The 57671-nt window shown below is 25.6% G+C and carries 59 protein-coding genes, 1 tRNA gene, 1 other RNA gene and 1 CRISPR repeat array (2 of these 62 running past the window's edge); of the genes, 48 read left to right on the top strand and 13 right to left on the bottom strand.

Translation table 11 applies throughout. The features are described 5' to 3' along the window. Positions 1 to 337: direct repeats of the CRISPR family, unit length 30 nt; unit sequence ATTAAAATCAGACTATATTAGGATTGAAAT (it extends 421 nt beyond the left edge of the window). Between the two features lie 254 nt (positions 338 to 591). Next, on the bottom strand, positions 592 to 1338 hold the full coding sequence (locus MarbSA_RS03540; RefSeq protein ID WP_221061862.1) for a hypothetical protein: 747 nt from the start codon (positions 1336 to 1338) through the stop codon (positions 592 to 594). 41 nt (positions 1339 to 1379) lie between these two features. Next, entirely contained in the window at positions 1380 to 1562 is a 183-nt protein-coding gene (locus MarbSA_RS10490; RefSeq protein ID WP_054835216.1) for a hypothetical protein, read from the bottom strand. Between the two features lie 369 nt (positions 1563 to 1931). On the opposite strand from MarbSA_RS10490, the gene MarbSA_RS03530 reads away from it, so the two are divergent. The 3 genes from MarbSA_RS03530 (at position 1932) to MarbSA_RS03520 (ending at position 6066) form a co-directional block, all read left to right on the top strand. Beyond that, on the top strand, positions 1932 to 2375 hold the full coding sequence (locus tag MarbSA_RS03530) for a hypothetical protein (protein WP_221061861.1): 444 nt from the start codon (positions 1932 to 1934) through the stop codon (positions 2373 to 2375). Positions 2376 to 2377: 2 nt separating this feature from the next. Next, a complete protein-coding gene (locus MarbSA_RS03525; RefSeq protein ID WP_221061860.1) occupies positions 2378 to 2782 on the top strand; it encodes a type II toxin-antitoxin system VapC family toxin in 405 nt (134 codons plus the stop codon). A gap of 419 nt (positions 2783 to 3201) precedes the next feature. Further along, positions 3202 to 6066 carry a RecQ family ATP-dependent DNA helicase gene (locus MarbSA_RS03520; protein WP_221061859.1) on the top strand — a complete coding sequence of 955 codons (2865 nt, stop codon included), beginning with the start codon at positions 3202 to 3204 and terminating at the stop codon, positions 6064 to 6066. 1008 nt (positions 6067 to 7074) lie between these two features. Here MarbSA_RS03520 and MarbSA_RS03515 read toward each other — a convergent pair. Beyond that, positions 7075 to 7545 (bottom strand): hypothetical protein, encoded by a 471-nt coding sequence (locus MarbSA_RS03515; protein ID WP_042701670.1) that lies wholly within the window; start codon positions 7543 to 7545, stop codon positions 7075 to 7077. 216 nt (positions 7546 to 7761) lie between these two features. After that, entirely contained in the window at positions 7762 to 8517 is a 756-nt protein-coding gene (locus MarbSA_RS03510) for an archaeosine tRNA-ribosyltransferase (protein WP_221061858.1), read from the bottom strand. Between the two features lie 376 nt (positions 8518 to 8893). Between MarbSA_RS03510 and hdrC the strand changes: the two genes are divergently transcribed. The 10 genes from hdrC (at position 8894) to MarbSA_RS03460 (ending at position 18005) form a co-directional block, all read left to right on the top strand. Then, positions 8894 to 9967, top strand: coding sequence for a CoB--CoM heterodisulfide reductase subunit C (gene hdrC / locus MarbSA_RS10320; RefSeq protein ID WP_054835624.1), 1074 nt, complete (start codon positions 8894 to 8896; stop codon positions 9965 to 9967). Positions 9968 to 9989: 22 nt separating this feature from the next. After that, positions 9990 to 10898 (top strand): CoB--CoM heterodisulfide reductase subunit B, encoded by a 909-nt coding sequence (gene hdrB, locus MarbSA_RS03500; RefSeq protein ID WP_042704387.1) that lies wholly within the window; start codon positions 9990 to 9992, stop codon positions 10896 to 10898. A 454-nt stretch (positions 10899 to 11352) separates the two neighbouring features. After that, complete coding sequence (locus tag MarbSA_RS03495) at positions 11353 to 11622, top strand: DUF749 domain-containing protein (RefSeq protein ID WP_042701659.1); 270 nt, start codon at positions 11353 to 11355, stop codon at positions 11620 to 11622. Between the two features lie 268 nt (positions 11623 to 11890). After that, entirely contained in the window at positions 11891 to 12412 is a 522-nt protein-coding gene (locus MarbSA_RS03490) for a DUF2096 domain-containing protein (protein WP_221061857.1), read from the top strand. Between the two features lie 335 nt (positions 12413 to 12747). Next, positions 12748 to 13446 (top strand): metallophosphoesterase family protein, encoded by a 699-nt coding sequence (locus MarbSA_RS03485; RefSeq protein ID WP_042701656.1) that lies wholly within the window; start codon positions 12748 to 12750, stop codon positions 13444 to 13446. 29 nt (positions 13447 to 13475) lie between these two features. Continuing rightward, positions 13476 to 15026 (top strand): MFS transporter, encoded by a 1551-nt coding sequence (locus tag MarbSA_RS03480; protein WP_221061856.1) that lies wholly within the window; start codon positions 13476 to 13478, stop codon positions 15024 to 15026. Between the two features lie 531 nt (positions 15027 to 15557). Further along, the gene (locus MarbSA_RS03475) at positions 15558 to 16466 is read left to right on the top strand and encodes a 2-phosphoglycerate kinase (protein ID WP_042701654.1); all 909 of its coding nucleotides are present in this window, start codon (positions 15558 to 15560) and stop codon (positions 16464 to 16466) included. After that, the gene (locus MarbSA_RS03470; protein WP_042704384.1) at positions 16453 to 16848 is read left to right on the top strand and encodes a CBS domain-containing protein; all 396 of its coding nucleotides are present in this window, start codon (positions 16453 to 16455) and stop codon (positions 16846 to 16848) included. Before MarbSA_RS03475 ends, MarbSA_RS03470 begins: the two co-directional genes overlap by 14 nt. 421 nt (positions 16849 to 17269) lie before the next feature. Beyond that, an RNA gene (gene ffs, locus MarbSA_RS03465) (signal recognition particle sRNA) lies at positions 17270 to 17583 on the top strand. Positions 17584 to 17920: 337 nt separating this feature from the next. Next, a tRNA-Ser gene (locus tag MarbSA_RS03460) sits at positions 17921 to 18005 on the top strand. Positions 18006 to 18039: 34 nt separating this feature from the next. On the opposite strand, the gene MarbSA_RS03455 is transcribed toward MarbSA_RS03460, so the two are convergent. The 3 genes from MarbSA_RS03455 to MarbSA_RS03445 form a co-directional block, all read right to left on the bottom strand. Continuing rightward, positions 18040 to 18951: a cation diffusion facilitator family transporter gene (locus MarbSA_RS03455; protein WP_042701652.1), complete on the bottom strand. Its 912-nt coding sequence runs from the start codon at positions 18949 to 18951 to the stop codon at positions 18040 to 18042. A gap of 286 nt (positions 18952 to 19237) precedes the next feature. Then, positions 19238 to 20350 (bottom strand): pyridoxal phosphate-dependent aminotransferase, encoded by a 1113-nt coding sequence (locus MarbSA_RS03450; RefSeq protein WP_221061855.1) that lies wholly within the window; start codon positions 20348 to 20350, stop codon positions 19238 to 19240. 296 nt (positions 20351 to 20646) lie between these two features. Next, positions 20647 to 22302: a radical SAM protein gene (locus tag MarbSA_RS03445; RefSeq protein ID WP_221061854.1), complete on the bottom strand. Its 1656-nt coding sequence runs from the start codon at positions 22300 to 22302 to the stop codon at positions 20647 to 20649. Between the two features lie 989 nt (positions 22303 to 23291). Between MarbSA_RS03445 and MarbSA_RS03440 the strand changes: the two genes are divergently transcribed. Together MarbSA_RS03440 and MarbSA_RS03435 are read left to right on the top strand one after the other, a co-directional pair. Continuing rightward, on the top strand, positions 23292 to 24758 hold the full coding sequence (locus MarbSA_RS03440) for a transglutaminase-like domain-containing protein (protein WP_221061853.1): 1467 nt from the start codon (positions 23292 to 23294) through the stop codon (positions 24756 to 24758). A 301-nt stretch (positions 24759 to 25059) separates the two neighbouring features. Then, positions 25060 to 25524, top strand: a complete 465-nt coding sequence (locus MarbSA_RS03435) for a phosphopantetheine adenylyltransferase (protein WP_054835237.1) — start codon at positions 25060 to 25062, stop codon at positions 25522 to 25524. 8 nt (positions 25525 to 25532) lie between these two features. Here the strand turns inward: MarbSA_RS03435 and MarbSA_RS03430 are convergent, their stop codons facing one another. Beyond that, complete coding sequence (locus MarbSA_RS03430) at positions 25533 to 25724, bottom strand: class III signal peptide-containing protein (protein ID WP_054835238.1); 192 nt, start codon at positions 25722 to 25724, stop codon at positions 25533 to 25535. 13 nt (positions 25725 to 25737) lie between these two features. Then, positions 25738 to 25929, bottom strand: coding sequence for a class III signal peptide-containing protein (locus MarbSA_RS10315; RefSeq protein WP_394325776.1), 192 nt, complete (start codon positions 25927 to 25929; stop codon positions 25738 to 25740). Between the two features lie 502 nt (positions 25930 to 26431). On the opposite strand from MarbSA_RS10315, the gene MarbSA_RS03420 reads away from it, so the two are divergent. The 5 genes from MarbSA_RS03420 to MarbSA_RS03400 all read left to right on the top strand — a co-directional run bounded on the left by MarbSA_RS03420 (position 26432) and on the right by MarbSA_RS03400 (position 30369). Continuing rightward, positions 26432 to 27673, top strand: a complete 1242-nt coding sequence (locus MarbSA_RS03420; protein ID WP_221061851.1) for a hypothetical protein — start codon at positions 26432 to 26434, stop codon at positions 27671 to 27673. A gap of 165 nt (positions 27674 to 27838) precedes the next feature. Further along, the gene (locus tag MarbSA_RS03415) at positions 27839 to 28549 is read left to right on the top strand and encodes a metal-dependent hydrolase (RefSeq protein ID WP_221061850.1); all 711 of its coding nucleotides are present in this window, start codon (positions 27839 to 27841) and stop codon (positions 28547 to 28549) included. A 332-nt stretch (positions 28550 to 28881) separates the two neighbouring features. Beyond that, a complete protein-coding gene (locus tag MarbSA_RS03410) occupies positions 28882 to 29496 on the top strand; it encodes a divisome-positioning GTPase DipA (RefSeq protein ID WP_042701634.1) in 615 nt (204 codons plus the stop codon). Positions 29497 to 29509: 13 nt separating this feature from the next. Continuing rightward, complete coding sequence (locus tag MarbSA_RS03405; RefSeq protein ID WP_042701630.1) at positions 29510 to 29860, top strand: divisome-positioning protein B; 351 nt, start codon at positions 29510 to 29512, stop codon at positions 29858 to 29860. A gap of 149 nt (positions 29861 to 30009) precedes the next feature. Continuing rightward, positions 30010 to 30369: an OapC/ArvC family zinc-ribbon domain-containing protein gene (locus tag MarbSA_RS03400; RefSeq protein WP_042701627.1), complete on the top strand. Its 360-nt coding sequence runs from the start codon at positions 30010 to 30012 to the stop codon at positions 30367 to 30369. A gap of 46 nt (positions 30370 to 30415) precedes the next feature. Here MarbSA_RS03400 and MarbSA_RS03395 read toward each other — a convergent pair whose 3' ends face one another. Beyond that, the gene (locus tag MarbSA_RS03395; protein WP_221061849.1) at positions 30416 to 30964 is read right to left on the bottom strand and encodes a FumA C-terminus/TtdB family hydratase beta subunit; all 549 of its coding nucleotides are present in this window, start codon (positions 30962 to 30964) and stop codon (positions 30416 to 30418) included. A gap of 736 nt (positions 30965 to 31700) precedes the next feature. Between MarbSA_RS03395 and MarbSA_RS03390 the strand changes: the two genes are divergently transcribed. Next, on the top strand, positions 31701 to 33587 hold the full coding sequence (locus MarbSA_RS03390) for a DUF2070 family protein (protein ID WP_221061848.1): 1887 nt from the start codon (positions 31701 to 31703) through the stop codon (positions 33585 to 33587). 212 nt (positions 33588 to 33799) lie between these two features. On the opposite strand, the gene MarbSA_RS03385 is transcribed toward MarbSA_RS03390, so the two are convergent. Beyond that, positions 33800 to 34093, bottom strand: a complete 294-nt coding sequence (locus MarbSA_RS03385) for an EMC6-like membrane protein (protein ID WP_052332057.1) — start codon at positions 34091 to 34093, stop codon at positions 33800 to 33802. Between the two features lie 526 nt (positions 34094 to 34619). Here MarbSA_RS03385 and rqcH point away from each other — a divergent pair. From rqcH to MarbSA_RS03360, 5 genes are all read left to right on the top strand, one after another. Beyond that, a complete protein-coding gene (gene rqcH, locus MarbSA_RS03380) occupies positions 34620 to 36638 on the top strand; it encodes a ribosome rescue protein RqcH (protein ID WP_221061847.1) in 2019 nt (672 codons plus the stop codon). 382 nt (positions 36639 to 37020) lie between these two features. Beyond that, on the top strand, positions 37021 to 37761 hold the full coding sequence (locus tag MarbSA_RS03375; protein WP_042701615.1) for a hypothetical protein: 741 nt from the start codon (positions 37021 to 37023) through the stop codon (positions 37759 to 37761). 642 nt (positions 37762 to 38403) lie between these two features. After that, complete coding sequence (locus tag MarbSA_RS03370) at positions 38404 to 38718, top strand: hypothetical protein (protein ID WP_042701612.1); 315 nt, start codon at positions 38404 to 38406, stop codon at positions 38716 to 38718. Between the two features lie 313 nt (positions 38719 to 39031). After that, positions 39032 to 39529: a TIGR00288 family NYN domain-containing protein gene (locus tag MarbSA_RS03365; RefSeq protein ID WP_042701610.1), complete on the top strand. Its 498-nt coding sequence runs from the start codon at positions 39032 to 39034 to the stop codon at positions 39527 to 39529. A gap of 428 nt (positions 39530 to 39957) precedes the next feature. Beyond that, on the top strand, positions 39958 to 41133 hold the full coding sequence (locus tag MarbSA_RS03360; protein WP_221061846.1) for a TIGR03576 family pyridoxal phosphate-dependent enzyme: 1176 nt from the start codon (positions 39958 to 39960) through the stop codon (positions 41131 to 41133). A gap of 182 nt (positions 41134 to 41315) precedes the next feature. Here MarbSA_RS03360 and MarbSA_RS03355 read toward each other — a convergent pair whose 3' ends face one another. Then, positions 41316 to 42236 carry a biotin--[acetyl-CoA-carboxylase] ligase gene (locus tag MarbSA_RS03355; protein WP_082398100.1) on the bottom strand — a complete coding sequence of 307 codons (921 nt, stop codon included), beginning with the start codon at positions 42234 to 42236 and terminating at the stop codon, positions 41316 to 41318. Positions 42237 to 42507: 271 nt separating this feature from the next. Further along, a complete protein-coding gene (locus MarbSA_RS03350) occupies positions 42508 to 43998 on the bottom strand; it encodes an acetyl-CoA carboxylase biotin carboxylase subunit (RefSeq protein ID WP_042701601.1) in 1491 nt (496 codons plus the stop codon). 553 nt (positions 43999 to 44551) lie between these two features. Here MarbSA_RS03350 and MarbSA_RS03345 point away from each other — a divergent pair. The 22 genes from MarbSA_RS03345 to MarbSA_RS03240 form a co-directional block, all read left to right on the top strand. Then, on the top strand, positions 44552 to 45193 hold the full coding sequence (locus MarbSA_RS03345; RefSeq protein ID WP_054835678.1) for an METTL5 family protein: 642 nt from the start codon (positions 44552 to 44554) through the stop codon (positions 45191 to 45193). Between the two features lie 520 nt (positions 45194 to 45713). Continuing rightward, the gene (locus MarbSA_RS03340; RefSeq protein WP_221061845.1) at positions 45714 to 46571 is read left to right on the top strand and encodes a putative RNA uridine N3 methyltransferase; all 858 of its coding nucleotides are present in this window, start codon (positions 45714 to 45716) and stop codon (positions 46569 to 46571) included. Between the two features lie 666 nt (positions 46572 to 47237). Then, complete coding sequence (rpl3p, locus tag MarbSA_RS03335) at positions 47238 to 48248, top strand: 50S ribosomal protein L3 (protein ID WP_221061844.1); 1011 nt, start codon at positions 47238 to 47240, stop codon at positions 48246 to 48248. 59 nt (positions 48249 to 48307) lie between these two features. Further along, complete coding sequence (gene rpl4p, locus MarbSA_RS03330; RefSeq protein WP_042701591.1) at positions 48308 to 49072, top strand: 50S ribosomal protein L4; 765 nt, start codon at positions 48308 to 48310, stop codon at positions 49070 to 49072. Between the two features lie 48 nt (positions 49073 to 49120). After that, complete coding sequence (locus MarbSA_RS03325; protein ID WP_042701588.1) at positions 49121 to 49381, top strand: 50S ribosomal protein L23; 261 nt, start codon at positions 49121 to 49123, stop codon at positions 49379 to 49381. A gap of 42 nt (positions 49382 to 49423) precedes the next feature. Beyond that, complete coding sequence (locus MarbSA_RS03320; protein WP_042701585.1) at positions 49424 to 50149, top strand: 50S ribosomal protein L2; 726 nt, start codon at positions 49424 to 49426, stop codon at positions 50147 to 50149. Between the two features lie 18 nt (positions 50150 to 50167). Further along, the gene (gene rpsS, locus MarbSA_RS03315; RefSeq protein WP_042701583.1) at positions 50168 to 50578 is read left to right on the top strand and encodes a 30S ribosomal protein S19; all 411 of its coding nucleotides are present in this window, start codon (positions 50168 to 50170) and stop codon (positions 50576 to 50578) included. Between the two features lie 71 nt (positions 50579 to 50649). After that, positions 50650 to 51111, top strand: a complete 462-nt coding sequence (rplV, locus tag MarbSA_RS03310; RefSeq protein WP_042701580.1) for a 50S ribosomal protein L22 — start codon at positions 50650 to 50652, stop codon at positions 51109 to 51111. 4 nt (positions 51112 to 51115) lie between these two features. After that, a complete protein-coding gene (locus tag MarbSA_RS03305) occupies positions 51116 to 51961 on the top strand; it encodes a 30S ribosomal protein S3 (protein WP_221061843.1) in 846 nt (281 codons plus the stop codon). A 54-nt stretch (positions 51962 to 52015) separates the two neighbouring features. Continuing rightward, positions 52016 to 52222 (top strand): 50S ribosomal protein L29, encoded by a 207-nt coding sequence (gene rpmC / locus MarbSA_RS03300; protein ID WP_042701575.1) that lies wholly within the window; start codon positions 52016 to 52018, stop codon positions 52220 to 52222. Next, positions 52223 to 52561: a stress response translation initiation inhibitor YciH gene (gene yciH / locus MarbSA_RS03295; protein WP_042701572.1), complete on the top strand. Its 339-nt coding sequence runs from the start codon at positions 52223 to 52225 to the stop codon at positions 52559 to 52561. A gap of 226 nt (positions 52562 to 52787) precedes the next feature. After that, positions 52788 to 53069, top strand: coding sequence for a ribonuclease P protein component 1 (gene rnp1 / locus MarbSA_RS03290; RefSeq protein WP_042704377.1), 282 nt, complete (start codon positions 52788 to 52790; stop codon positions 53067 to 53069). Between the two features lie 56 nt (positions 53070 to 53125). Further along, positions 53126 to 53446, top strand: a complete 321-nt coding sequence (locus tag MarbSA_RS03285; RefSeq protein ID WP_042701570.1) for a 30S ribosomal protein S17 — start codon at positions 53126 to 53128, stop codon at positions 53444 to 53446. Further along, a complete protein-coding gene (locus tag MarbSA_RS03280) occupies positions 53447 to 53845 on the top strand; it encodes a 50S ribosomal protein L14 (RefSeq protein ID WP_054834725.1) in 399 nt (132 codons plus the stop codon). A gap of 18 nt (positions 53846 to 53863) precedes the next feature. Further along, positions 53864 to 54217, top strand: coding sequence for a 50S ribosomal protein L24 (gene rplX, locus MarbSA_RS03275; RefSeq protein WP_042701563.1), 354 nt, complete (start codon positions 53864 to 53866; stop codon positions 54215 to 54217). A gap of 1 nt (position 54218) precedes the next feature. After that, positions 54219 to 54947: a 30S ribosomal protein S4e gene (locus MarbSA_RS03270; protein WP_042701560.1), complete on the top strand. Its 729-nt coding sequence runs from the start codon at positions 54219 to 54221 to the stop codon at positions 54945 to 54947. Then, on the top strand, positions 54947 to 55459 hold the full coding sequence (locus MarbSA_RS03265; RefSeq protein WP_042701557.1) for a 50S ribosomal protein L5: 513 nt from the start codon (positions 54947 to 54949) through the stop codon (positions 55457 to 55459). The genes MarbSA_RS03270 and MarbSA_RS03265 overlap by 1 nt, the downstream gene beginning before the upstream one ends. 99 nt (positions 55460 to 55558) lie before the next feature. Continuing rightward, complete coding sequence (locus MarbSA_RS03260; protein WP_042701553.1) at positions 55559 to 55705, top strand: 30S ribosomal protein S14; 147 nt, start codon at positions 55559 to 55561, stop codon at positions 55703 to 55705. A gap of 11 nt (positions 55706 to 55716) precedes the next feature. After that, complete coding sequence (locus tag MarbSA_RS03255) at positions 55717 to 56109, top strand: 30S ribosomal protein S8 (protein ID WP_042701550.1); 393 nt, start codon at positions 55717 to 55719, stop codon at positions 56107 to 56109. An 8-nt stretch (positions 56110 to 56117) separates the two neighbouring features. After that, positions 56118 to 56651, top strand: coding sequence for a 50S ribosomal protein L6 (locus MarbSA_RS03250; RefSeq protein ID WP_042701548.1), 534 nt, complete (start codon positions 56118 to 56120; stop codon positions 56649 to 56651). Between the two features lie 62 nt (positions 56652 to 56713). Beyond that, positions 56714 to 57040 (top strand): 50S ribosomal protein L32e, encoded by a 327-nt coding sequence (locus MarbSA_RS03245; RefSeq protein ID WP_054834721.1) that lies wholly within the window; start codon positions 56714 to 56716, stop codon positions 57038 to 57040. A 328-nt stretch (positions 57041 to 57368) separates the two neighbouring features. Continuing rightward, positions 57369 to 57671, top strand: the 5' portion of a protein-coding gene (locus MarbSA_RS03240) for a 50S ribosomal protein L19e (protein ID WP_042701544.1). It continues 144 nt past the right edge of the window; 303 of the gene's 447 nt are visible here — the first part of the coding sequence; its start codon is at positions 57369 to 57371; the stop codon falls past the right edge of the window.

The following is a 57671-nucleotide window of genomic DNA, read 5'->3' as shown; positions in this document are numbered from 1 at the left end:
GAAATCTAATCGTGTTGATTGTATTTTCTGTGTCAACTCCTGATTAAAATCAGACTATATTAGGATTGAAATTGTTAAAAAAGCTACACATCAAAAACTAACTTATCAATTAAAATCAGACTATATTAGGATTGAAATGTAAAAGCTTCAGGGTTAATAACTTCTAAATCATCTAATTAAAATCAGACTATATTAGGATTGAAATAAAATTTTATATGCTTACATTTATACTGCTCTACCTTTATTAAAATCAGACTATATTAGGATTAAAATTAAGGAGGATCTGTTAGGATCATATCAATATTATATTAAAATCAGACTATATTAAGGATTGAAATACATTTAAATATTAATATAATATATTTTTATAAAAATAATTAATTTAAATAAAAACTTGAATTCAATTGAAGCTAAATTATTTTAATACTTATAATATCATCTTTAGCTAGTTTTGCATTTTAAAATTGATAATATATTATTATATTTGAGAGAAATTAGAACAATATTTTCCTTGAATTTGATTAGTATGATTTTTTAAAATAAAATGTAAAGTTTAAATAGGAATTAGAAGATCAATTTGATTAATATATCTTATATTTCAATATTTGTAAGTTCTTCAGGATGTCTTAAAAAATAAGGAGACACATTAATACTATTTATAATATCTCTTATTTTTTTTTGTGCAGGTTTCCATATTTCAGGATCTTCATCTATGGCTTTTTGAAAAAGATTATAATATTCCTCTTCACCTAATATTATTGTTATTATAATTGTACCTAAATCATTTAATAAATTTTGACCAGTTTCTGGATCAACAGCAACTAATTTTAATTTTGGAAGTGCATATTCTTTATATCTATATAATTCTCCCATAGCACCATTGGCTATTTCGTGTTTTTCAGCTTTTCTAGCATTTTTTAATATTTCAATTAATTCATCTATTTTATTATCTCTCATTATTTCATCTAATTGTATCAATGATTCTTCAATTAGATTTTTATCATCGGAAAATCTTTTAGAAATTAAATCAATAGCTTTTTCAGGAAGCATATTCATGTATATTGGAAGCAATATAAATTCTTGGGATAATATGTCATTTTCATTAAGATTATTCATTTTATAATCATGTTTGACTTTTACAATTTCTCCATAAGATATTATTTTTAATAAAATATCTTTAATTTCGTGTTCTTCTGAGATTTGTAATTTGTTAAATAAATCATCTAATTCTTCCCATTCTTTTGAATTTTTATATTCATTTATTTTTTCTTCACTAATATTACTTATATTATTAGGAATTTTAATTTCTATTGTTTCATAGTTTTCTTCATTATTCATTTTACTACCTCTTTAATATTCAATAAATTCTTTATAAATTTCTATTTTTCCAACTTATTCTTCTTAAAAAACTTACTTTTAATCTTCTTCATAATTTTATTAGTTGATTTCTTTTTTACTTTGTTTTTATCAACTATTTCACAGATAATTCCATAGCTATTTATCTCATTAACCTTACAATAGCTAATCTCTTCAATTTTATCATAAATTCTACCTGCACTCATTGTTTCTTTAATGACTGTATTAGTAGAATTAGCTACATAACCTACTTTTTCTCCAGAAAGATCTTCTATTTTAATAGCTTCATGGTCATAATCATTATCTGGCTCTTTGATTAATTTAAGATATTGTTTTCTTCAAATGGAATTATTCCATCATAAAAATAGTATCCTGTCACTGTAAATCTTAGTTTATTCATAGCTATTCTCAGTTTGTATATTGTCTTTGATTGTAATTAATTATATTTTAAAAATTTATATATTGATATATTAATAGAAAATACCTATTTAGGGAAATACCGAAATAACTAAATAATGATAATTTCATAATTATATAATAATTATACATTAATTATATTAAACAGGTGTTTATAAATGTCTAAGAAAAAAACTAGCTTTACATTAAACATAGATTTATTAAAAGATTTAAAGATGAAAGCTGTTGAACTCGGAACTAGTCAAACTAAATTGTTAGAAAAATTCATTAAACAAGGTTTAAAGAATAATAATGGAGATCATAGCTTAATTAAAGATGATGGGGGAGTTATATTAATAGAAAATATAAACCCTAATTTATTAAAAAAAATTAGTAAAATAGCTAAAAACGAAAAAATCAGTGAAGAAGAAGCTATAAATGAAATAATAAAAAAAGGAATTAATGCTAAAATAAAAAATAAAATACCTGAACATTTGATACTTAATAAAGATACTTATAATCCAGATCCTGAAAAAAGTAGAAAAATGATTGGTATAATCAAAACAGACAAACCATTTGACACAACTAAAGCAATAAGAGAAATAAGAAATATGGAGTATTGATTATGATTTTTTTAGATGCTAATTTCTTAATTAATTTATATATTGAAACAAGTAATGAGCATGAAAGAGCTAATGAAATATATAATTTAATTGAGAATGAAGAAAAGGTGATATCTAATCTTGTAATAATGGAAGTTATAACTGTTATGAACATTAAATTAAATCTAGACCTAGATTTAATATCAGAAGTTTATGAAGAATTGAATATTGCTTATAAAATTTTAAATGATGCTACTTTTTATAATAAAGGATTTAATATACTTAAAAGGGGATTTAATAGAAATAAAGAAAGAATACCTTTATTTGACTCTGTATATATAGCACTAATGAGAGATTTAGGTATTGAAAAAATAGCTACTTTTGATGATCATTTTGATAATATTGAGGGCATTGTTAAAATTTGTTGAGCTTATTTTTCTAATTATTATTATTAAATTATTATCCTTATTTTCAATTTATTTATACTTTTAAAAGATTTTATAGGTTTTAAAAGGAGAATTTCATTTTTTAATCATGTTTATATTTGTTTTTATTTTATAATTTAAAAATAGTTAATAATTATTTTATAATTTAGAATAGATGAATTCATGTTACTATTTTTTATTTTCATGTTTTTTAGAGATATATTACTTTTCATATGCTTGGTGTTTCTTTATATTATCAAAAATTTAAATTATATATTAATGATTTTTATGATAAACTTAATTATAAAAGTTTCATCGGTATAAAGAAGCAATTATATATGAAGATTGGTTCGATTTAATAGATTGATTATATTTAAATCATTAATAAAAACCAATTAAACAAGGAAAACATTTAGGATAACATGGAATCTAAACAACTTTTAAAGAATTATTTTGGTTATGATTCATTCATTTCAGGTCAGGAAGATTTGATTAATTGTATTTTATCAGGTAAAGATGTTTTAGGGATAATGCCAACTGGTTCTGGAAAATCTATTTGTTATCAATTGCCTGGGCTAATTTTTGATGGGCTTACTATTGTTTTATCTCCACTTATTTCTTTAATGAAAGATCAGGTGAATATTCTTAAGGCAAGTGGTATTGATGCTGCTTATATTAATTCTTCTTTATCTTCTAGTGAATATTATTCTGTAATAAATGATATTAACAATGGAAAGTATAAAATTATTTATATTGCTCCAGAAAGGTTGGAATCAGAGGATTTTTTAGAGATTATTGAAACAAATAAGATAAGTATGGTTGCAGTTGATGAAGCACATTGTGTTTCTCAGTGGGGGCATGATTTTAGACCTTCTTATCTTAAAATCCGTGATTTTATATCTAAACTTGAAGGAAATCCTGTTATATCTGCTTTTACAGCAACTGCTACTGAAAATGTTAAAAAGGATATTGTTAAAAAAATTGGCCTTAAAGAAGCTGAAATTGTTAATACTGGTTATGATCGGGAAAATTTGTATTTTGAAGTTCGAAAACCTAAGAAAAAATTTCAAGAACTTCTTAAAATATTGGAGTCTGAAGAGGGCAGTTCTGGTATAATTTATTGTAATACTCGAAAAGCAGTAGAAGAAGTATCTAGTAAATTGATTGACGAAGGATATAATGTAACTCGTTATCATGCAGGTTTAGCTAAAAATGAACGTAATATTAATCAAGAAAAGTTTATTTTAGATGAAAAGCCTATTATTGTAGCTACTAATGCTTTTGGAATGGGAATTGATAAATCTAATGTAAACTTTGTTATTCATTATAATATGCCAAAAAATTTAGAAAATTATTATCAAGAAGCTGGTAGGGCAGGAAGGGATGGTTCACCAGCTAAATGTATTTTACTTTATTCTCCTCAAGATGTGATGATAAATAAATTTTTAATAGAGAAAACAGCTGAATATGATTATAAAAATGATGAATTAAAAAAGAAAGTGATAAATCAAAATTTTCAATTATTAAATAAAATTCAAGAATATTGTACAACAAGAGATTGTTATAGACAATATATACTAAATTATTTTGGTGAAAATACAAATGGTTATTGTGGGAATTGTTTTAATTGTACTGGAGATTTTGATGAATTAGATGTTGAAGAGGAAACATTTCACATAATCTCAGCTATAAACTATATTAATAATCTTAATAAAAGCTTTGGAAAAGGAATAATAACTAATATTTTAAAAGGAAGCAATACTAAAAAAATAAGAGATTTAGGCTTTGATAAAAGTCCTGCTTTTAATAAATTAAATCATAAGTCTAAAGAAGAAATTGCCTTAGTTATTGATTTTTTGGTTAATAAAAAATATCTTAGAGTTTCTGGTAATAGGTATCCTGTAATTAAATTAGGAAAGAATTATGAAGATATTATTAATGGTTTAGTATCTCTAAATATGAAAATTTCAAAGGATGAATTGAATACATTTAAAGAAAAAACAAACAATGGTAAAAATAAGTCAAAAATTGTTCCTAATATTGATAAAACTAATATTGATAGAAATTTGAATAATATTGATAATAATAAGATAGATAGTAATAAGATAGATAATAATAAGATGAATAATAATAAGATAGATAAAAATAATATGGATAATAATAAAATTGATAATAATGAAATAGATAAATTTTATCATGATGATCAAAATAATGATATTTTGTTTGAAAAACTAAGAAAACTTAGATTAAAACTTGCAAGAGATAAAAATATTCCTCCTTTTATGATTTTTCATGATTCTACTTTAAAAAATATGTGTAATGAATTGCCTATTTCTAAAAGTGAATTTTTAGAGATTTCTGGTGTAGGTAAAAATAAATTAGAAAATTATGGAGATTTATTTATTAATGTGATAAAAGAGTATATTGATGAATCTGCTGGATCTCAAGGAAACACTTCTAAATCTAGAATAAATGAAGAATATAGCTTTAAAAAAATCAAATCAATTAATTCAGATAATTATGGGCTTAAAAATCAATATAACAATATTAATGTAGAATATATGGATAATGAAGTAAAAAATAAATTAGAAGAATCAAAGCATAAGGATGACACTTTTTCTCCTATAGAATTTAATAATAAAGAAAAAATCACATTTAATAATGATTCTAATAAAGATGTTAATAATATTATTGATAGTTATATTGGTACTGATAATATTAATGATGTTAATAGGGGTATTGATAATAATATTGATATTAATGAGAGTATTTATAATATTATTACTAGTACTGATAATATTGGTGATGAAAAAGATAATTTAATTGTTACTAATTCAATTATTAGTGATTCGATTGTTAGTGATTCAATTAATAATGGCTTGATGGAAAAAATTAAAAATTTTGTTTTAGAAAATGAAAGCAAAAATATTGAAAATCCTTTTAATTTAAGTTATGAAGGTCTATTAGAAAAGAAAGTAGATTTGTTAAGTTTACTAAAAGAGGGTGATAGATATTTACTCGCAATTAACCATCAGATTAAAGAAGAAGACATTAGAATAATGAAAATTTTTAATAATTTACCTAAGAAAGAAAAAGAGAAACATGGAAAGAATAAAGATACAATAGGTGCATTTAAAGAATTTAATCTTAATGTTGAAGCTAAAATAATAAAAGAAAAGCAAAAATATGTCAATTTTGTCATGGATTATATCAAAAAAGAAATAAATTTAATTGACCAAACAATTAATATAAAATTAGAATTGATAAATTCAGAAAACAAATATTAATATTTATTAAGCAATTAGATTTAAACAATTACTATGTAAACTTCTTAATATACATATTCAGCTATTTATTATTTAGCCATTTACCTAATTAGCTATTGTTTAGCTATTTACCTAATTAACTATTTATTTAGTTATTTACTTATTTAGCTATTATTATAATTATTATAATTATTTTTATTGTAAACTTGAAATTAGTATAAAAGATAAATTTATTTCTTAAAATAACATACAATTAATAAAACAATAAGTTAAAATATAGATTATAATAATTAATTTAAAAAATAGATGAATTGATGTTACTGTTTTTTATTGTATATGTTTTTATTTTAATATCTTAGGTTGAGAAGATAATTGTGGGTATCATACACATATATTAAAAACTAATACATCAACTCATTTTCTACCTATTAGAGAGTATTTAGGTAGGTAAATTATGACATATATTGAACTGTATATATATTCACATCGTTACTTTATTCTTTTTAATATATAAATCTTTCGAAATATCTTTTATAATTATTAAAAAATTAAAGATTTCTTAATTTTATAAAAATAAAAAATTTTCATAATTATAAAAAAATATATCTATTTTTAAAATATTTTAACTATTATTTTTAGTATTTAAAAAATAATTATCTAAAATGGATTTCATCTCTAAATTTTATTATTAAAACCTTCTTGAAAAATAGATGGGTTGATGATTAATTATTATATGCATATGTATTTTTAACAGTGTTTGTTTTTATATCCTAGGTTGAGAAGATAATTGTGGGTAACAGACATTTGCATTAATTAAACATCAACTCATAGTTCTACCTATTAGAGAGTATTTAGGCAGCTGAATCATGACATATATTGAACTGTATATATGTTCACATCGTTACTTTATTCCTTTTAATATATAAATCTTTCGAAATTTTTCTAAAAATTATATGATTTATAGCTAATGGCTTTTCACTGTTCATTATCTATAACTCCTAATTGTATATTTTATAGTATTTTCTATTTTTAATTAAAAAAACTAGTAATAAGAGCTTTTATATCTCCGTTTACATTATCTCCAGACCAATTTATAGTTATGGTACTATTTTTAACCTTGAAAAATGCTTTTGATGATTCATTATCACTAAATATTTCCACTTCATGTCCATTAATATCTAAAACAGTCATAACTGCTGAGTCTGAATCCATAGATTTATTTAAATCATTAGTCCAATTTGTACTGTTTATGATAATACTCAAATCTTCAGATCTATAGCTATTTCCTGTATTTACTCCATCAATTATATTTCCACTTTGGATCGTTCCTTGTTCATATTTTGGAGGAATTTTAAATGTTATTCCAGATAAATTCTTGACTTCCCAATCACTACTATCACTAGTTTGATTATTATCAAAAATTCCAAGTGCAAATGCTCCTACTAAAGCTATTATAGCTATTATAACAATTATAATTATAGCTAAATATTTATTTTTCATTTAAACACCTTTATATTATATTTATATTATCTATATTTACTATTATATTTACATTTATTATTATATTTTTAAAATTGATATTAAAATTATCAATATAAGCTAATATTAATATATTTAGTATTTAGTATCAGTATAATCTAGTAAATTAATATAATTTAATAAATTATCTGATATTAGTAAATTACATAATATTAATAAGTATATGATTGAATTAAATTAATATAATTGAGTATTTTCTTGTAAATAATCTTGATGATACTTATCTAGAATTCTAAGTGCAGATGCATTTTGTGGACTTGTAACTCCTCTTTCTTCAATGAGGTTTCTAAGAGTCTTATTTTTCATATGTTCTCTTACTTCACTTGCTACAAAATCAAGAGTCTTCTTGTTACATTCAGCTATCTGTTTTTGGTTCATTTCAGATAGTTTATAGACTTCTAAATCATAATTTTTAGTTGGAGTTGTTAATACATTTAAATAGCTATAATATTCATCTGATCCACTTAAAAATCCATCTATTCCCATATATGAAAGCAAAGGTATGAATGAACATTCTGCAAATGTAAATATGAGATAAGTGTTTGGTTTAAGGTTTTTTCTAAGTTCTACTATTAGGTTAACAAGGTCTCTTGGATGTAATAATAAATCATCTCCATTAGCTATTATGAGTCCATTGTATCCAAGCTCTTCAAGCTTTTTTCCACATTCGATTCTTAAATCAACATATTTGGAACCTTGAATAACAGCTATCTTAGAGTTGGGATTTTGATTTTTTTCATTTTCAGCTTTCTTAATAGTCCTTCTAACTCCCCATTCAGCTATTTCTCTTTCAATGTTATATGCTGTTTGTTCATCATCAGCTAATATATTTTCAATCTCTTTTTCATTGAATATTGCTGGTGTTTGGATGTCTCCAAGTCTTCCAAGTCTTCCTGGTCCATCATGACTTTTTATTTCAAATTTTTCTACCATTTGTTATCCCTTTATAATCTCTTTATGAGAATATTCTTTTTATAATAAATTATTGTTATAATGAATAATTCTTTTAATATAACAATTTATTGTTTAATAATTTTTAATATTAGTAATTTATGTATTGTTAATAATTTATGTATTATTAATATTATATAATAAAATTAATAATAAAATTATAATTTTAAAATTATAATTTTAGATTTTATTAATAAAAAGACTTATTTAATAAAATACAAAAAATAAAAACTGTTGCTTTTTGGGTTACACTTTAGAAATTTTTAGTAACCTTTATATATAGAGTTTTTCTAATTATAATTAAGGATTTAAGAAAGGTATTAAATACTTTTCAATGATTTTCCAAGGTGTGTTTTAAATGTCTGTTTTCAAACGTCTAAAGGCTCTAGTTACAGGGTCAAACGATGATGTAGTTGAGAATAATTCTGAAGATAAGGTATTGGATCGGAAAAAATCAGGTGAACCATCTGATTTGAGACCTGAACAGACAAACTCAAATACAAAAGAAGAAAAAGAAGCTTTATCTTCTACAAATGAAAATTCTCAAGATGTTTCTAAAAAAGATGATAATACTAAATCTACTGAAGCTGAAAATACTAAAATTGAAGTGGTTGAGGTAGAAACTCCAACACTAACTTCTAAAAATAAATCTAAAAATAAAACTTCTGAAACTAAAGAAAAAATTGAAAAAAAGGTTGAAGAAGTCAAAGAAGATATTAAAGAAGTTGCTGATGAAGTTAAAAATAGTATTGAAGATACTATTGAGAAAGCTGATAAAGTTAAATCTGTAGATGAAAAAGCTGATGATTCTAAAGATGAAGATACTGAAGATCATTCAGATAATGATTCTAAGAATAAAGAAGAAAAGAGAGATACTATGACTCTATTAAATGAAGAAGAAAAATTAACATTAGGAAATGTTGATCCAGAATTTACCCAAATATTTAAAGATGCTGGAATTGACTCTGTAGAAATTTGTTTCCAATGTGGAACTTGTACTGGTGGATGTCCTTCTGGAAGAAGAACTCCATACAGAGTAAGACAATTAGTACGAAAATGTCTTATGGGATTAAAAGATGAAGTAATCTCTGATGATTCCTTATGGATGTGTAGTACTTGTTATACTTGCCAAGAAAGATGTCCTCGTGAAATCAAAATTGTAGAAATAGTTAAAATGGCAAGAAATGTTGCTGCACAAAATGGATTTATGGCTCCTGCACACAAGGCTACTGGTTCTTTTGTTATAAAAACTGGTCATGGTGTACCAATTAATGATGCAACCAGAGAACTTAGAAAAAGAGTTGGACTTGATGAATTACCACCAACCACTCACTCCCACCCAGAAGCTTTAGAAGAAGTACAAAAAATCTGTGAAATTACTGGATTCGATGACTTAATTGGATTCAACAAAGCTACTGGAGAGCTTGAATAAATTTTTTACTGGAGGAATAATAATGGAAATCGCATATTTCTTAGGTTGTATTATGAACAACCGTTATCCTGGTATTGAAAAAGCAACAAGAATTTTATTTGATAAACTTGATATAGAACTCAATGATATGGCTGGAGCTTCCTGTTGTCCTGCTCCTGGTGTATTTGGTTCTTTTGATAAAAAAACATGGGCTTCTATCGCTGCTCGTAATATTACTATTGCAGAAGATATGGGCTCTGACATAATGACTGAATGTAATGGATGTTTTGGATCTTTATTTGAAACTAACCATATGCTAAAACATGATAATGATATGAAAAATGAAATTAATGAAGTTTTAGCTGAAACTGGTAGGGAATATAAAGGTTCTATTGAAGTAAAACACCTTGCTCAAATTTTATACAATGATATTGGTGTTGACAAACTTTCTGAATTAGTAACCAACCCATTAGATTTAAATGTAGCTGTCCACTATGGATGTCACTTTTTAAGACCATCTGATGAGATTCAAATTGATAATGCAGAAAAACCAACTATTTTAGATGAATTAGTTGAATCTACTGGTGCTAAATCTGTACCTTACAAAGACAAAATGATGTGTTGTGGTGCAGGTGGAGGTCTTAGATCTAGAGATTTAGATGTAACTGCAAGCTTTACTAAAGAAAAGCTTGATAATATGACTGCAGCAGGTGTAGATGCTATTGTAGATGTTTGTCCATTCTGTCACTTACAATTTGATGTAGGTCAAACTGAAGTAAACAAAATGTATAATACTGATTTTGGTATTCCTGTTTTCCACTTAGCTCAATTATTAGGTTTAGCATTTGGATTAGGTGCTGATGAATTAACTTTAGATTCTCATTTAATTGATTCTGCTCCAGCACTTGCAAAAATAGTTGCTAATTCTGATAAAATTACTGGTGGAGAATAATTAATCTGTAATTTACTATTTTAGTGGTTTTTCCACTTTTTTTATTTTTTTTATTTTTTATTTTGTTGTTATTTTTATTATATTTTATCATTTTGTTTTATTATTTTGTTTTTCAGATTTTGAGATATTTTAACTGTTATTATATAGTTTAATGTATGATTTACTCTTATTTTCAGTATCATCTTATTTTTAAGACTTTTTGTTTTTAATGTCGTCTTATTTTAATTATCACCTTATTTTTAGTTTTATAATCTATACATTATTTTGATTTATTTGATTTTTTAATAATTATTTTATACTTTACCCATAATTTTTTTATTAATAATAGATTTATTTACAAAAAAATTATAAATCAACAACAAATCAATAATTTTTTATACTAGTTAAACCAATAGATATTAAATGATTTATATATTGATTGATAGATTTTTGAAAGATTGAATGGTGATTATTAATGTTTATAGCGACATTGGGTGGAATATTTAAGTTTAAGGATATACCTGAAGAATATGGTCCTTATGTACAGTTTAAAGCTACAATTGAAAAAAGAGAAGTCAAAGATGATGATGAAATAGCTATATTGGATATTACTGGAACAGAAAGTCATCATGTTCTTTTTTTAGATTCTTATGATAATATTGAACAGATTAAAACTGAATTAGAGGATGCAGATGCCAAAGTTAATCATACTACTCTAAAGATAATAGAGGGGCATTTAAGTTAATAAAAAGAATCAATTTAATTTTTGATATTATTATTTAAATTATTAATATCATTATTAATACTATTATTAGTACTATTATTAATTTTAGTATTAATAGGATTATTTAAATTATTATTTAAATCAAACATTATTTAAATATTATTATTTAAATATTATTAATTAAATATTATTATATAAATTAATTATATCAGTATTATATAAATTATTTATATCCAAATTAATTATATTACAATTTAATGCACTGTATTTAGTATTGGGATGATTTTTAGTGTTATCTATTGAACAAAATTGGTTAATTTTAGTTGAACTTCTTACTGACCTTAAAAAAAGAGGAGTAGATATTCCTAATTCGGTTAATAAAGATATAAGTCTTCTCAAAACATCTATTAATTTCTATAAAAAAGATATGTCACATCCTGACATGATTAAAGAGTTTGATAAAGCTAATATTAGAATTACAGAAATTCAGGATAAACTTCTTGGATATGCTGAAGATGTTAATGATGATTATTATAATGAGTGGATTGATAAATTAAGAAGGGCTAATCTAGGTGAAGAAATTTACAAACAGGCAGAATCCTCTTCTAAATTTGTTGGAGGTGCTCCTCCAGGATTTTCCTCTGCAAAAATCCATCTTAAAAAACCAATAGCTGAAGATCGTACTCAAGAAATAGCTGAATATTTTAATCTCATAATAGAATTTGAGGATGATACTACTATAGCTATTTATGGTGATTCTGAAAATATAAAAAAAGCATTAAAAGAGTTCGCTCCTTTTTTTAATGAATAACTTTATTTCATGATTATATAATTAATTTTCTATTAATTTTATTTATATTATTTTTTATTATTTTTATATTATTTTCTTTATCTTCTCTATTTTTTATATTTTTTATTATTTTTATATTATTTTCTTTATCTTCTCTACTTTTTCTATTTTTTATCATTTTATATTATTTTTTCTAATATTTTCTATATTTGTTTAATCATTTAGTTTTATATTTATTTTTGTTTAATTTTCCTTATTTTTATAAAAACTATTATCTAAACATTAGATATAAAAGTTTAATAATATTAAAACATAAATTAAATATGATTATTAAGGAATTTTTTTGAGGTGCTATTTTGAATATTCTAGCTATTAGTGATGTTCATGGTAATGAAAATAATAAGCTATATTCTTATTTAAATGATAATAAAATTGATTTATTGATTGTTTCTGGAGATATAACCAATTTTGGACCTGTAGATTTTGTAGAATACTTCATTAATAAACTATCTGAGTATGGAACTGAAATTTTTGCTATTCCTGGAAATTGTGATCCTGATGGTGTAGAAAGAAAGATAATTGATTCTAATGCTGTTTGTATTCATAATACTGTAATTGAATATGAAAATTTAGTTTTATATGGTTTTGGAGGGTCTAATCCTACACCTTTTGATACTCCTGGTGAATTTGATGAAGATACTTTTTATAAATCTATTAAAGCTGTTTTAGAATCAAAAAATATTGATTCTGTAAAAGAACCAACTGATGAATTTCCACATGGAAAAATCCCAATTTTAGTTACTCATGCTCCTCCTAAGGATACAGAAGCAGATAAGATTGCTGATGGTTCTCATGTAGGAAGTGAAGCTATTAGAAGAATAATAGAAGAATATAAGCCTAGTTTAAATATATGTGGTCATATACATGAAGCAATGTCTATGGATATGTTGGGTGATACTGTAATTATTAATCCTGGAATGCTTGAAGAGGGCCATGGATGTTTAATTGAAGTGGATAAAAATAATAACATTATAGCTAATTTTGTTAAATTATAATAGGAGTATAATTGTAATAGAGGTATAAAATGGTAAATGTTCATGATTTTATAAAAGATATTCCTAGAAATATTAGCAATACTTTTGAAAATAGTACTTCTGAAGATAGTGGTATTTCTGAAGATAAAAAGATTTTTGAAGATAAAAATAAGAATATTACTAATTCTTTTGATTTAAATGGAAATGAAGATGGTATTTTGAAGAAAGATTCTTCAAAAAACTTAATTATTTTTTTAGCAGCATTAACATCTTTTATCACAGCATTTTCAACATCTGCTATAGCTGTTGCTCTTCCAGCAATAGCTAGTCAATTTTCCATAAATGCTATTCTTCAAAATTGGTTAGCTACATCTTTTTTGCTTTCTATAGCTATATTTTCGGTTCCATTTGGTAAATTAGCAGGTAAATATGGATTGAAAAAGTTTTTTATATTAGGAATATTGATTTTCTTTGTAGGGTCTGTTGGAGCATCCATTTCATTTTCTGCTTATCATTTAATATTTTTTAGAGTTATTCAAGGAATTGCAGCAGCTATGTTAAATATAGCTTCTCTTGCAATGATAACTGAAGCATTACCTCCTAAAGAAAGAGGAAAAGGGATTGGAATAACAATATCTAGTGTTTATATTGGATTAACTCTTGCACCTGTTTTAGGAGGAATATTGACTAAAAATTTAGGATGGCCTAGTATTTTTTATCTTACCTTACCTTTATTAATTATACCATTAGCTATATTAATATTTAAAGTTAAAAATGAATGGGTTACTGGTAAAAAAGATCCTTTTGATTTTATAGGCACATTTGTTTATTCTATTGGAATACTTTTATTTATGTATGGTTTCACTATATTGAATCAGCTAACTGGTGTATTTTTAACAATTTTAGGTTTGATTCTTTTAGCAGGATTTGCTTTTTGGGAATTAAGACAGAAATTTCCTGTTTTTCATGTTGAGTTTTTTAAGAATTTAAAATTTTCTTCATCTACATTAGCAGCTTTAATAAGTTATCTTGCTACTTTTATAGTAACTTATATATTGAATTATCATTTACAGTATATAAGACATATGGATCCTCAAACAACTGGTTTAATTCTGATTGTTACTCCTGCACTCATGGCATTAATTGCACCATTTTCAGGTAAACTATCTGATAAAATTGAGCCTCAAAAACTCGCATCCTTAGGTATGGTTTTTGTTACAGTAGCTATCTTTATCTTAATATTTTTAGATAAATCTATGCCTTTATATGTTATTGTAGTTTCTATGGTTTTACAAGGTATTGGTTATGGGATATTTTCCTCACCAAATACTAATTCGATTATGGGTTCAGTTCCAAGGAAGTTTGCATCTCTTGCATCTGCAACTGTTTCCACAGTAAGGGTTATTGGTCAGACAATGAGTTTAGGTATGCTTACTGTTATTTTTGCTGTGATAATGGGCTCAGTTCCGATTATTCCTAGATATTTCTCACTTCTAATATTAAGTTCTCAAATAGCTTGTGTATTTTCTACTGTTCTTTGTTTTATAGCGGTTATAGCTTCTTTAGTAGGAATGAAATCTGGTAAAAGAATGATTAGCTGATAAATTAATATTTTATATTAAATTTTATAATATTAATTTAATTATTATTACATTCACTAATTTAATAATTAATATATTTATTAATTTAATTATTAATTTAATTGTTATGTTAATACATTTTTTCATGATATTTTATTTAAATATTTAATTTTTATTATATTTTTCAATATTTTTTTTATTATAAATGGTTATTTTGCATTGTTTAATAGAAACTATTTTTAACAGAAATAAATAAAAAATTATATTAAATGCTTTAGATAATATATAATTAGTTGTGAATATTTTAGTTAATTATCTATTTTTAACTAAATATTAGTTGAGTTATCTACTTATTATAATTGATTAAGCATTTTTTTATTTAACTAAGGTTTATTCAAATTTGTGTTAGTTAATTCAATAAATTATTAAATTAGCTATACTATTTAAATAGCTATTTTTCATATTATACAAATTAAAATTTGAATTATTTATGTTATTTATCATTTTAGGCTAAATTTTCATTTTTATTTTCATTTTTTAACAGGTGATTAGATGATTATGGTACAAGGAGAAGTTAGTGGAAAAGTATATACTGAACCTTTTTCAAAAGGTGTTCTTTCAAGATCACTTACAAGGGCAGAAATGGGTCCCAATAAAGCTTATGCTTTTGCTTCTTGTATAGAGGCTAAATTAAAAGATAAAAACTTGAGTTTAATCACTATTGATGAATTAGTTGAGCTTATTGTCGATGATTTAAGGGATGAAGACCCAGAGATAGCTGAAAAATATATTGCTTGGAGACAAATAAAAAAAGGGACTGAACCTTTAATTATATTAATTGGTGGTGCTTCTGGTGTTGGAACTTCTTCAATAGCTTTTGAAATAGCTAATCGTTTAGGCATTAGAAATATGATAAGTACTGATATGATTCGTGAAGTTATGCGTAAAATTGTATCTAAGGAGTTAATTCCTGTTATACACGAATCAAGCTTTACAGCATACAAAGGAATGAGAGTTCCTCCTCCTCCTGAGTTTGATGATGTTTTAGCTGGTTTTAGAGATCATGTAGATACTGTGAGTGTTGGGATTGATGCAGTTATCGAAAGATCTTTAAAAGAAGGGATAAGTATTGTTATTGAAGGGGTCCATGTAGTTCCAGGATTTATTAAACAAGAATTAATGGAAAAAAATAATGTTGTAATGTTTGTATTGACTTTACAAGATAAAGAAATACATAAAGGTAGGTTTTACTCAAGATGTAGACAAATGTGGGCTAGAAGGCCTCTTCAAAGATATTTAGATAATTTTTATGCAATTAGAAAAACTCATAAATATTTTGAATCACAAGCAAGTAAATTCGATGTTCCTGCTATTGAAAATATTGATGTTGTAACTACTATAGATTCAATAATAAAACATATAACTGAAACTTATGGAGGTATAAATGATGTTAAAAAATAAGAAAGTAAGTGAGGTAATGACTAAAAATGTTTTTACTACGAATCCCGATGAAGATGTTGTATTTGCATTTGAAAAATTAATGAAAAATAAGGTCAGTGCTCTTCCAGTTTTAGATGAAGATGGAAAGATGATTGGGATTGTAACAGCTTCGGATTTAGGGTATAATTTGATATTAGATAATTATAAGTTAGGAACAAAAGTTTCAAGTGTAATGGTCAAAAATGTAACTTCAGTAAGTCCTGAAGAATCTTTATATGATGCTATTTGTACTATGGAAGAGAATGCTCCTGGTGGTAGCATTGTAAACCAGCTTCCTGTTTTAGAAAACGGCACTCTTGTTGGTATAATATCTGATGGAGATATTATAAAGGCTCTTAAATAATTATGTTATTGATCTTTAGGAGCTTATATTATTATATATAATTAAATAATTGAATTATATAATTGTAATATTATTACATTATTTCAGATTATTATTACTTTTCATTTATTATTTTTTCATATTACTTTTTTATTATTACTTTTTCATTACTTTGTTCTTTTCTTATCTAATTATTTTTCATTGTTTAATCTATTTTTGTTTATATTTTGATATTTAAGAATAAATGCATTTTTTATCAGTATTTTGTTTTTAGTTTAAAAGATATTTTTAATTTTTTAGCTACTTATATGACTTTTAAATATTTTTAAATATTTTTAATCATTTTTAAATATATTTGAGTATTTTTTTAATAGAATTTTGATATTATTTATAAATTTATAACTAATTTAAAAACATTTATATAACATTAAAAACAATATCTTTATTGGCTAGACTGGAGGGTTAGGGGTCCTCTGTAAGCACACACCCCCTTAGGTGCAGTTGAAGTTCAGAAGGCGGCTTTTGGATTTAATAACAGCCTTGAAAATTGATATAGAAACCTCGTCCTACAGGATCATTGGTCATAAGGTCTTAACTGGAGGGTTAAGATTAATTATGTTTTTTGTGGGAACGTGTCAGGCCTGGAAAGGAGCAGCTCTACCATAAACACTTGATGCTTGTAGATTAGCGGGGCGGAGTTGATTTTTGAGAGTACTGTTATTATTGATACTAGTCCACTTCTGAACATGCCGCTTATTATTATAATTTCAAGTATTATAATTAAGTTATAAATTGAATATTGTAATTAAATAATTAAACTAATTATTTTGAAATATTATTAAAATAGATTTTTAGAGTTTTTCAGCTTTTCAGCTAAATTAATAGAGATACTATTATGATGTTTTAATATAAATTATAGTCTTTTTATTATTATGTAAATGAAATAGCATAAGGTTTATAAGTAAAATCATACAAATACAAGATAGCTGTTTTAAATAGCATAAATCATAAAGTAAAATAGTAGATTACTAAAGATAAAATAAAAAATAATAAAGCTGTTTTAATTATTTAGTAAATATTTTAAAAATCATATGTCGGGGTGGCCCAGCCTGGTACGGCGTTGGACTGCTAATCCAATGATCCCTTGGATCTCGCGGGTTCAAATCCCGTCCCCGGCGTTTTTCTTTTTTTGAATTGATAAATTATGCATTGTTACATTTTATCGAGAGGTTCTTTGTGGTCGTATTCTTCTCCATATGGGCATGCATGTGCTATTACTAGTTGAACTATATCTATTTTTTCTGTTAGTTTATCTTGAACTTTGTGTATTATTTCATGGGATTTGTTCAATGATAAATCAGATTTAACTTCAACGTGTAATGTTAATGTTGCATATGAACCAAAATAATTCACTCTTATACTGTGAACTCCATAAACTCCATCTATAGAATTAGAAACTTCTTTAATTTCATCAATCAATTCTTTTGATGGCAATTTTCCCATTATGTTATTTATATTGTCTTTTCCAACTTCAAAAGCAGCTTTCAATACAAATAATCCTATAATTAATCCTACTAGTGGATCTAAAAAAGTATAACCAAACTGTGATAATATAACACTGATTAAAATAGCTATACATGATAATATATCCATTTGTTGATGTTTACCATCAGCCACTATTGCAGGACTATTTATTCTTTTTCCAACGTTTATAATATATCTACTCATAAATATATTAATTATTATTCCTGCTAATGCCATTATTCCTGCTAAATATGTTGGTGAGGAGATATTACTTCCGAAAAATAATTTTTCAATTGCTAAACTTATTATTTCATAAGCTATTAATGTTAAGAATATAACTATAACTAGACCTGCTATTGATTCAGCTCTTCCATGTCCTAATGGATGTTCATCATCAGGAGGTTTTTGACCTATCTTAAAACCAACATAAGCTATAACTGAGGTAGCTATGTCTGATAGTGTATGCGCTCCCTCAGCTACAAGAGCAAAACTACCTGAAATTATTCCAATGGTTATATTAAAAATCGTTAAAAATATGTTTCCAGCTATTCCTATTGTAGCTGCTTTTTTTCCTTCTTTATTTCGTTTAGAATATTCTATTTAAACACAACCCTTGGTTTGCTTTTTAAAATGTATATGTACTATTATTGTTAATATTTTTTTTATTATTATTAGTCTTATTATTCTTATTAGTATTATTCCTATTATTATTATTATTATTATTATTATTTTAATTTCTAATTATTATTTTAATATTTTTTATTATTATTTTAATACTATATATTATTTTAGTATTTTTATTATTTTAATACTTTTATTGTTGTAATATTTTTGTTATTGTTGTAATGTTTTTGTTATTATTTTAATATTATTCTTCATGGTTTTATTATTTAATTTTCTCTAATCTATTCATAGCTTCTTCAATGTTTTCATAAGAGTTTGCATATGACATTCTTACATTACAATCGCATGTTTGACCAAATCCACTTCCTGGAACAGTGATAACACCAACATCTAATGCTTTTTTAACATAATCTTTAGCATTTTCTACTTGGGGAAATGCATAAAATGCTCCTTCTAAAGGAGTACATTTTAGATTTAAATCATCTAAACGTTTTGAAATTAAATTTTTTCGTCTTTTAAACTCTTTAACCATAGTTTTAACATATCCTTGAGGTCCTCTTAAGGCTTCATATCCAGCTATTTGTGAAATTGAAGGAGCACAAGCTGTATTATATTGATGTACTTTAAGTAGCTCTTCAATTATTTCTTCTTCTCCAGCTAAATAACCTATTCTAAGACCAGTCATTGCATAAGTTTTAGAAAAACCATTAATAATAATAGCATTATCCGTAAATTGTTTAGGAGAGTAATGTTTTTTATCATATATTATTTTTTCATAAATTTCATCACTAATTATGATAAAATCATGATCAGTAGCTAAATCAGCAATAGTTTTAATGTCTTTTTTATCCATAACTGCTCCTGTTGGATTTGAAGGAGAATTCATTATGAATGCTTTAGTTTTTGATGATATTTTTTCTTCTACATCTTCAAACTTAATTTTATAATTATTACTAATTTTTGCTTCAACAGGAATAGCTGTGGCTTCAGAAATATCTACACAGGCTTTATATGATAAAAAACCAGGGTCTGGAATTAATATTTCATCTCCTTTTTCAAAAAATCCTTGTGCACACATATATAATGCTTCACTCGCCCCTACAGTAACTAATATAGAATTAGGGTCTATATTTACTTTATTATCAATTTTAAGTTTTTTTGATATTTCTTCTCTTAATTCTAAAAAACCTTTATTATGTGTATAGTGAGTAAAACCTTCATCAAGTGCATCATTAATAGCTATTTTAACATTTTCAGGAATATCAAAATCAGGTTCCCCTATCCCTAAACTAATGGCATTTTCATCACACACTTCGAACATTTTTCTTATTTGGGATAATTCAATTGATTTTAGTCTTTCAGCTGGTTTAACCATAGTTATCACTATTTTCTGTATTTCCTTAGATTTTTTGATTTTTAATTAGTTATTTAATTAAGTATTAAGTTTTTGATATAATTTTCAATTATATCTCAATTATATCTCAATTATATCTCAATTATATCTCGATTATAATTTAACTATAATTCAATTATATTTCAGTTATTTTTTTATTTATAATTTTAATTATTTTTTTACTTATATGAAAAATATATGCTATAATATGATACTTTATAGAATATTTTATTAGTAGAATGTTTTATTAATATCTATATTTTATAAAATATGAGTATCTATTTACAAATACCACATTTATAACATGATGCTCTTTGACACCATTCAGTATTTTCATAGTTAAATATTTTCTTTCTTTCTTCTTTTAGAAAGTTTTCATTTAATCCAATATCTATATTTTCCCAAGGAAGTTTAGTTTCTGACCCTAACACTCCAGATAATATATTACTATTATTACTAGTAATATTATCTTTATTACTATTTTTAATATAATATCCTTTGCTATGTTTTTCCCATTCTTTGACAGGAATTTTTAAATCAAGAGACTTTTCTAGAATATTTCCTACTTCTTTTCCTTTACAAGATAAAACATATTGTATTAATCCCATTTTTGGACTATAAAATTTAACATCAATCCCTTTTAATTCTTTTTTAAGATATTTCATCTTAGATTTAATATCTTTTAAATCATATCCTTCCCATTGCATTGGAGTATGAGGTTTAGGGATTAGAGGATTAATACTAAATCTTATAGAATTTTTGTCTTTTAAAGAATGTATTTTTTTAATATATAATGCTAATTCTTCAATATCTTCTTTTGTTTCATTAATTAGTCCTATTAAAAAATATAATTTTAAATTAAGCCCTAACTCAGTAGCTTTTTTAATAATTTCAAATATTTTCTCATCAGGTATATTTTTATTAATAGATTTTCTAAGAGGATAAATAGATTCTGGAGCTATTGTAATTGTTTTAGCACCACTTTTTTTCAAAGAATTAAGAGATTTTGTAGTTATGGATTCAATTCTCATAGAAGGTGTTGAAATTTGAAATCCTTTATCTAATAATCCTTTTATCAATTCATCGATTTTTGAACAGTCAGAAACAGCTGCTCCAATTAATGAAACTTTTTTCAAACCTGTATTAGCTCTAGCTTTTTCTGCAACATCGAATAGCTTTTGAAGCTTTGTTTCTCGTAGTGGACGATATAAGTATCCTGACATACAAAATCTACATCCTCGTGTACATCCTCTTGATACATTAAGAAGTATTGAATTACCAAAAACTGGTAAAGAATCTTCATCTTCTTTTTTTTCAGCTTTTGCGATTATTGGATTGGTTACATGGTAAGCATGATCCATATCTTTTACAATGATTCTTTTTACTTTATTATTTACTGAAGGAAGATATATTCCTTTTAAAGATAAAAAGGATTCTAATTGTTTAATTGGATATTTTAACTTTTTATATAAATCTAAAAAGTCATTTAATATAGGTTCAAACTCTCCAATAATGAATATATCAATAAAATCAGAAATAGGCATTGGATTAGAAGTTGCACAGGGTCCCCCAGCTATAATTAATGGATAGTCAGATTTTTTTTTATCAAAATCATTTTTTACTTTTCTATCCTTTCTTCTTATAGGGATTTCAGCTTTTTTAAGCATTTCTAACATATTAAAATAATCTTGTTCATATTGAAGTGAAAAGCTAATTATATCAAAGTCTTTAAGATGGCTGTTAGATTCAATACTCCTTGTATCTGGATAAACAACTCTTTCACACCAGCTATCTTTTCTCTCATTTATCATTCCATATATTATTTGATATCCTAAAGAGGACATTGCTGTTTTATATAAATTTGGATAAACTGATGCAAATCTAATATCAACCTTCAAAGGTCTTTTCATAATTACATTTTTTTCATATATCATTATTTCTCTATTTTAATACTTTGATAATTATTATTAGTTGTTTTTGCTTATTCTTGATTGTTTTTGTTTATTTTATATTAAACTTGTTTTAATTTTATAATTCTATATTAATTTAATTTTTCAATGATTTATAGTTTTAATATTATAGTTTTAATATTTTTTAAATATTCATTATTTTATTATCATCATTGTATTATAATATCATTATTATTTACATTAAAATTATCCTTACTTCATCAATATTATCATTATTAATATTATTATAATTGTTTTATTATTGTTATTAATATAATAATTATTACAATTATTACAATTATTACAATTATTACAGTTGTTATTGATATTATTAATATTATTGCTATAATTACTGATTATATTATTATAAATTTATAGATATTATCAATATTATAGTATTATTACAATTATTATTTTCATTGATATTTTTAATAAAATTAATATGGATTAATTAAATTGTATAAAATTATAGTAAAAATATAATAAAAATATAGTAAAAATTTTGACTAAATAAGATTTATATTTTCTTTTCTTAAAACAAATGAATTTTTGAATAATATATTAATTTTTAACTAAATTGTTGTTTTTAACATATTATTCTCTTATTTTTGATTAAAATACTTTATTATAAATGCTTAAATTATAATTAGCTTTATATTAACCTATATTTACTTTGACTAGGTTAATTTTCATGTAAAAACTAAGCATGACTTAACATACTACCTTAAATGCTTATGCATAATATGAATAAATTATAACTGTATTCTAGCTATTCCCTCAATTTATAGTAATTATTAATAAATTAGCTCATTTTATTCTTTATTCTTATTTTAGAAACGTTTATAAGGGATTGGTATAATATACTAATTATCCATTATACAAATTGTTAATTTGAAAAGTGAGGTCAAAATGACAATGATGATAATGAGATAATTCGAGGTGGAAAAATTTCGTTAAAGAAAAAAGCATTACTTATGGTAATGTTATCTCTGTTCTTTTTATCTATAGGGGTAACATTTGCAAGTGATGTAAATTATAATGAAAATGTTAATTTTGAAGATAAAAATATTTTAAATAACGTTAATAATGAAATATATGACGAATTAGATGCATCAAATGTATTAAATTCAGATGATCAGCTAAATTCAGATGCTAATAGTTCTGTTGATCCTAGTAATACTTCTAATGATAATCTACTAAATACTAATAATTCTAATACTTTAAGTTCAAATACTAATGTTTCTAGTGATGGTATATTAAATACTAATACTTCTAATCTTAATACTTCTAATACAACTTCTTCTAATGTGAATTCTTCTAATATCAATTCTAATAATTTAAGCTCAAATAACACTGCTAATCAACATGAATCAATAAAATCAGACACTGAAAAGAAATTTGCTGCTGGTGGGGATGAAAGACCAAGTAAACTCACCCAAAGCCAGATATTAAATGCAGCTAGTTCAGTCTATAAATATATTAAAAAATACAAAAAATTACCAAACTATGTTACTATAGCAGGATATAAATTTTCAATGCCAGAATTTTTGTATTTAATAAGTGTAACAACTTATTACAAACATGATGGTAAAAATTCTCAAGTTACTGTGAAGTATGGGATTTCAAACCCATCAAAACCAACTGGAGTTACTATTAAAGGAAAATTAGTTAAATCTCAGTATTATACATATTCAAAAAACCTTATTAAGTTTATGGAAAAGTATAATAAAGCACCTAACTATCTATCAACTAAACTAGGAAAGATGCAATATCAAACAGTAATATATCAGTTTTCAAAGCTACTTAATTGGAGTAACTCTCATAACTCTAAATTTCCAAAGTATTTATCATTAAACATAGGTAAAAAGAACTCAATAAACAAATATATTCCTAAATATTCTAGAGCTAGTTCATCATCACCAACTACAGATTCAAGTAAAGAAAAAGTTCCTTCTAGTATTTTAAACAGTAAATATAATGGAGAATCATTAACTAAATACTTAAATCCTAGTAAAAATTGTCAATCTACAAATGCAAAAATACAATCATTAGCTACAAGTATAACAAAAGGATACACTACACAATTGTCTAAAGCAAAAGCTATATTCAACTGGGTACGAGATAAAGTATCTTATAGTTTTTACTATAACACAAAAAAAGGAGCTACTGGAACACTTAGTTCTAAAAGTGGTAATTGTGTTGATAAAACACATTTACTTATTGCATTACTAAGATCTTCTGGAATAGCAGCTAGATATGCTAATGGTCAAGCTCAGTTTACTAGTGGAAACACTTATGGACATGTTTGGGCTCAAGTTCTTATTGGAGATACTTGGGTAGTTGCGGATACAACAAGTTCAAGAAATAGTTTTGGTGTTGTAAATAATTGGAAACCTAGTAGTGCTAAGATTTATGGTTACTATTCTTCAATAAGTTTCTAATTTGGATAATTTAAGTATTATTCATTGATTAAGGTTTATTCTTTGAATTAAAGATTTCCTTAATCTCATATTTTATTTTTTATTTTTTAAATTTTTCTTATTTTTTAAACTTTTTTAAATTTCTTAATTTTAATTCTTATTTTCTATTTGAAGCTTTTTCCAAAATTTGTTTTTAGTATAATAATCTTATTGTTCTTAACCATTTTATTATATCAATAAATATATATGTATAAAAATAGAATATTTAATGTAAACTAATTATTTTCAGATTTATTATCAACAAAGTCTATTAAGGATTGAAATGAGAATAGAAAAACAATATAAGAAGGTAGCTGTTGGTGGAACTTTTGATAGGTTTCATAATGGTCATAGGAAGCTGTTAGAGGAAGCTTTTTTACATGGTGAATTAGTAGTTATCGGAGTTACTTCTAATGCATTTGGGGGTAAAAAAGGAAATATTGATTCTTGTGATAAAAGAATGGGTAATTTGAATGATTTTTTATCTTCAAAGCATAATAATTTTCAAATTGCTAAATTGGATGATTCTTATGGGTCTACTATTTATGAAGATGATTTTGATGCTATTGTTGTAAGTGAAGAAACTGAGCCTACTGCCATTGAAATTAATGAAATTCGTAAAAGTAAGGGAATGAAAGCTCTTGATATTATTGTAATTAGTTTTGTTTATGCTGAAGATGGGATTCCTATTTCTTCTACTAGAATTCGCAAAGGAGAAATAGATACTAAAGGCCATTTATTAATATGACTTTTTTATTATATTTCCAATAAAATTTCATCTCTTCCTTTTTCTATTAGCTGCTTTAAACTATTATTTATTGAATTTGAAATATTAAAGATATAATTTCCTGTTAATATAACAATGACTAATATTAATCCAATTAATAATATTATTTCAACACTTCCTTGTCCTTCTTCCTCTTTATAAATCTTATTTTTTATTTTCATTAAATTCTTCTTTTTAAGTTGCATTCATAGCATTTCTAAGATCTTCAAAGTCATTGCTGGCATTTAAATTTGTTTGTGCATTTGAAAAATAGTTTTTATATATCATTAATGCAGCTATTGCTATTACAATCACTCCTCCAAACAATAATATATATTCAGCAGCTCCTTGCCCATTAGTTTCTTTTTTAAGATTTTTTAATTCAATTTTTAGAAATTCAGTTTTTGCAATATTGATTTTTTGAAGTTTTTGTTTTATATTATTTATTCTATTTTTATTTATTTTACTTTCATTTACATTATTTTCATTTGTTCTATTTTCATTTATTTTACTTTCATTTACTTTATTTTCAGTTATCTTATTTTTAAAAATTTTCATATTATTTTTTCTCCATAAGTTATTACTCTATTGTTTCTATTTTCAACTATTTAATATTAACTATTTTAAAAAAAGTATTACAAATTATTTGTTGTTATTATTAAATTCTATGATATTAAACATCATATTTATAAAGAGAAGAAACTATAAATAATATATTATAGATGAGGATTAAAATTATCATGATTATATGAAATTTATGTTACTAAATTAGAATTTTTATCTCTTATTAAAATTCCTTATTAAAATAAGTTCATTAGAATAACTTCTTAAAATAGCTTCTTAAAGATATTAAAATAAATAAAAAAGAATTTTCTTGTATGGTGATTTAATGGCAAATATAGTCAAAATATTTGGAGGATTAGTTTTAGTAGCTGCAGGGATAATTATCATTTATGAAAGCTATGTTTTTCATCTTATAGACATTTTTACTATTTTTGGTATAATTTTATTTATTATAGGAACATATTTACTAATATTATCTTTTTTTGAAAGAGGAAACGTTTCTAAATTGAAGGATTTTCAAAAAAATTTAAATAATGAATCTAAAGGATTAAAATTAGATGGAAATCTTAAAAATAAGAATAATATTAAGAGTAAGAATAACTCTCTTAATAAAAATATTAAAAAAACTGGTTTATCTGATAGTTTAGGGAATAGCTTAACTAATAATAAATTGGGATCTATTGATACTAATAAAATAAAAGATAAAGTTAAAAACACTTCAAAAAGGAAAAATTCAAAATCTGTATTAAAACCAATAAATCCTAAATCAAACGAAAATAACAAAAAGTTAAGATTTACTCCTAACTATGAAAAACCCATGAAAGTAACTAGAAGACCACAAAAAAAGAACAAAAAAGTTTTAATGAACGATAAAAATAATCATATACAACCTGATAATGAAAATTTGAATACTGATGGGATGAAAAAATCTGATGCAATTGTAAAGGCACTTGCAAGTGATGATTTTATAAGACCTGTTCATAATGAATCAAGTTATACTAATTTAGATGATAATATTAATAATGATAATATTAATAAAATTAAGGATAATATTAATGAAATTGAGGATAATTTTAATATAAATGATAATGATATTAATAAAATTCCTTTTGAAGATGATAAAAATTCTTCCAAATTTTTAAGAAGTTATGTTATTTGTTCTAAGGGAGCCATGAATTCTAAAGATGCATTCGAGGAATTAGCTAAACATGCTAAAAAAGAAATTTCCTTAAAAATAGATTCCATAAATGATATTGATGATGATAAATTTTTATCAAAACTTTCATCTTTAGATGTAAGAATCATAATTAAGGAATTTGATATTAAGAATATGTCTCATGTTCTTTTAATTACTTCTCTTCTTGAACAAGGAGTTGAAATAAAGACTTTACCTTCAATAGATACAATTAACTTAGTAGCTGATGAATCAAATGCATTAATTATTTATAATAATGATTCTAAAAATGATTTAGATGTTGGTGCTGTTTACAATGACTTAAAATCTATTTCTAATATTAAATCAATGTTTGATAAATCATGGAAGATAGCTGATGATTTAAAAATATAACTAGGTTAATATTTATTATAGAATAATATTATAGATACATATTTATTATAGATTGATATTTATTATACTTTATATTTTTATATTTTATATGCTAATATTTATTATAGGTTGATAGTTATTAGCTAATATTTAGAAATAAGGTATTTTATTATAAGAAGTGGTGAAATGGTAGAAATTACTTGGTTAGGGCACTCTGCCTTTGAAATAATCTCAGATAAAGGACTTAAGATTTTAATAGATCCTTTTATAAGCAATAATCCTTCATGTAATATTCCTGTTGAGGAAATTGAAGCAGATTTAATTTTGGTAACTCATGGACATGCTGATCATTTTGGAGATGCTATGGAAATAGCTAATAGAACTGGTGCAAAGATTATTGGAAACCATGAGGTTTCTTTATTTTTATCAAAGCAAGGATTAGAGTCTGTGGGAATGAATATGGGTGGATCAATTTATATACAAGATATAAAAATTACTATGCTTGATGCAAAACATTCTTCAACTTTAGATTTCTTAGAAGAAATCATTCCTGGTGGATGCCCAACTAGTTTTCTTATAACTTCTGAAGAAGGAACTAAAATATTTCATGCTGGAGATACTGGTCTATTTGGTGATATGGAAAAGGTGATTGGAGATATTTACAAACCAGATATCGCTTTATTGCCAATTGGGGATAAATTCACTATGGGTCCATTTGAAGCATCTATAGCTACAAAATGGATTTCTCCTAATGTAGTTATTCCAATGCATTATAATACTTTCCCAATAATTGAACAAAATACAGCTATATTTTCTAATTTTGTGATGCAAATGACTCCTGAAATACAAGTTGTTATTCTAAATCCAGGAGAAACTTTTAAATCTCAAAAAATATAGTTTATTATATAAGTATTACATGTTATAAATTGCATAATAATATAATCTTAATAATGGAGTTTTCAATTGTATTAATAATTAGGATAATAATTACTATAATAATAATTAAATATAATACTAATAATTATAATACTAATATTTATAATACTAATAATTATAATATTAACAATTATTTTAGTAATAATTATTTTTGAATAATATTTAAAATAATATTAATATAACATATTCGATATAAAACATACTTTATAAACATATTTGATATAAATATATTTAATATAAATATTAATATAATCATTAGAGTTTTTAATTCATTATTTATTCTGAGTGATAAAATGGGTTTATTTGATTTTATAAAAAATTTATTTAAAAGAAATAAAAAAGTCAGTATAGGACTTTATGGACATCCCAATTCTGGTAAAACAACTTTAGCTAATCAAATAGCTAAAGATTGGATGGGAAAAGATATTGGTTCAGCTTCTAATATTCCACATGAAACTAGGACTGTTTTAAAACAAGAAAAAGTAGTAATTAAAGATGGGGAAAATGAATTAGATTTTGATATTATTGATACTCCTGGGATAGCTACTAAAATTGATTATCAAAACTTTTTAGAGTTTGGATTAGAAGAGGATGAGGCGAAAAACAGAGCTAAAGAAGCAACTAAGGGAATTATTGAAGCAATTAAATGGTTAGATGATGTTACAGGGGTTCTTCTTGTTGTTGATGCTACTTCTGATCCCCTAACACAAACTAATATAACTATAATTGGTAATTTAGAAGCAAGGAATATCCCTTTCATTGTGGTAGCTAATAAAATTGATATTGAAAATTCTAATCCTGATAAAATAGTTTCAGTTTTCCCACAGCACACTGTTGTTCCTATTTCTGCTTTGAATGGCGAAAAAATAGAAGAACTTTATAAAGCAATGTTTGATAAGTTTAATTAGGAGAGTGTATAAAATGGAAGGACTAAAAATGGATTTCATATCCTCCGAAGCTCTTGAAAATGTCACAAGCATGGAAAAAATTTACATGATTATTGATAAGGTTAAGAATGGCGCTGTTGTTGTTATGGAAGGTGGACTAACTCCTTCAGAAAGAGCAGAGCTTATTGAAACTACTATGAGAGAAATTGATATTGAAAATTTTGTTGGTATTGATGTCCATACATTAGAAAAAGATTCTGCTTCATTTTTTGGTTTATCAAAGAAGAGAACTGTTGTTATTACAATTATTGGCCCTGCTAATGTTATGAAAACGGTTAAAAAACAATCTAATCTTTTATCTATGGTTGCTGATCTTAATAATTAAATTTTTATCAATATAATATCTTTATAATATCCTTTATATTATTTTTATATAATTTTTATAGGATTTATCTGTTTTATTATTAGTATTAAGTTTAATTTATTAAGTTGATTATTTTTTTATTATTTATTTTTTTATTAATGGTGATTTATTTGAATATATGTAGTAAGTGTGGAACAGAATTAGAAGGTGATGATTTATTAGAGGGATGTCCGAATTGTGGGAGTAAACTTTTCAAATTTGTTAATACTAAGGCTATTGAAGAGAAAAAACGTAGAGAGAAAGAAGAAAAAGAAAATCCATCATCTGAAGATCTATCCTCTGAAGAAAAATTAAGTATTAATAAAAATTCTGTTGAGAGCATAAAAGTAGAAGATAAAGGTGTTTATGAAGTAAATCTTCAACATATTTTAGAAGGAGAAACTGATGTTTATTCTGATAAAGAAGGAAATTATGCTATAAATATAAACTCTCTTTTAAAAAAAAGTAGAAAGGAAGATAAAAAGGATTAGCTCTTCTATTTTTAATAATTTTACTATTTTTCAATTTTTAATAATTTTAACTTTGTTTTTTTGGACTATTAAAAAGATTATTTCCATGAGAATCCATAGCTACGATAAGAGGTCCAAAATTTTCAACTTCTAATTCCCAAATGGCTTCTGGCATTCCTAAATCAAGCCAATGAACATTATCTATATTTTTTATTGAATCAACATAAAGAGCAGCACAACCTCCAACTGCAACAAGATAAATTGCACCTTCATTTTCTAAAGCCTCTTTAACAGTATTGTCCATTCCTCCTTTTCCAATTATAACTTTTGATCCCATTTCGATTACTTCTTTTTCATAAGGATTCATTCTCATACTTGTTGTTGGTCCAATAGCTACTATCTCAAATCCAGATGTTTCATCTCCTGTAATGATTGGTCCAGCATGGAATATGGCAGATCCTTCAATATCACAAGGTATTTTATCTTTTCCTTCTTCTATCATTCTTTTATGAGCTTGATCTCGAGCTGTAATGATTTTTCCGCTAATAGTAACAATATCTCCAGCTTTTAAATTTTTTATATCATTGAAACTCACAGGAGCAATTAATTTTTTCAAAAAACCACCTAAAAATTTATTAAAAATATTTTTCCAAATGCTTTATTAATATAATTATATTCTAAAATTATATTTTTCATTGTTTAATCTTGATTTATAATTAGATTTCAAATTAAGATTCTATTTAAATTCTTATCTACTTAATTTTCAATAATTAATTTATATTTTAATTATCCACTCATATTTTCTTTATTATTTATTATATATTAATTTTTATATTGAAATTAGATAATATATTTAATAACTATAATATCTAAATATTAATATCTAAATATTAATATAATTTTAGAATATAATTATATTATAAAAATACATTTTTTGTAAAACTATATTTTTAATAATAATTATTCAATAAACAGTATTAAATTTATTTAAGATATTATCTAATTTAAGATTTATTCAATATTTTATTTAATTTATTCAATATTACAAATAAAAATCATTATATAAATAAGATTGATTTTTAATTATATTATATGGTTATTTTTAAATAAAATTATTATATATTATTATATTAATATTAATAATCAAAACAATATTATATTAAAATAATTTTATATCATAATAAGTTATATTAGATAGATTATATTAGAATAATATTATATTAGATAGATTTATATTAGAATAGGTTAATTTGAATAAATTGATTAGTATTAATTAGAAAAATATTAGAAAACTAAATATTTAGCATTGTCTATAAATTGTTTTTATTTGAAGCAGAGTTAGGTGTTAATTAATGTCAAGTATGAGTAATGTAGCAGGTTTATCAAAATATATTAGAACATTCCCTAGCACTAAAATATCAATCTTTTCCATGATATTTATTAGTTTTATATCTGGAGTATTGATTTTTTTTATTGATCCTTCTATGAATTTAACTGTTCTTGAAAAAATATTTTATGGTGGTGCATTTGGCTTTGGAGCTTTTGGTATTAGTTCTATTATTGGGGGAGCTTTAAGTCAACAGCTAATAACTTCAATGAAAGGTATTAATTTAAAAACAAAACATTCAATGCTTTTAGCTCTTATGTCTATGGTTTTAGTAGTTTTAATTGCTATTATAGGAACTATAATATCTTCAATATTTAATATAGAACTATTAACTAACGCTGTTTTGTTTGGTTGTGTCCTTGTTTTTGCTTTTTTAATTTTTGTTTTTTGGAGTACCTCATCTATAGGACTCTTTAAATCAGCAATTGTAGCTTGTTTACAGCCTTTATTAATCTTAGCTATGTTGGTTGTAGTGCTTTTTCTTGGAAGTGCAGATAAAGTATTTGAGTTTGGATTTTTATCATTATTTGTAAAGGTTATTGTTGCTAATATAATCTTTTTACTAGCTATATACTCATTTGTAGCAGTAATTGAGTCTCCTATGAGAAAAAATTTAGGTATTGGTCTTTTAGATTTTGTTAGTCTATTTATATCTCATCTTAGTGATGGTAGTGGTTCTCTTGAAAAGATATTTGAAGATATTGGAGAACCAATTGATACATTGGTTGGTATTGTTAGTTTTAGAAGAAAGATTAAAAATCCTCCTGATAAAAACGAATCTGTTGAAGAAATTAACTACTCAGAAACTAATATAAAATCTCTTTTTATTAGTCCTTGTGTTCATCCAGGTCCTATTGGAAGTATTGGTGGTTCTAATATGCCTACAATCCTTGCAGATAGATTTGAAAATTTTACTATGGTTGCTCATGGCCCTTCTACTCATGATTTCAACCCTGTTTCTCAAAAAGAGATTAATAAAATTGAAGATACGGTTAAAAATGCTTTAAAAGATATTAATTATGGCGATAAGGCTAGTAAATTTTTAAGGTATTGTGAAGTAAATGCTAAGGTTGGAATTCAATTTTTTAATGATAGTATGGTTATGTTAAGTACCTTTGCTCCTTTTGGTAGTGATGATATTGAGTTTGGCGTAGGTTTATCTATGATGAGTCAAAGTAAGAAACATTGTAATGTTAAAAACAGTGTTATAGTAGATTGTCATAATTCTTTTAATGAAGAAAAAGGCAGAGTACTTCCAGGAAATCCTGAAGTATTTCACCTTTTAGATGCTATTGATAAAATTAAATGTCATTCTACTGAAAAAGGGATTAAAATAGGCTGTGCAGAGGATTTAATGGAAGACTTAGATAAAAACAATGGTGTTGGTGAGAGTGGTCTTAAATTAATGGTTATAGAAGCTCAAGACCAAAAAATGGCTTATATTCTTTTAGATTCAAACAATATGGAGATAGGTTTTAGAGAAGAAATCATTAAAGCTATTAAATCTGATGATGAATTGCCTATAGATGAAGTTGAGGTTATGACAACAGATACTCATTTCGTAAATACTTTATCTAATGGATATAACCCAGTAGGTCTTACTAAAAGAGAAGAAATAATTAATTACATTAAAACTAGTATTAAAGATGCTATTAATGATTTAGAACCTGTGGAAGTGGGTTGTTCTGTTGAAAGAATTGTTGGGCTTAATACCTTTGGACCTAATAACTCTATAGAATTAGTTTCAACAATTAGTTCGATTGTAGCTGTTAGTAAAATAATGGCTCCTATTATATTTATCTTAGCAATATTGTTTGTCTTTGTATGGATTTTTTATTTGCCAGGAATATAAGTTCAAAATATAAAAACTTTAATTTTATTATAAAAAAGTATAAAAATAATATAAAAAATAATAATATAAAATTTAAAAGTTAATAATAAAAAAAAATGAATTTAAGAAAATTCAAATAATTATTTGGAAATTTAATTAATAATTAGATTAATTAATATTTGGAAAAATAAATAATATTTAGAAGAATTTAAGTAATTTAATAAAAAATAATTTTAGAAAATTACGGGTGCATAATTTATTATAAGAGTCCAAACTACAAACCATGCAAATGCAAATGGAACAATTCCATCCCATAACCATTTTGTGAATCCTTCTTGTTTTCCAAATAATCTATCGCATAGTTGACCCATTGCATAAAGTACAATAATTCCAATTACACCTGCTATAAGGTCGTTTTGACCAATTCCTGGTACCATTCCTAAACTTATTAAGGAAGTTATGTAACCTGTAATTATAGCAGCTACAATATGTATTGAGGTGATTTTAACACCAGTATCTATCTCCATTAAGTTTCCTCCATAAATAAAGATTATAATAAGTTAAATTTATTATTAAATAAAGTATTATCATCAATAAGTTATTATCAATTTAATATTTATTAATTTAATATATTTAGTATTTAATATATTTAGTGGTTTAATTATTTTATTGATTTATTTTATAAATTAATTAATATATGATTATCATATATTAAATATGTAGCTTATAAATATAACTGTGTTTTAAAAGATTTCTTAAAAACTCATCAAGATTAATATAATTTACTTATTTTTTTACTTTGTTTAAAAAAACTAAATTTAATTATTTTATTAGAAATTTATTTTTAATAATTACTTTATTGAAGTCTTTTATTAATAAGTATTTTATTAGAAATATATTAACTGATAATTATTTTTTTATTAATATAAATTGACAACATTAATTTATTTGATTACTTAAATTAGTATATAACTAATTTATTATATATTTATAATTTATAAAATTTAAAATATCATGATTAACTTTATAATATGAATTAAAAGGGTTTTACCAATGAAAACAATGTCAAATGTGGATATTAATGCTATATGTTATGAATTAAATGAAATTTTAGAAGGTGCAAGAGTAGATAAATCCTTTCAACCTACTAAAGATACTGTTATTATGAGATTTCATGTAAGAGGTACTGGAAGAGTTGATGTTGTATTTCAAGCAGGTGTAAGGATTCATACTACTAGATATCCTTTAGATAATCCAAAAATCCCTCCTTCATTCCCAATGGTTCTTAGAAAACACTTGAAAGGAGCTAATATTGTTTCTATTAAACAGCATAATTTTGATCGTGTTGTTGAAATAAAAATCAAAAAAGAAAAAACTTACACTCTTGTGATTGAGTTGTTTTCTAAAGGTAATATAATCCTTTTAGATGAAGCGGGTAATATTGTTATTCCTTTGAAAAGAAAGCAATGGAGTGATAGAGATATTAGTTCTAAAAAAGAATATAAATATCCTCCAAAAAGAGGTATAAATCCTCTTGAACTTCAAAAAAAGGATTTAATCCAATTATTTAATGATTCTAATACAGATTTAATAAGAACATTAGCTCGAAGTGGTTTAGGAGGAGTATATTCTGAAGAAATTGTTTTAAGATCAGGTATAGATAAAAAGACTATATCTTCTAATTTAGGAGATGAAGAAATTAATAAGATTTATGAAACAATTTTAGATATATTTAATCCTTTAAAAAATCATAAGATTAATCCAAACATTGTTATAAGAAATGATAATGTTTCAGATAGCTCTAAAGATTTAAATAAAATAAATAAACCAAAAGAAGATGTTTTACCTTTAAATCTTCAACTTTATGAAGATAATAATGAATATAAAAGAGAATATTTTGACACTTTCAATGAAGCTGCTGATGAATTTTTTTCAAAAAGAATCAAAGATGAAATTAAAGGTGTTCAAGAAGATATATGGGATAAAAAAGTTGGAAAATATGAAAAAAGGCTTAAAATACAAAATGAAACATTAAATGGATTTAAAAATACTATAAAAGTTTCTAAACAAAAGGGGGATCTTTTATATGCAAATTATTCTCAAATTGAAAATCTTTTAAATGTTATTCAAAATGCAAGATCTAAAGAATATCCTTGGAAACAGATATCTAAAACATTAAAGGATGCTAAAAAATCGGGGATGGATGAAGCTCAGATTGTAGATTCTATGGATAAGTTAGGTAATTTAGTTCTCGATATTGATGGTGAAAAAATTTCTATTGATTCTAAGATTCCTATTCCTGAAAATGCTGAAATGTATTATGAAAAAGCTAAAAAAGCTAAAAGAAAGATTGAAGGTGCTTTAATAGCTATTGAAAATACTGAAAAGCAACTAAAAAAAATGGAGGATAAGAGAGATATAGCTATGGATAATATTATGGTTCCACAAAAGAGAGTTAAAAAGGAGCTTACTTGGTATGAAAAATTGAGATGGTTTGTTACTTCTGACAATTTTCTTGTTATTGGTGGTCGTGATGCAAATACTAATGAGGCGGTTGTTAAGAAATACTTAGATAATAATGATATATATCTTCATTCTGATATACATGGAGCATCTTCAGTAGTAATAAAAACTGAAGGTAATAAAGTAAATGACAATACCCTTAAAGAATCTGCAATTTTCGCAGCTTCATTTTCAAGTGCATGGTCAAAAAATTATGGAACTCAGGATGTATATTGGGTTAATCCGGATCAAGTTTCAAAAACTCCAGAGTCTGGTGAGTTTGTAGCTAAAGGTTCATTTATAATTCGAGGAAATAGGAATCATATTCGTGGATTGAATTTAAAAATTGCAGTAGGTATTGTTGATTATGAAGGAAAAAGAATCATGGCAGGTCCAGTTGATGCAGTGAGTTCTCATACAGATAATTATGTTATTATAAAACCCGGCTATACAAAAAAAGAGGCTATAGCTAAAAAAATTTTGCATAAGATTAATGAAGATAACATAATCAGTTTAGATGATGTTGTGAGAGTTTTACCATCTGGTAAATGTGATATTGTTGATTCCTAGATAATTTATCACTATACTTATTTTTATTAATATCTTTTATTATATTATTTTATTCTATCATTTTATTATTACCTTTTATTATCCTTTTATTATCATTTTATTATCATTTTATTATTACCTTTTATTATCATTTTATTCCATCATTATATTATTATCATTTTATTAATAACATGATTTTATTTATATTTTATATATAATTAAATACAAATTATTACATAGTTACTTATATTTTTAATAAGCTACTATAAAAATAAGTTTATATAAAAATAAATTATTACATAAAATAAACTATTACATAAAATAAATTATTATGAAATATTATAATTTACATAATAATTCATAATAATTATATTAATAAATATACATAATAATTATATAATAATTGCATTTATGGGGTGTAATTATATCAAAAAAGAACGATGATGATGGTATATATAAGGGTAAAAAAGGAAGTAGAAGTGTCCTTCCTGGTTTATTGGTAATAATTGTTATATTGGTTGTAGGAATTACTTCTTTATCTATATTAGCGCCAGATGTATTTGAGCCAATTACTGAAACGTTTTCAAACAATAGTAATGATAATTCAACTACATCGAAAAATATAACTGCTGAAAATAATTCAACTACTAAAAATAATTCTGATATAAAAATTGAACCAAAAGAAGGTTATTCTAAAATAACTATCAACGGACTTCAAGGTTTTATTAAATCAGATTATGATGATTTTGTCATTATTAATAATAAAACAGAATATGATAGTATTGAAGGCTATTTGAATTTAACAGCTAATAAATCAGTCGATTTTGTGGATTATGATAACTTTTCACAACTTTTTGCAAGAAATAGTTCATTTTCTATTGTTGTAACTAATGATTCTAATGTTGAAAATCCTTTAAACCGTATCAATTATGAGTATGCTAATGATAATGTTGTTAATGATACAAATATAATGTTACTTGGTAAAAATCTAAGAATAGTTCAGTATGATAATTATTCTACTCAGAATTTCACTGGTCAGATGATATGGTCTTATTTTACTATCAATGATAAAGATGTTGCTATTGGGTGGAAAGGAGATAATTTAGATATTTATGTAATTGAAAGTTTTATTAAGTTAAATTGAAAATTTCTATTTCTTATTTCATAAGTAAGATATTAATTTAAAAGAAATTTATTTAAGAATTATAGAAAAATATACTTAAAAAAATTTTTATAAATATATTTATAAAAATTATTAATATTATTAATATATTCATAAAAGTATAAATGCATTTATTAAAAGTTTTTTATTTAATTAATATCTTTCTTTATTTGTCATTAATTATCATTTAATATTGTTTCACTTAATGTTTAATTCTAATATTATTTTATTCAAAAAAAACTTGTATCAAAAATATTTCATAGTATTAAAAGGTTTTTATAAAAAATTTCTATAAACATTTATATACTATTATAAGATTAAATAATACTACTTTATTAATTTAATTTAAAATTTAGATAGCTTAAATTTAATGTTGAATATAAGTTTTATATTTTATATTAAATGTAAATATTCTAAGCTTGAAATAAATTTTAGAATATAAAAAAATACAAAACAAAAGATCGAATTTAAAATCTAATAGTTTAAAATCTAATAGTTTAAAATTTAATACTTTAAGATTTATAGATTATGATATAATATTGAATATGATATATTATTTATTATATTATTATAATAAAATATATTATTTATAATATATTTCTAGATTAGAATAAGGGTGATATTATGGCTGATATTACAGAAGCTGCAGAAAAAAAATTGAAATCAAGAATCCGAAAATTTAAAAAGGTTGCAAAAGATGAAAATGAAAAAGAAAAGTTTTTCGATCAATTGGGAGCATCCGTAGAAATATTTTTACCTACAAAAGATCCAGAGAAACAAGGAGATAGTATAATATTTTATACTACTGCTGAAGGTAAAATAATCGATGCAGAATATTCTTATAATGAAGGAGAAGAGAATTTCACTTCTTTACCTATTCTTGACAAAGATTTAAATGTTCTAACTGAAATATTCAAAGCTAATTTTAAGTTAGATTAATATTTTTATTAATATTTCTAATTTAAATTAGATATAACATCTTATAAATCTTTAAAAAAATTATTTAATATTATTTTTAAAATATTATTTTTAATCTTTAATTATATTTCTTTTTTTACTTAATATTGATTCTATATTTTTTATTTTTACTTTTTGAAAGGAATAATTTGGCATGACCCTTTAATTATTTATTATTTTATTTATTATTTTAATATTTTATTAATTATTTTAGTATTTTTGTAAAAAATATATATAATATGTTAAATAAATATATTATTAGAAAAAAAATATGTAATAATTCTGTTGATTGCTTATGAGAAAATTTGAGAAATTAGCTTCCCTAAATCGATATATGCCTCTTAGAAAGAAGGGTGCTGAAGATAGTAATATTGGACTTCTAGTTGATGGTCCAAATATACTTAGAAAAGAATTTGATTTAGATTTAAAAGTTATAAAAAATTTGTTAGATGTTTCTGGTGATTTGAGAATAGCTAAAGTTCTTTTTAATCAATACGCCTCAGATAAGCTTATCGAGGCTGTTGTAAATCAAGGATTTACTCCTTTAGTCGTTGCTGGGGATACTGATGTTCATATGGCTGTTGAAGCTATGGAATTAATTTATAATCCTAACATCGATATAATAGCATTAATGACTAGGGATGCAGACTTCCTACCTATTATAAATAAAGCTAAAGAGAATGGTAAAGAGACTATAGTTATTGGGGTTGATTATGGTTTTTCAATTGCTTTAAAAAATTCTTGTGATAAATGTATTATTCTTTCAACAGAAGGAGAGGTTTTAGAAAGCTAATCTAAAGAATGTTTGAATGAGTTGATAATATCATTTGAATATTTTGACTTTTAATTTTTCAAATTTCTAAAAAGAGTTTAAAAATAGTTTAAAATAGAGTCTAAAAAAGGTCTATAAAAAAGATTTTATAAATTTTATTAGTTATTTTTGCAAAATATGTTTAAAACTTCTATAAAGCTTATTTCAAGCTATTTAAACTTTATTTTAAATAAACTAAAAATTTTATATTTCAATATCTTTTTATTAGAATTTTTAATTATTTTTATTTTATAATTTATTATTATTTTGTTATTATTTAGTTAATAATGTTGTTTGGTTAATATTATTTAGTTAGTATTATTGTTTGATTAATATTGTTATTTGGTTATTATTATTATTATTATTATTTTGTTATTGTTATTTTGTTAATATTATTATTTGGTGATTATATGTTAATTAAAAATTCATTAGATGAGATGAAGAAAAGGGAGATTTCTCTTAAAGTGATTAAATCAATAATTGATAAAAAGGGTAAAAACTCATTATGTGATTTAACTGGTTTGTCTGGAGGATTTTTAGCTAAACAAAATGATTTAAATCTTTTAGAAACATATATTGGTCCTGCAATTTTCGAAGAAGAATTACAAATTGTTGGTAAAGAACACCTTGGTGGTGAAAAAATATTTGCAGCCAATAGAACTAGTTCTGGAATTTTAGCTACTATATTGGCTATTGTTAAGAAAAATACCAGTGTAATACATTTTTTACCAGAATTTCCTTCTCACCCATCTATTCCTCGTAGTTGTAAACTTGTAGGTGCTAAATATTTAGAATTTGATAATGTGGATGATTTTAAAAATAATTTTTTAGAAGATACTTCTTTAGTTATAATTACAGGATCAACTATGGATCATAAAATATTAGAAATAGATGATTTTAAAGATATTATAGGTATTGCTAAGAATAATAATATTCCTGTATTGGTTGATGATGCTTCTGGTGCTAGGCTTAGAACAGCTATCTATTTTCAAGATAAAGCCACTGATTTAGGGGCTGATTTAGTTGTTACAAGTACAGATAAACTTATGATGGGTCCTAGAGGAGGTTTAATGGCTGGAAAATCTGAATTAATAGATAAAATAAAGACTAAAGCTCATCAATTTGGATTAGAAGCTCAACCTCCAAGTATTTTGGCTATGGTTAAAGGTCTTGAAGAATATGATGAAAATAATCTGAGAAAATCTTTATCTAAAAAGGAAAAATTAGTCATTTTGGTTGATAGTAGTTTTTCTATGTTTGAGGAAACTCCCACTGGAATTATGGTTTCTGAAAAATCTCTTGAAAAAGAAGTACTACTTAATAATGAAATAAATCCAAATATTTCATCTAAGGATCTATGTTTTTTATGGGCTATGATTCTTCTAAAAGAGGAGAATATAATTACAATTCCTGCAGTTTCTATGCCTGGAGCTTCACCAACAATTAGATTTGACTTAGCAGCTAATGATGCTAAAAATTTAGATATAAATCTCCTTTTTGATAAAATAAACAGTTCTTTCAAGACTTTATTAACTGCCTCTAAAGATGAAAGTTTGGCTAGAAAAGTTTTATTTAATATAGAATAGTTATGGAATAATTTGAAGTATATAGAATTAAAGTATAATAGATAATAGTTAAATAAAAAAAATAAACCATTATTTAATAAATAATAATTAATAAAAAAATAACAATTAAAAATTATAAAATAAATTATAAAATAAATTATAATAAATAAAAAAATTAAGTAATGTTATGAGATTAAAATATGTTAATTTTCTTTAAGTGTGCATTCTCCAGAGATTACTTTTTTTAGCTCTCCATTGTTTAGTTCAAGTATTAAAGCCCCTTGATTATTAATCCCTACTGCAGTTCCTTTTAATACTTTTCCTAATGGCTGTTTTATCTCAACATAACTTCCAATTGTTTGTGACATTTTTCTCCAGTCATATAGTATCTCATCAAACTGTTCAAGTTTAAATAAGTCATATATTTCTTCAAACTCATTAAGGAAGTTTGAAACAGTTTCAGATTCACTTATTTCTATTTTTGCTTCAACACTTAGAGAAGTTGCTCTTTTTTTAACATCTTCAGTTAAAACATCAACATTTAAGTTTGTGTCAATACCTACTCCTACAATAACATATTCTACTGTATTAAATTTAGCATTTGCTTCTGTAAGGATTCCACAGACTTTTTTATTATTTATAAGTATATCGTTTGGCCATTTTATTCTAGCATCAATGTTCATTCCTCTGAGAGTTCTAGCTACAGCAACTCCAGTAGCTAAAGTTATAAGTGGTGCTTTTGAAGGGTCAATATCTGGTTTAAGTATTATGGAAAGCCAAATTCCTCCACTTGGTGATTCCCATTTTTTACCTCTTCTTCCTTTTCCTTTAGTTTGAGTTTCAGATATAATTACAGTACCTTCAGGAGATCCTTGTTTAGCTAAGAATTTAGCTACACTATTTGTAGATTCAACCTCATTAAAACTATAAATTTTTTTTCCTATATACTCAGTAGTTAATCCTTTTTTAATCATTCCACTAGGTATATACTCTATTTCCTGACTTCCAATTTCTCTTAAAAATTCTGCAATTTCTGCTTCATCAATTCTAAGAATTTTTTCAGCGGATTCTTTTGATATTTTCTCTTTATTCTTTGATAAAAGTTCTTGCATACTTTTTTTCATAAGATCACGCAGTAGAGATATTATAATTTTTAATTTATTTTATAATTTATTTTATAATTTTTAATTGTTGTTTTTATTAATTGTTATTTTTTTATTAATTATTATTTATTAAATAATGGTTTATTTTTTTTATTTAACTATTATTTCTTATTTTTAATCCATTTCTTATTTTATTTTTATTTTAATTATAATATTCTAATTATAGATGCTCTAATTGTGAATATTTTAATTATAAATATTATTATTTATTATTAAATCACAGGTTTTAAAACTATTTTTTAATTTGTTGATTTTTAGCTGTATTTAAGTAAGATCCTACAGCCGCAGAAATAGCAGCTACTTTTTTACCAGGCATAAATGTAGATCTCATACGATTTATTCTTTCAGTTTCTTCTTCCATTATCTCTCTTATATCATCATCAATTCCTTTTCTATAATCATCAACAAAATGAGTGTGAAGATCACCAGATAAAAAATGATTATTTCTCATTATTGCTTTATGAAAAGGAATAGTTGTTTTAACACCAAGAATAATATACTCACTCAAAGCTCTTTTCATTCTAGCTATAGCTTCATTTCTATTGCTTCCCCAAGTAATTAATTTTGATATCATTGAGTCATAAAAGGTTGGAATTGAATAATTCATATAAACTCCACTATCAAGTCGAACTCCTGGACCTCCTGGAGATCTATATCCTGTAATTTTCCCAGGATTTGGTGCAAAATCTGCCAATGGATTTTCTGCATTTATCCTACATTCAACTGCATGTCCATTAACTTTCACATCTTTTTGAGAGTAGCTTAATTCTTTTCCTGAGGCTATTTTCAATTGTTCTTTAACAAGGTCTATATTGGTAATTATTTCTGTAATTGGATGTTCTACTTGTATTCTAGTATTCATTTCTAGGAAATAATATTCTCCTCCACTGTATAAAAATTCCACTGTTCCTGCACTAGTATAATTAATATATTCTGCAGCTTTTATTGCACTTTCACCCATTTTTTCTCTCAATTCTTCGGTCATAATTGGGGAAGGTGCTTCTTCAATTAATTTTTGATGTCTTCGTTGAATAGAACATTCTCTGTCAGCTACATGAATTGTGTTTCCATGGTCATCAGCTAAAATCTGAAATTCAATATGTCTTGGTTTTTCAATATATTTTTCAATAAATACTGTTGAGTCTCCAAAGTTTGTTGAAGCTACTGATTGTGTGGATTCAATTGCACGTACTAATTCATCTTCTTCATAAACGGTACGCATACCAATCCCTCCACCTCCTGCTGATGCTTTAACAATAACTGGATAACCAATAGATTCTGCAATTTTTACAGCTTCATCAATATCAGTTACTCCATTTTCTGTTCCTCCAATAACAGGAACTCCTGCCTTTTTCATCAATTTTTTAGAGGTGATTTTATCTCCCATAGATTCAATGACTTTTCCACTTGGTCCAATAAGTGTTATTCCATTTTTTTCGCATTGTTTTCCAAGTTCTGAGTTTTCAGCTAAGAAACCATAACCTGGGTGAATAGCTTCTGCCCCTGATTCAATAGCTATATCCATTATTTTATCAATGTTAAGGTAGCTCTTTGAAGGAGAGGGATTACCTAATGCATATCTTTCATCTGCATAATTAGTATAAAGAGATGTTTTATCAGCATCAGAGTAAATCGCTACGCTTTTAACATCTAATTCACGACAAGCTCTCATTATTCTTATAGCTATTTCTCCTCTATTGGCAATTAATACTTTATCAAACATTTAGAGCCTCTTTTAGTTTTTGATTAACATATAATTCTTTAATTATTATTTAATTCGTTAAATATATAATTTTTAATTTTAGTTTATTTCAGTTTTCTATAGATTCTAAGTTTCTATAGATTTTAATAAATTATTTAAACATTTTATATCTATTTAAACAATTTATACTTGAGTAATATGATAATAAATTATGATAGTTATAGATAAATTATAATAATAATTATAAATAGACTATAATAGTTATAAATAGATTATAATAATTATAAATAGAATATTGATAATTAATATAGATTATAATAAACATATATATTATTAATATATTATAAATAATTTTTTAAAATTTTTTAGTATAATATTATGAGTTATCTAATAATAAGAATCAGTTAATTAAATAGAATTAACTAATTAGAATTAATTAATATATAAAGAAAATCAATATAATAAATTTAATATAAGAAAGCTAATTATAAGAAAGTTAATATAAAGTTAATATAAGAAAGTTAATATAAAAAGAATCAATTAGTATTGAATTATTGTTAATATAAGGTCAAATATGAAAATCACAAAAAAAAGGCATTTAGAAATAGCTATTGAAAATATTCCAAGATTCGAATCTCCTAAAATTGATTTTGAACAGTATCCTACTTCTGCTTCAATTGCTGCTGATCTTTTATGGAATGCAAGAAGTTTAGGTGACATTTCTAATAAATCAATTCTTGATTTAGGTTGTGGAACTGGTGTATTTGCTATTTCTTCAATGCTTCTTAATGCTAACTGTGCAACAGGAGTTGATATTGATTCTTCTGCTATAAAAATTGCACGAAATACTGTTAATGATATGAATATTTCCAATATTAATTTTATCGTTGATGATGTTTATAATTTACATAAAAACGATGATTTTAACTTTAAATTTGACACAGTTATTACAAATCCTCCTTTTGGAGCTCAATCTAGAGGTAAAAGAGGTGTTGATAGAATTTTCATGGAATTAGCTATGGGCTTTGCAGATGTTGCTTATTCATTCCATATAGCAGAAACTTGGGATTTTGTAGTTAATTATTACGAAAATTTAGGAGGAAAAATAACTCACGAATTTTTTTATAAGTTTCCATTATTAAATACCTATGAATTTCACACTCAGGAAAGTAGAGATATTGATGTGATTGTTTTTCGAATTGTTAATTCTTCTTAATTCTTTTTAATTCTTTTTGTTTTTAATTTTGTTTTTAATTCCAAATTTTTATTATATGATTTATTGTAAATATTAGCAAAGTTTAAATACTTATTTAACTAAAATTTAATAATATATATTCAATTGAATATATCAAGATTATTAAGAAAATATAAAGAAATTTGTAGCTGGTATTTAGTTAACCCTGATATATTAATATACAAATAATATACCAGTTTTAATTATATATCATTTTAAAATCATTTTGATTATATAATTAAAATTAATAATTAAACTTAATAATTAAACTTAATATTAAATCTAATCATTAAATGATTAAAAGCTAAAAAGTTTAATTATAGCTTAATCATTTTTTAATTACCAATAAGTTTATTAAAAGTTAATAAATTAGGATGCTAATGTAATAATTCTCTGGCTACCAGTATTATAATTGATATAATATTGAGTTGTAATTTACTTAGTGATAGCTATGTCATTTTAATGACAAGCTTTATATATAGATGAAGATAAATATCTATAAATGCATAAAAAACAGGTTTCTATATTCATTCCAGATTCATTCTTAAGTGAGACATCTGATTTAAAAATTAAAACTTCTAAAATTGGAGTTATAGGTAGGGCTTTAGCTTTATTTAAAATTGATCAGATTGTTATATATAAGGATCTTTCTCAAAATGATGATAAATATGTAACTGACGCTGATTTCATGGCGGATGTACTCGGATATATGGATACTCCTCAATATCTTAGAAAAAAAGTATTTCCTATTCGTTCTGAGTTAAAGCATGTAGGGATTCTCCCTCCTCTTAGAACTCCTCATCATCCTACTGAATCTGATTTAAAAGTCGGTGATTATAGGCAGGGATTCACTGTCAAAAGAAATAAGAAAGGGACTTATATTGATATTGGTATGAAAAGTGATAGTGGCATGAAAGGTATGGAAAATCTGGCTTTTTGCAAAGAACAGCTAAGTGTCAATAAAGTTTTTAGCTTTAGAGTCACTAAATTAGCTAAAGAGGTAATAGTCACACCCGATGAACCGGATGACGTTTACTGGGGATATAAGACATTATCCACACATAAAAGTCTTAAAAATAGCTTGAAATTAGTTAATCCCGATTTTGTTGTCGAAACAACAAGATATGCAGATACAATAAATTCTATTTTTAATGAATTTGAAGAAAAATTAGATAAAGCTGATAATATTGCTATTGTCTTTGGAGGACCTTATTCTTCTATTTCCGAAGATTTAAGTGGATTTTCTTGGGATTTAGTTAAACTAAATACAATTCCTTCCCAGGGAACTGAAACTGTAAGGACCGAAGAAGCAGTTATTTCGACTTTGTCAATTATAAATATGTTGCTAAATTTCTGTTGATGAAATTAACTTTAGAAATAATAAATCTTCGAGATAATAAATTTTTAAAAGATAATAAGATAAATAAATCTTCAATAATTTATTATATGCTATATTTATAGATTTATTATGAATATGTTAATTGAAATGAAAGTAAGCAAGCATTAATGTTTTGATTATAGTATTGAACTATAATTTGTAAATCGAGCTTTTATATTGCTATTTGTTAGCCATAATGCTATTTTAATTAGATGTTTGTTGCTCAAGTGACTTTGCTCTTTGATTAACATTCGCTATTAATTTAGATAGAGCTATCTAAATTTCATGTTTATCTAGTAATATTGCTATATTTAGCATACTAAAACTTTTAGGAGTATAGGCAATATTCTAATCATTAGATGTATTTTATCTATTGATATAATTCTAACTATTAGATGTATTCTATTTATTAGATATATTATAATTATTAGAGATATTGTAAATAAATATCTAATTAAGAATAATGTTCTAATTAAGTATGCTAAATTATTACTTTATTACTATTTATTAAATAAATCTAAATTTAATTAATAAGTAAATTTAATATTGTTTAATTAATATTGAACTAATTAATAATTATTAATTAAGGAAATTAATATACAGAATAAAGATAAATACAAAAAGATGTAATAAAAGGAGGTTAAATAAATGGTTAGACATCACCAGCCAAGGAAAGGATCAGTTGCATTCAGTCCTAGAAAAAGAGCTGCTAAAGAGACACCAAGAATAAAATCTTGGCCTCAAGAAGATGAGTCAAAGTTATTGGGACTCGCTGGATACAAAGTCGGTATGACACATGCTATGATGGTTGATAATGATAAAAATTCTCCAACCAGTGGTATGGAAGTATTCACACCTGTAACTATTCTTGAAGTACCCCCTGTTGTAGTAATGGGAGTACGTGCATATGAAAAAACTACTTACGGATTAAAAGTTATTACTGAAGTTCTTGCAGATAATTTAGATAAAGAACTTTCTAGGAAAGTTTCACTTCCAAAGGAATATAATCAATCTGAAGCTATTGCAAAGATTCAGGAAGCTTTAGAAGAAACTGTAGATATTAAAGTTTTAGTTCACACAAACCCTAAAGTAACATCTGTTCCTAAGAAAAAGCCGGAAATATTTGAATGTGGTATAGGTGGAAAAACTGCAGAAGAAAAATTAAACGCGGCTCTTGAATTGTTGGGCAATGAAGTAAAAGCTACTGACGTATTCTCTGATGGTCAGTATGTTGATTCTATTGCTACTACTAAAGGAAAAGGATTCCAAGGCCCTGTTAAAAGATGGGGTATTAGGATACAGTATGGTAAAGCTGCTAGGAGTAGTAAAAAGAGACATATAGGATCTATGGGTCCATGGACACCGTCAAGAACTATGTGGACAGTACCTCAAGCAGGACAAATGGGTTACCATAAGAGAACAGAATATAACAAAAAAATCTTGAAAATTGGAGATTCATCTGAAGTCGATGCAGTCAACCCAGATGGAGGATTTATTAAATATGGTTTAGTTAAAAACGACTATATTATGGTTAAAGGGTCTCTTCCTGGTCCAAGTAAAAGATTAGTTATTCTCAGAAAAGCTATGAGGGCAAAAGGTAAGTCCAATGACGCACCTCAAATTAATTATATAAGTACAAAATCTAAACAAGGTGTCTAAATATTCAAATGTTATTTTTCTTAGATATCAAAGTTTTTAGTGTTTAAAAGGTGTAGATCATGAAAGTTAATGTTTATACAATGGAAGGAGAAGTCAAAGAAGAGATTGAACTTCCAGCTATTTTTAATGAAGAATTTAGACCAGATCTTATAAAGAGAGCAGTTATTTCTTCACAAACAGCAAGGATACAACCATGGGGATCTGATCCTATGGCAGGTAAGAGAACTTCTGCAGAATCTTGGGGTTCAGGTAGAGGTGCAGCTATGGTACCAAGAATTAAAAATGGTTCTAAAGCAGCATTTATTCCACAAGCTATTGGTGGAAGAAGAGCTCATCCTCCAAGACCTCAAAAAGTTTATCATGAAAAGATAAATGTCAAAGAAAGAAGATTTGCTATTAGATCTGCTATTGCAGCTACATGTAATCAAAATCTTGTGGAAGAAAGAGGGCATAATGTTGAAAATGTTCCACAACTACCTTTAATTGTTGATGACGAACTTGCAACTATTAAGAAAACCAAAGAAACTAGGGAAATTTTCAAAAATTTAGGAATTTTTGAAGATATTTCTAGAGCAAAAAAAGGTAGAAAAATTAGAGCAGGTAAGGGTAAACTAAGAGGTAGAAAATATAAAAAAGCTAAAGGACCTCTAATAGTTGTTGCTGATGATAAAGGAATTAGCTTGGGTGCGAGAAACCATGCTGGTGTAGATGTTGTAACTGTTGAAAATCTTAATGCGGAATTATTAGCTCCTGGTACTCATCCAGGTAGATTAACTATATTTACTAAATCCGCTATCGAAAAATTAGGAGGATTATTCCAATAGATTCCTTATTGGGAATTATTTGTTGGAATAATTAAGAAGGTGGATAACATGGATCCGTATTCAGTTATTGTTAGACCTCATGTTACAGAAAAAACTATGAATCTAATTGATCAAAGAAATGAACTTACTTTTGTTGTTTTAAGAGAAACTGATAAAAAAGCTATCAAAAATGCTTTTGAATATTTATTTGATGAAAAAGTTAAAAGCGTAAATACTCATATAAATTCAAAAGGGCTTAAGTTAGCATACATTTCTTTAGTTGAAGAAAATGCTGCAGAAGATGTAGCTGTTAAAATGGGAGTATTCTAGATAGGGAATATAAAGGATACAAACATATAAGGAGAATAAAAAATGGGAAAACGATTAATACACCAAAGAAGAGGAAGAGGAACTCCTGCTTATCGTAGTGCTTCTCATCGTTTTAAGGATAAGATCCAATATAGGACTTATGATGAAATTGAAAAACAGGGAAGCCTAAAAGGAAAAGTTGTGGATATTGTTCATGATCCTGGAAGGTCTGCTCCTATTGCTCAGGTTAAATTTGAAAATGGTGAAAAGAAGTTCATATTAGCTCCTGAAAGTATTCAAATTGATGATAATATTGAATGTGGTGTTTCAGCTCCAATAAGTTTTGGTAACTCTTTACCTTTAGCTGAAATCCCTGAGGGAACTCCAATTTATGATATTGAAAATAGACCAGGAGATGGTGGAAAATTTGTAAGATCTTCTGGAACTTATGCTTCTTTAATTACACATGATGCTGATAAGGCTGTTATTGAACTTCCATCTGGAGAGTTAAAATCTTTCAATCCAGCATGTAGGGCAACTATCGGTGTTGTAGCAGGTGGAGGAAGAAAAGATAAACCATTCCTTAAAGCAGGTAAGAGATGGCATGCCTTTAAAGCTAAAGGTAAGAAATCTATGACTGTAAGAGGGGTAGCTATGAATGCAGTAGATCACCCACATGGTGGAGGAAACAGACAACATCCTGGACGACCTACTACAGTTTCTAGACACACACCTCCAGGAAGAAAGGTTGGTTCTATTGCGGCTAGAAGAACCGGTAAGAGAAGATAATACTAAGGATGTGACTGTTTGGCAAGAAAAATATTTAAATATCAAGGTTATACTCTAGAGGAATTACAAAAAATGTCTTTAGAGGATTTAATGAAAATATTACCAGCAAGGCAAAGAAGATCTTTAAAAAGAGGATTTTTACCAAGGCAACAAACTGTGCTGGATAAATTTAGAAAGTTGAAAAAACAAGAACAAAAAGGTGGAAAACCTCTGGTTATCAAAACTCATTGTAGGGATATGATAGTTTTACCTGAAATGGTAGGAACTATTTTTGGTATTTACAATGGTAAAGAGTTTGTTGAAGTTGAATTGACTGCTGAAATGATTGGTTGCTACTTTGGTGAATTTGCACCAACTAGGCAAAGAGTTCAACATGGAGACCCAGGTATGGGAGCTACCAGATCATCTATGTTCGTGCCTCTTAAATAAGGTTGCAATGAGTAAGATTTGTATATAAGAACAAAATTGACTTGTTGTTAAATAAATAAGGAGATTATTTTATGGCTGATATTAAATATGCTTATAATGATGAAGATGGCTCTAAAACAGCTCGTGCTATGGGTAAAACTCTTAAAATTTCTCCAAAGCATTCTGTTGAGATATGTAGGGCAATAAGAGGAATGAATGTAGAAAAAGCAAAAAATTACTTAATTGAAGTAATTGACATGAAAAAGGCAGTTCCTTTTAAAAGACACAATAAGAAAGTGGGACATAGAAAAGGGTTAAATGGATGGCCTAGTGGAAGATATCCAGTTAAAGCAGCTAAACAAATTTTAAAAATTTTAGAAAATGCTGAAGCTAATGCTGAATATAAAGGTCTGGATACTGAAAACTTAAAAATTGTACATATTTCTAGTCATAGAGGTTTTGTAATAAAAGGTGGAATTCCAAGAGCATTTGGAAGAGTAACTCCATTTAATACACCTACAACCCATGTGCAAATTGTTTTAGGGGAGGCTTAAATTAATGATTGAAAAAGATTTTGTCACTGAAGGTCTTAGAAGGACTAAAATTGACGAATATTTAGAAAATGAACTTGAAAGAGCCGGTTATGGTGGAATGGATGTTCAGGTAACTCCTTTAGGTACAATGGTAGTTGTATATGCTGAAAGACCAGGAATGGTTATTGGTAGGGGTGGAAAAACTGTAAGAGCTATTACACAAACTCTTAAAAATGATTTTGATCTTGATAATCCTCAAGTTGAAGTTAAAGAGGTTGATGTACCTGAGCTCAATCCAAAAATTATGGCTTATAAAATTGCATCAATGTTACAAAGAGGAATGCACTTCAGAAGGGTAGCTTATTCAACCATTCGTAGAATTATGGGTGCTGGTGCTCAAGGTGTAGAAGTAACTATTTCTGGTAAAATTAGAGGATCCAGATCTGCTGTTGCTAAATTCGTAGAAGGATATATTAAAAAATGTGGAGAACCATCAACAAGATTTGTTAAAGAAGGTTTTGCAACTGTACAATTAAAACCTGGTGTTTTAGGAATTTTTGTTAGGATAATGCCTCCTGAAGCTGTTTTACCAGATAAAGTTGATATTTTACCTCCAACATTGGAATCTTCTGAAGAATCTGAAGAATCTACATCTAATGAAGTTGTTATTGATTTGGAAGTAGACGATGTCTCTGATGCTAAAGTTGCTGAAGAAGAAGTAGAAATTGATGAAGTAGAACTTGAAGAATTAGAGGAGCTTGAAGAAATTGATTCTGAATCTGAAGATGAAATTGCTGATGAAGAAATTTCAGAAGAATCAGAAGAATCTGAAAAGTCAGAAAAAGCTCTAAATGAGACTTCAGAAGGATAGGATAATTAAATCAATCCTTTAAAATTAATATTTATTTATTAAGAGTTGAAGTAAATGGCGATTTTAAGAAGTAGAGAAATTTGGGAAATGGAAGTTGAGGACATTCAAGAAAAATTGATTGAACTCAAAGCAGAACTAGCTAAAAATATTTCTAAAAGTTCTGCTGCTGGGGTTAATGAAAATCCTGGTAAAATCCGAGAACTTAAAAGGACTATTGCTCGGGTTCTTACAATTATGAACCAAAAACAGAAGGAGAACTAAATGAAAATCTGTGATGTATGTGGTCTTCCTGAAGAACTTTGTGTTTGTGAAGAAATTGCAAGAGAAGTTCAAACTGTAAAAGTTTATACAGTTAGAAGAAGATTCGGAAAACTTATGACAATTGTAGAAGGTATAGACGAACATGATATTGATATTAAAGAGCTTACTAAAGAATTAAAAGCTAAATGTGCTTGTGGAGGTACAGCTAAAAAAGGTCAAATAGAACTTCAAGGTGACCATAAAAGGAAAGTTAAAGAAGTTTTATCTGATATGGGTTTCTCTTCAGACACTATTGAAATCAGAGATTCTGATAAAAAATTCAATAAAAGGAGACATTAATCTTTAGAAATTTGAATTAATGATTATTATATTATTATATAAGTGAAAATTATTAGTAAAATATTTATTAGTAATTATATTTACTGGTAAAATATTATTATTGGTAGATAGTACTATAAATATCTTATAAATTTTGTTATAATTTTTAATAATCATATAATTATCTATATCATTTGTATTATATCATTTAATGTCATTAAAGCCTACTATCCAATTATTAGATAATATGATTACCTCAAAAAATATTTTTCACCATGAGTTGATTGGGTTATATTTAAAGGTTGTTGAAAGTTCTAATATTTTTTTAATTGGAGTTAGTGGGAAAATCATAGATGAAAGGAAAAAAACTATCTCTGTTGAAACTGAAACTGATGAAATTAAAGTTATACCTAAAGATGTTTCAATTTTTCACTTATTCCTTCCAAATGGAGAATTAGTTGAAATAGACGGAAAGATTTTAGTTAGCCGTCCTGAAGATAGAATTAAAAAGAAATATAAAAAATTGTAATATTAAAAAATTGCAATATTATAATATTACTGTTAAAAAGTTATATTGGTGATAATATGGTTGGTCTTAATGTTCAACAAGTAGAAGCTGAATGTAATGATTCTAACTGTCCTTTTCATGGAACTTTACCAGTTAGAGGACAAGTCCTTGAAGGAATTGTTGTTAGTGATAAAGCAGAAAGGACTATTACAGTAGAACGCAGTTTTTACAAGTTCATACGAAAGTATGAAAGATATGAAAAGAGAAAATCAAAAATTAATGTTCACAAACCTGATTGTTTCAATGTAAAAATTGGAGATTCAGTCAAGGTTGCAGAATGCAGACCTTTAAGTAAAACTAAACATTTTGTTTTAGTAGAAGTAAAAGGAGACAACTAAATGAAAACTCTTACATCTAATGTATCTAAATCTCTGCCTATTGGGGCTCGTCTCAGTTGTGTAGATAATACAGGTGCACGTGAAATAGAAATTATATCTGTTAAAGGATATAAAGGAGTACGTAGAAGACTTGATGTTGCAGGTGTTGGCGATCTTGTAGTTGCTTCTGTAAAAAAGGGTACTGCTGATATGCGTAGAGAAATTGTCAATGCTGTTGTTGTAAGACAAAAAAAAGAATATCGTCGTGCAGATGGTTTTCGAGTGAAATTTGAAGATAATGCGGCTGTTATTATTACTCCTGAAGGAGTATTAAAAGGGTCTGAAGTTAGAGGGCCTGTTGCTAAAGAAGCAGCAGATAGATGGCCTAGTGTTGGAAGTGCTGCAAGCATTTTGATTTGATTAATGAATGGTGATAAAATGTCAAAACAACCAAGAAAACAAAGAAAAGCTCTTTACAATGCACCTTTACATCTTCGCCGTAACATTATGAGTGTCACTTTAAGTAAAGATTTAAAAGAAGACTTTGGAAAAAAATCTTTACCTATTAGGACTGGTGATACTGTACAAATCATGCGTGGGGAATTCAAAGGGCATGAAGGAAAAGTTGAAAAAATAGACTCTAGAAATTATAAAATTATTGTTGAAGGAGCTACTTTAAGTAAACCTGATGGAAATTCAGTTTTCTTCCCAGTTCACCCATCTAATTTGATGATTGTTAATGCAGATTTAAAAGACGAAAGAAGAAGCAGAATTATTGACAGGAAGGGATAAAATGGCAAAAATGGGATCAAGAAAACATCTTAAAAGATTTAAAGCTCCTAAAAGTTGGCCTATTAGTCCAAAAGAAAATAAATGGACGGTCAAACCTGCAGCGGGACCTCATGCTATTGAAGATTCTTTATCTTTACTCGTTGTAATTAGAGATATTTTAGGTTTAGCTGATAACTCAAGAGAAGCAAAAAGAATTATTAATACTGGCAAAGTATTAGTTGATGGTAGAGCTAGAAAAGATTACAAATATCCAGTAGGTTTTATGGATGTAGTTGAAATTCCAGCATCTGAAGATTTTTATAGAGTTTTACCAGATTTAAAAGGTAGATTAACTCTTCACCCTATTTCAAAAGAAAATAGTGGATTTAAATTGTGTAAGATAACAAATAAAACTACACTCAAAAAAGGTAAAATCCAATTAAACCTCCATGATGGTAGAAATGTTCTTGTAGAAGATTCTTTTTCTGCTAGTGATGTAGTAAGTTTAGCTGTTCCTGAACAAGAAATTACAGATAATTTCAAGTTTGAAGAAGGTGCTTTAGTACTTATTACTGGTGGTAAACATATTGGTGAGATTGGTAAAATTAATGAAATTAATATTAATAAATCATCTAACCCTAATACTGTTGTTGTTGAAAATGATAAAAAGGAGAATTTCCTCACATTAAAAGATTATGCATTTGTTATAGGTAAAGACAAACCTGCAATATCACTTCCAGGAGGTAAATAATGAATCCTATGGAAGAAGTTGTCATAGCTAAAGCTACTTTAAATATTGGTGTTGGAGAATCTGGGGAAAGATTATCTCGTGCTATGGATCTTTTATCTAATTTAACTGGTCAGGATCCAGTAAAAACTTTTTCTAAAGTTACCAATCCTGAATTTGGTATTAGAAAACACCAACCTATTGCTTGTAAAGTTACTTTACGTGGTGAAAAGGCTGATAAAGCTATTAAAATGGTTTTAGATGGTATTGGCAATACTTTAAGAGAGAAGCAATTTGATGATCAAGGTAATGTTTCTTTTGGTATAGCAGAACATATTGATATTCCAGGAATCCGTTATGATCCAGATATTGGTATATTTGGTATGAATGTTTCTGTTACTTTTGAAAAACCGGGTTATAGGATTAAAAGAAGAAAAATTCAACAAAAGAAAATTCCTAAAAGACATATGGTCAAAAAAGAAGAGACTATTAAATATATGAAAGATAATTTCCAAGTAAATATTGATCAGGAATGATTTTATTGGATTTATGTTTATAATTAGTTAATAATTAATTTGGATAATTAATTTTTAAATAATTAATTTTAATAATTAAGGTTAAATTAATAAGGTGATATGTTGCCAAGAAAATACGGAAAAGCAGCAAAAAAATGTAGTCGTTGCGGTGATCATTCTGCTATGGTTAGTCGTTATGGACTCATGTTATGTAGGCAATGTTTTAGAGAGATTGCTCCTAAAATTGGATTTAAAAAATATAATTAGAGGTGTTAATTATGACTCTTATGGATCCTCTTGCTGATGCTCTTACTAATATAAGAAATAATGAACTTCAAGTTAATGAATCATGTTCTATTTCTCCTGCCTCTAAATTAATTGGGCAAGTTTTGAGCACAATGCAAAAAGAGAATTATATTAGTGAATTTGAATATATAGATGACAAAAAGGCAGGAAAATTTCAAGTTGAACTTGAAGGTAACATCAATCAATGTGGTGTTATAAAGCCACGTCATTCTGTTAAGAAAGATGAATTTGAGAAATTTGAAAAAAGGTATTTACCAGCAAAGAATTTTGGAATTTTAATAGTAACCACTCCTGAAGGTATCATGACTCATAAAGATGCCAAAGAAAAGGGTATTGGTGGCCGCTTGTTGGCTTATATGTATTAGGTGATAGGATGGTTTTAGCTGCTAATATTACCGAAGAAATAGATATTCCTGAAGATGTAAATGTTACAATTGGCGATAATGTAATAATTAAAGGACCTCAAGGTGAAGTGTCTCGAAAATTTACATATCCTAATATATCTATGAAAAAAGAAGATGATAAAATAGTTTTAGAAACTTCTTTTCCTAAAAAGAAAGATAAGTCAATGATTGGAACTACTCGTGCTCATATTAATAATATGATTACTGGTGTTACTGAAGGGTTTACTTATCATATGAAAATTGTATTTGCTCACTTTCCAATGAATGTAAAAGTAAGTGGAAATAAAGTTAATATTGATAATTTCCTTGGTGAAAGACATCCTCGTACTGCTAAAATTGTGGGTAGTGCAAAAGTTAATGTTAAAGGGGATGAAGTTACTGTCACAGGTATTAATAAAGAGGATGTTGGTCAAACTGTGGCTAACTTAGAGCAAGCTACTAAAATTAAGGGAAGAGATCCAAGAGTATTCCAAGATGGAATATATCTTATAGATAAAGCTTAAAATAAAGAAGTTTAAAATAAAATACTAAAAATTCATTATTTATAATGTTTATTGGTGATTCAATGAAGAAAAAATTCAAAAGACAAGAATACGCCAGATATAAAAAGCTTGGAATAAAATGGAGACGTCCAAGAGGAAAAACTAGTAAAATGAGAAGGTATGAAGCAGGAAAACCTGCAATGCCTGCTATTGGTTATGGTTCTCCTAAATCCGAAAGAGGATTACATCCATCTGGATTTAAAGATATTCTTGTTAGAAATATGTCTGAATTAGAAAATTTAAATCCTGATACTGAAGCTGGTAGAATTAGTGCTAGTATTGGTAAAAAAAAGAAGGAAATGATGTTAAATAAGGCATCAGAATTAGGAATTAAAATTTTAAATAAGTAAATTAAATAAATTAATTAATAAAATTAAATGTATTACTATTAAATGTATTACTATTAAATATATTGAATAAAAGCTATAGGATGAAAATCATGAAATAAATTTAAATCTAGGAGTAAGCTTATGATTTATGGATTTATTGGATATATGCTTATACTTTATTCTAGTAGCGTTTTTTAATAGGTATTTTTTAATAGGTGTGTTTTTAATTTATTAATATTAAAAGTTAAGGGAGCTTGAATAATAGTTATAATTGTTATTTATAACATTATATTTATAATATTATTATTTATAATATTCAAGCTAATAAAAGCTAAAATGGAGGTTTTTTATGAATCTTACCACTCAAAAGAGATTAGCTGCAAGCATACTTAAAGTTGGGGTTAATAAAGTATGGATTGATCCTGAACAAATCGAAGAAGTATCAAGGGCTATTACAAGAGAAGGTGTTAAGCAGCTAATTGATCAAAAAGCTATAAAAGCTAAACCTCAAAAGGGTATTAGTAGCTATAGATCAAAAAAATTAGCTGAACAAAAGAAAAAAGGAAGAAGAAAAGGTAGGGGTAGTATTAAAGGAGCTAAATATGCAAGAACTCCTAAAAAACAAGCTTGGATGACTACCATCAGAGCTTTA

The sequence above is a fragment of the Methanobrevibacter arboriphilus genome, assembly GCF_019669925.1.
GTDB classification, from domain to species: domain Archaea; phylum Methanobacteriota; class Methanobacteria; order Methanobacteriales; family Methanobacteriaceae; genus Methanobinarius; species Methanobinarius arboriphilus_A.
Note: the sequence above shows the minus strand (reverse complement) of the source record. Positions and strands in the feature narration are given on the sequence as shown.

Bases quoted from the DNA above. Each gene is read 5' to 3' on its own strand.
- MarbSA_RS03540 (WP_221061862.1), bottom strand. From the start codon at position 1,338: ATGAATAATGAAGAAAACTATGAAACAATAGAAATTAAAATTCCTAAT.
- MarbSA_RS10490 (WP_054835216.1), bottom strand. From the start codon at position 1,562: ATGAGTGCAGGTAGAATTTATGATAAAATTGAAGAGATTAGCTATTGT.
- MarbSA_RS03530 (WP_221061861.1), top strand. From the start codon at position 1,932: ATGTCTAAGAAAAAAACTAGCTTTACATTAAACATAGATTTATTAAAA.
- MarbSA_RS03525 (WP_221061860.1), top strand. From the start codon at position 2,378: ATGATTTTTTTAGATGCTAATTTCTTAATTAATTTATATATTGAAACA.
- MarbSA_RS03520 (WP_221061859.1), top strand. From the start codon at position 3,202: ATGGAATCTAAACAACTTTTAAAGAATTATTTTGGTTATGATTCATTC.
- MarbSA_RS03515 (WP_042701670.1), bottom strand. From the start codon at position 7,545: ATGAAAAATAAATATTTAGCTATAATTATAATTGTTATAATAGCTATA.
- MarbSA_RS03510 (WP_221061858.1), bottom strand. From the start codon at position 8,517: ATGGTAGAAAAATTTGAAATAAAAAGTCATGATGGACCAGGAAGACTT.
- hdrC (WP_054835624.1), top strand. From the start codon at position 8,894: ATGTCTGTTTTCAAACGTCTAAAGGCTCTAGTTACAGGGTCAAACGAT.
- hdrB (WP_042704387.1), top strand. From the start codon at position 9,990: ATGGAAATCGCATATTTCTTAGGTTGTATTATGAACAACCGTTATCCT.
- MarbSA_RS03495 (WP_042701659.1), top strand. From the start codon at position 11,353: ATGTTTATAGCGACATTGGGTGGAATATTTAAGTTTAAGGATATACCT.
- MarbSA_RS03480 (WP_221061856.1), top strand. From the start codon at position 13,476: ATGGTAAATGTTCATGATTTTATAAAAGATATTCCTAGAAATATTAGC.
- MarbSA_RS03475 (WP_042701654.1), top strand. From the start codon at position 15,558: ATGATTATGGTACAAGGAGAAGTTAGTGGAAAAGTATATACTGAACCT.
- MarbSA_RS03470 (WP_042704384.1), top strand. From the start codon at position 16,453: ATGTTAAAAAATAAGAAAGTAAGTGAGGTAATGACTAAAAATGTTTTT.
- MarbSA_RS03450 (WP_221061855.1), bottom strand. From the start codon at position 20,350: ATGGTTAAACCAGCTGAAAGACTAAAATCAATTGAATTATCCCAAATA.
- MarbSA_RS03445 (WP_221061854.1), bottom strand. From the start codon at position 22,302: ATGATATATGAAAAAAATGTAATTATGAAAAGACCTTTGAAGGTTGAT.
- MarbSA_RS03440 (WP_221061853.1), top strand. From the start codon at position 23,292: ATGGTAATGTTATCTCTGTTCTTTTTATCTATAGGGGTAACATTTGCA.
- MarbSA_RS03435 (WP_054835237.1), top strand. From the start codon at position 25,060: ATGAGAATAGAAAAACAATATAAGAAGGTAGCTGTTGGTGGAACTTTT.
- MarbSA_RS03430 (WP_054835238.1), bottom strand. From the start codon at position 25,724: ATGAAAATAAAAAATAAGATTTATAAAGAGGAAGAAGGACAAGGAAGT.
- MarbSA_RS03420 (WP_221061851.1), top strand. From the start codon at position 26,432: ATGGCAAATATAGTCAAAATATTTGGAGGATTAGTTTTAGTAGCTGCA.
- MarbSA_RS03415 (WP_221061850.1), top strand. From the start codon at position 27,839: ATGGTAGAAATTACTTGGTTAGGGCACTCTGCCTTTGAAATAATCTCA.
- MarbSA_RS03410 (WP_042701634.1), top strand. From the start codon at position 28,882: ATGGGTTTATTTGATTTTATAAAAAATTTATTTAAAAGAAATAAAAAA.
- MarbSA_RS03405 (WP_042701630.1), top strand. From the start codon at position 29,510: ATGGAAGGACTAAAAATGGATTTCATATCCTCCGAAGCTCTTGAAAAT.
- MarbSA_RS03390 (WP_221061848.1), top strand. From the start codon at position 31,701: ATGTCAAGTATGAGTAATGTAGCAGGTTTATCAAAATATATTAGAACA.
- MarbSA_RS03385 (WP_052332057.1), bottom strand. From the start codon at position 34,093: ATGGAGATAGATACTGGTGTTAAAATCACCTCAATACATATTGTAGCT.
- rqcH (WP_221061847.1), top strand. From the start codon at position 34,620: ATGAAAACAATGTCAAATGTGGATATTAATGCTATATGTTATGAATTA.
- MarbSA_RS03370 (WP_042701612.1), top strand. From the start codon at position 38,404: ATGGCTGATATTACAGAAGCTGCAGAAAAAAAATTGAAATCAAGAATC.
- MarbSA_RS03365 (WP_042701610.1), top strand. From the start codon at position 39,032: ATGAGAAAATTTGAGAAATTAGCTTCCCTAAATCGATATATGCCTCTT.
- MarbSA_RS03360 (WP_221061846.1), top strand. From the start codon at position 39,958: ATGTTAATTAAAAATTCATTAGATGAGATGAAGAAAAGGGAGATTTCT.
- MarbSA_RS03355 (WP_082398100.1), bottom strand. From the start codon at position 42,236: ATGAAAAAAAGTATGCAAGAACTTTTATCAAAGAATAAAGAGAAAATA.
- MarbSA_RS03350 (WP_042701601.1), bottom strand. From the start codon at position 43,998: ATGTTTGATAAAGTATTAATTGCCAATAGAGGAGAAATAGCTATAAGA.
- MarbSA_RS03345 (WP_054835678.1), top strand. From the start codon at position 44,552: ATGAAAATCACAAAAAAAAGGCATTTAGAAATAGCTATTGAAAATATT.
- MarbSA_RS03340 (WP_221061845.1), top strand. From the start codon at position 45,714: ATGCATAAAAAACAGGTTTCTATATTCATTCCAGATTCATTCTTAAGT.
- rpl3p (WP_221061844.1), top strand. From the start codon at position 47,238: ATGGTTAGACATCACCAGCCAAGGAAAGGATCAGTTGCATTCAGTCCT.
- rpl4p (WP_042701591.1), top strand. From the start codon at position 48,308: ATGAAAGTTAATGTTTATACAATGGAAGGAGAAGTCAAAGAAGAGATT.
- MarbSA_RS03325 (WP_042701588.1), top strand. From the start codon at position 49,121: ATGGATCCGTATTCAGTTATTGTTAGACCTCATGTTACAGAAAAAACT.
- MarbSA_RS03320 (WP_042701585.1), top strand. From the start codon at position 49,424: ATGGGAAAACGATTAATACACCAAAGAAGAGGAAGAGGAACTCCTGCT.
- rplV (WP_042701580.1), top strand. From the start codon at position 50,650: ATGGCTGATATTAAATATGCTTATAATGATGAAGATGGCTCTAAAACA.
- MarbSA_RS03305 (WP_221061843.1), top strand. From the start codon at position 51,116: ATGATTGAAAAAGATTTTGTCACTGAAGGTCTTAGAAGGACTAAAATT.
- rpmC (WP_042701575.1), top strand. From the start codon at position 52,016: ATGGCGATTTTAAGAAGTAGAGAAATTTGGGAAATGGAAGTTGAGGAC.
- yciH (WP_042701572.1), top strand. From the start codon at position 52,223: ATGAAAATCTGTGATGTATGTGGTCTTCCTGAAGAACTTTGTGTTTGT.
- rnp1 (WP_042704377.1), top strand. From the start codon at position 52,788: ATGATTACCTCAAAAAATATTTTTCACCATGAGTTGATTGGGTTATAT.
- MarbSA_RS03285 (WP_042701570.1), top strand. From the start codon at position 53,126: ATGGTTGGTCTTAATGTTCAACAAGTAGAAGCTGAATGTAATGATTCT.
- MarbSA_RS03280 (WP_054834725.1), top strand. From the start codon at position 53,447: ATGAAAACTCTTACATCTAATGTATCTAAATCTCTGCCTATTGGGGCT.
- rplX (WP_042701563.1), top strand. From the start codon at position 53,864: ATGTCAAAACAACCAAGAAAACAAAGAAAAGCTCTTTACAATGCACCT.
- MarbSA_RS03270 (WP_042701560.1), top strand. From the start codon at position 54,219: ATGGCAAAAATGGGATCAAGAAAACATCTTAAAAGATTTAAAGCTCCT.
- MarbSA_RS03265 (WP_042701557.1), top strand. From the start codon at position 54,947: ATGAATCCTATGGAAGAAGTTGTCATAGCTAAAGCTACTTTAAATATT.
- MarbSA_RS03260 (WP_042701553.1), top strand. From the start codon at position 55,559: ATGTTGCCAAGAAAATACGGAAAAGCAGCAAAAAAATGTAGTCGTTGC.
- MarbSA_RS03255 (WP_042701550.1), top strand. From the start codon at position 55,717: ATGACTCTTATGGATCCTCTTGCTGATGCTCTTACTAATATAAGAAAT.
- MarbSA_RS03250 (WP_042701548.1), top strand. From the start codon at position 56,118: ATGGTTTTAGCTGCTAATATTACCGAAGAAATAGATATTCCTGAAGAT.
- MarbSA_RS03245 (WP_054834721.1), top strand. From the start codon at position 56,714: ATGAAGAAAAAATTCAAAAGACAAGAATACGCCAGATATAAAAAGCTT.